Origin of the sequence: Natrinema limicola JCM 13563 (assembly GCF_000337475.1) — an archaeon.
Taxonomy (GTDB): domain Archaea; phylum Halobacteriota; class Halobacteria; order Halobacteriales; family Natrialbaceae; genus Natrinema; species Natrinema limicola.
The window spans coordinates 112840-168388 of record NZ_AOIT01000021.1 but is presented as its reverse complement, the minus strand read 5'-3'; the positions used below and the strand labels follow the sequence as shown (position 1 = coordinate 168388).

58 protein-coding genes, 1 tRNA gene and 3 pseudogenes (1 of these 62 cut by a window edge) are annotated in these 55549 nt (G+C 63.0%); 28 read left to right on the top strand and 34 right to left on the bottom strand.

The genetic code is table 11. The features are described 5' to 3' along the window. From C476_RS04985 to C476_RS04970, 4 genes are all read left to right on the top strand, one after another. On the top strand, positions 1 to 188 hold the 3' portion of the coding sequence (locus tag C476_RS04985) for a DUF7350 domain-containing protein (RefSeq protein WP_008010468.1). It extends 1000 nt beyond the left edge of the window; the window shows 188 of its 1188 coding nt (coding positions 1001-1188); its start codon lies off the left edge, out of view; its stop codon occupies positions 186 to 188. 66 nt (positions 189 to 254) lie between these two features. Further along, complete coding sequence (locus tag C476_RS04980) at positions 255 to 1199, top strand: 1,4-dihydroxy-2-naphthoate polyprenyltransferase (RefSeq protein ID WP_008010466.1); 945 nt, start codon at positions 255 to 257, stop codon at positions 1197 to 1199. Further along, a complete protein-coding gene (locus C476_RS04975) occupies positions 1196 to 2266 on the top strand; it encodes a mandelate racemase/muconate lactonizing enzyme family protein (protein ID WP_008010463.1) in 1071 nt (356 codons plus the stop codon). Before C476_RS04980 ends, C476_RS04975 begins: the two co-directional genes overlap by 4 nt. Beyond that, on the top strand, positions 2266 to 3813 hold the full coding sequence (locus C476_RS04970) for a class I adenylate-forming enzyme family protein (protein ID WP_008010460.1): 1548 nt from the start codon (positions 2266 to 2268) through the stop codon (positions 3811 to 3813). Before C476_RS04975 ends, C476_RS04970 begins: the two co-directional genes overlap by 1 nt. 95 nt (positions 3814 to 3908) lie before the next feature. On the opposite strand, the gene C476_RS04965 is transcribed toward C476_RS04970, so the two are convergent. After that, the gene (locus C476_RS04965; protein WP_008010458.1) at positions 3909 to 5495 is read right to left on the bottom strand and encodes a BCCT family transporter; all 1587 of its coding nucleotides are present in this window, start codon (positions 5493 to 5495) and stop codon (positions 3909 to 3911) included. A gap of 307 nt (positions 5496 to 5802) precedes the next feature. On the opposite strand from C476_RS04965, the gene C476_RS04960 reads away from it, so the two are divergent. Continuing rightward, complete coding sequence (locus C476_RS04960; RefSeq protein ID WP_008010455.1) at positions 5803 to 6606, top strand: NRDE family protein; 804 nt, start codon at positions 5803 to 5805, stop codon at positions 6604 to 6606. A gap of 73 nt (positions 6607 to 6679) precedes the next feature. Next, positions 6680 to 7030, top strand: coding sequence for a helix-turn-helix transcriptional regulator (locus tag C476_RS04955; RefSeq protein ID WP_008010453.1), 351 nt, complete (start codon positions 6680 to 6682; stop codon positions 7028 to 7030). 77 nt (positions 7031 to 7107) lie between these two features. On the opposite strand, the gene C476_RS04950 is transcribed toward C476_RS04955, so the two are convergent. The 3 genes from C476_RS04950 to gatC form a co-directional block, all read right to left on the bottom strand. Next, positions 7108 to 7893 (bottom strand): formate/nitrite transporter family protein, encoded by a 786-nt coding sequence (locus C476_RS04950; RefSeq protein ID WP_049911597.1) that lies wholly within the window; start codon positions 7891 to 7893, stop codon positions 7108 to 7110. 88 nt (positions 7894 to 7981) lie between these two features. Beyond that, entirely contained in the window at positions 7982 to 9250 is a 1269-nt protein-coding gene (gene gatA, locus C476_RS04945; protein ID WP_008010450.1) for an Asp-tRNA(Asn)/Glu-tRNA(Gln) amidotransferase subunit GatA, read from the bottom strand. A 2-nt stretch (positions 9251 to 9252) separates the two neighbouring features. Continuing rightward, positions 9253 to 9531 (bottom strand): Asp-tRNA(Asn)/Glu-tRNA(Gln) amidotransferase subunit GatC, encoded by a 279-nt coding sequence (gene gatC / locus C476_RS04940; protein ID WP_008010449.1) that lies wholly within the window; start codon positions 9529 to 9531, stop codon positions 9253 to 9255. A 217-nt stretch (positions 9532 to 9748) separates the two neighbouring features. Between gatC and C476_RS19635 the strand changes: the two genes are divergently transcribed. The 8 genes and pseudogenes from C476_RS19635 (at position 9749) to C476_RS04905 (ending at position 17419) form a co-directional block, all read left to right on the top strand. After that, entirely contained in the window at positions 9749 to 9874 is a 126-nt protein-coding gene (locus C476_RS19635) for a hypothetical protein (RefSeq protein WP_008010448.1), read from the top strand. Between the two features lie 95 nt (positions 9875 to 9969). Further along, entirely contained in the window at positions 9970 to 10890 is a 921-nt protein-coding gene (locus tag C476_RS04935; RefSeq protein WP_008010447.1) for an alpha/beta fold hydrolase, read from the top strand. A gap of 135 nt (positions 10891 to 11025) precedes the next feature. Next, positions 11026 to 11700, top strand: coding sequence for a helix-turn-helix domain-containing protein (locus C476_RS04930; protein ID WP_008010446.1), 675 nt, complete (start codon positions 11026 to 11028; stop codon positions 11698 to 11700). Positions 11701 to 12145: 445 nt separating this feature from the next. Then, complete coding sequence (locus C476_RS04925; protein ID WP_008010445.1) at positions 12146 to 13834, top strand: 4Fe-4S ferredoxin N-terminal domain-containing protein; 1689 nt, start codon at positions 12146 to 12148, stop codon at positions 13832 to 13834. Then, positions 13831 to 15161 (top strand): annotated as a pseudogene (nrfD, locus tag C476_RS04920) (NrfD/PsrC family molybdoenzyme membrane anchor subunit). The gene C476_RS04925 and the pseudogene nrfD overlap by 4 nt, the downstream one beginning before the upstream one ends. After that, the gene (locus tag C476_RS04915; protein WP_008010444.1) at positions 15158 to 15469 is read left to right on the top strand and encodes a hypothetical protein; all 312 of its coding nucleotides are present in this window, start codon (positions 15158 to 15160) and stop codon (positions 15467 to 15469) included. Before nrfD ends, C476_RS04915 begins: the two are co-directional and overlap by 4 nt. Positions 15470 to 15764: 295 nt before the next feature. Beyond that, entirely contained in the window at positions 15765 to 16856 is a 1092-nt protein-coding gene (locus C476_RS04910; protein ID WP_008010443.1) for an Mrp/NBP35 family ATP-binding protein, read from the top strand. Positions 16857 to 17093: 237 nt separating this feature from the next. Beyond that, positions 17094 to 17419 (top strand): annotated as a pseudogene (locus tag C476_RS04905) (cupin domain-containing protein). A 96-nt stretch (positions 17420 to 17515) separates the two neighbouring features. On the opposite strand, the gene C476_RS04900 reads toward C476_RS04905, so the two are convergent. The 3 genes from C476_RS04900 to C476_RS04890 form a co-directional block, all read right to left on the bottom strand. Then, on the bottom strand, positions 17516 to 18646 hold the full coding sequence (locus tag C476_RS04900; RefSeq protein ID WP_008010439.1) for an asparagine synthase C-terminal domain-containing protein: 1131 nt from the start codon (positions 18644 to 18646) through the stop codon (positions 17516 to 17518). Further along, the gene (locus C476_RS04895; RefSeq protein WP_008010437.1) at positions 18643 to 19326 is read right to left on the bottom strand and encodes a PHP domain-containing protein; all 684 of its coding nucleotides are present in this window, start codon (positions 19324 to 19326) and stop codon (positions 18643 to 18645) included. Before C476_RS04895 ends, C476_RS04900 begins: the two co-directional genes overlap by 4 nt. Positions 19327 to 19519: 193 nt before the next feature. Continuing rightward, positions 19520 to 20035, bottom strand: coding sequence for an OsmC family protein (locus C476_RS04890; protein WP_049911595.1), 516 nt, complete (start codon positions 20033 to 20035; stop codon positions 19520 to 19522). Between the two features lie 366 nt (positions 20036 to 20401). Here C476_RS04890 and C476_RS04885 point away from each other — a divergent pair, with 366 nt between their 5' ends. Beyond that, complete coding sequence (locus tag C476_RS04885; RefSeq protein ID WP_008010433.1) at positions 20402 to 20950, top strand: OsmC family protein; 549 nt, start codon at positions 20402 to 20404, stop codon at positions 20948 to 20950. 162 nt (positions 20951 to 21112) lie between these two features. Beyond that, positions 21113 to 23269: a phosphoribosylformylglycinamidine synthase subunit PurL gene (purL, locus tag C476_RS04880; protein ID WP_008010431.1), complete on the top strand. Its 2157-nt coding sequence runs from the start codon at positions 21113 to 21115 to the stop codon at positions 23267 to 23269. Between the two features lie 146 nt (positions 23270 to 23415). On the opposite strand, the gene C476_RS04875 is transcribed toward purL, so the two are convergent. The 4 genes from C476_RS04875 to C476_RS04860 form a co-directional block, all read right to left on the bottom strand. After that, positions 23416 to 25278: a PAS domain-containing sensor histidine kinase gene (locus tag C476_RS04875; RefSeq protein WP_008010429.1), complete on the bottom strand. Its 1863-nt coding sequence runs from the start codon at positions 25276 to 25278 to the stop codon at positions 23416 to 23418. 242 nt (positions 25279 to 25520) lie between these two features. Further along, positions 25521 to 26678 (bottom strand): pyridoxal phosphate-dependent aminotransferase, encoded by a 1158-nt coding sequence (locus C476_RS04870; RefSeq protein ID WP_008010427.1) that lies wholly within the window; start codon positions 26676 to 26678, stop codon positions 25521 to 25523. Positions 26679 to 26680: 2 nt separating this feature from the next. Continuing rightward, positions 26681 to 27166, bottom strand: a complete 486-nt coding sequence (locus C476_RS04865) for an Lrp/AsnC family transcriptional regulator (protein WP_008010425.1) — start codon at positions 27164 to 27166, stop codon at positions 26681 to 26683. A gap of 128 nt (positions 27167 to 27294) precedes the next feature. Beyond that, positions 27295 to 27996: a hypothetical protein gene (locus tag C476_RS04860; protein WP_008010423.1), complete on the bottom strand. Its 702-nt coding sequence runs from the start codon at positions 27994 to 27996 to the stop codon at positions 27295 to 27297. Positions 27997 to 28199: 203 nt separating this feature from the next. Between C476_RS04860 and C476_RS04855 the strand changes: the two genes are divergently transcribed. After that, positions 28200 to 28427, top strand: coding sequence for a hypothetical protein (locus C476_RS04855; protein ID WP_008010421.1), 228 nt, complete (start codon positions 28200 to 28202; stop codon positions 28425 to 28427). Between the two features lie 63 nt (positions 28428 to 28490). Here the strand turns inward: C476_RS04855 and C476_RS04850 are convergent, their stop codons facing one another. Then, the gene (locus C476_RS04850) at positions 28491 to 28940 is read right to left on the bottom strand and encodes a pyridoxamine 5'-phosphate oxidase family protein (protein ID WP_008010418.1); all 450 of its coding nucleotides are present in this window, start codon (positions 28938 to 28940) and stop codon (positions 28491 to 28493) included. A gap of 199 nt (positions 28941 to 29139) precedes the next feature. On the opposite strand from C476_RS04850, the gene C476_RS04845 reads away from it, so the two are divergent. Continuing rightward, positions 29140 to 29703, top strand: a complete 564-nt coding sequence (locus C476_RS04845) for a thioredoxin family protein (protein ID WP_008010416.1) — start codon at positions 29140 to 29142, stop codon at positions 29701 to 29703. Positions 29704 to 29868: 165 nt separating this feature from the next. Here C476_RS04845 and C476_RS04840 read toward each other — a convergent pair whose 3' ends face one another. Beyond that, positions 29869 to 30969, bottom strand: a complete 1101-nt coding sequence (locus C476_RS04840; protein ID WP_008010414.1) for an NADH:flavin oxidoreductase/NADH oxidase — start codon at positions 30967 to 30969, stop codon at positions 29869 to 29871. Positions 30970 to 31089: 120 nt separating this feature from the next. Here C476_RS04840 and C476_RS04835 point away from each other — a divergent pair. Continuing rightward, a pseudogene (locus C476_RS04835) lies at positions 31090 to 31928 on the top strand (BtpA/SgcQ family protein). Here the strand turns inward: C476_RS04835 and C476_RS04830 are convergent. From C476_RS04830 to C476_RS04815, 4 genes are all read right to left on the bottom strand, one after another. Then, positions 31911 to 33149, bottom strand: a complete 1239-nt coding sequence (locus tag C476_RS04830) for a tripartite tricarboxylate transporter permease (RefSeq protein ID WP_008010411.1) — start codon at positions 33147 to 33149, stop codon at positions 31911 to 31913. The pseudogene C476_RS04835 and the gene C476_RS04830 sit on opposite strands and share 18 nt — an antisense overlap. A gap of 153 nt (positions 33150 to 33302) precedes the next feature. After that, positions 33303 to 33647: a 50S ribosomal protein P1 gene (rpl12p, locus tag C476_RS04825; protein WP_008010409.1), complete on the bottom strand. Its 345-nt coding sequence runs from the start codon at positions 33645 to 33647 to the stop codon at positions 33303 to 33305. Between the two features lie 21 nt (positions 33648 to 33668). Then, positions 33669 to 34709 carry a 50S ribosomal protein L10 gene (locus tag C476_RS04820; RefSeq protein WP_008010407.1) on the bottom strand — a complete coding sequence of 347 codons (1041 nt, stop codon included), beginning with the start codon at positions 34707 to 34709 and terminating at the stop codon, positions 33669 to 33671. Position 34710: 1 nt separating this feature from the next. Beyond that, entirely contained in the window at positions 34711 to 35343 is a 633-nt protein-coding gene (locus tag C476_RS04815) for a 50S ribosomal protein L1 (RefSeq protein WP_008010406.1), read from the bottom strand. Between the two features lie 250 nt (positions 35344 to 35593). On the opposite strand from C476_RS04815, the gene C476_RS04810 reads away from it, so the two are divergent. Next, the gene (locus tag C476_RS04810) at positions 35594 to 36202 is read left to right on the top strand and encodes a hypothetical protein (protein WP_008010404.1); all 609 of its coding nucleotides are present in this window, start codon (positions 35594 to 35596) and stop codon (positions 36200 to 36202) included. 44 nt (positions 36203 to 36246) lie between these two features. On the opposite strand, the gene C476_RS04805 is transcribed toward C476_RS04810, so the two are convergent. Both C476_RS04805 and C476_RS04800 read right to left on the bottom strand, forming a co-directional pair. Beyond that, positions 36247 to 37332, bottom strand: coding sequence for a signal peptidase I (locus C476_RS04805; protein WP_008010403.1), 1086 nt, complete (start codon positions 37330 to 37332; stop codon positions 36247 to 36249). 87 nt (positions 37333 to 37419) lie between these two features. Beyond that, positions 37420 to 38799 carry a nitrous oxide reductase accessory protein NosL gene (locus C476_RS04800; protein WP_008010401.1) on the bottom strand — a complete coding sequence of 460 codons (1380 nt, stop codon included), beginning with the start codon at positions 38797 to 38799 and terminating at the stop codon, positions 37420 to 37422. A 234-nt stretch (positions 38800 to 39033) separates the two neighbouring features. Between C476_RS04800 and C476_RS04795 the strand changes: the two genes are divergently transcribed. Next, the gene (locus C476_RS04795; protein WP_008010398.1) at positions 39034 to 39456 is read left to right on the top strand and encodes a hypothetical protein; all 423 of its coding nucleotides are present in this window, start codon (positions 39034 to 39036) and stop codon (positions 39454 to 39456) included. 539 nt (positions 39457 to 39995) lie between these two features. On the opposite strand, the gene C476_RS04790 is transcribed toward C476_RS04795, so the two are convergent. The 6 genes from C476_RS04790 to C476_RS18670 all read right to left on the bottom strand — a co-directional run bounded on the left by C476_RS04790 (position 39996) and on the right by C476_RS18670 (position 43534). After that, entirely contained in the window at positions 39996 to 40478 is a 483-nt protein-coding gene (locus C476_RS04790) for a 50S ribosomal protein L11 (protein ID WP_008010397.1), read from the bottom strand. A gap of 82 nt (positions 40479 to 40560) precedes the next feature. Further along, positions 40561 to 40863 carry a divalent-cation tolerance protein CutA gene (gene cutA / locus C476_RS04785; RefSeq protein ID WP_008010396.1) on the bottom strand — a complete coding sequence of 101 codons (303 nt, stop codon included), beginning with the start codon at positions 40861 to 40863 and terminating at the stop codon, positions 40561 to 40563. A 76-nt stretch (positions 40864 to 40939) separates the two neighbouring features. Further along, positions 40940 to 41131, bottom strand: coding sequence for an HEWD family protein (locus tag C476_RS04780; protein ID WP_008010395.1), 192 nt, complete (start codon positions 41129 to 41131; stop codon positions 40940 to 40942). A 167-nt stretch (positions 41132 to 41298) separates the two neighbouring features. Further along, positions 41299 to 42810, bottom strand: coding sequence for a phosphoenolpyruvate carboxykinase (ATP) (locus tag C476_RS04775; protein ID WP_049911594.1), 1512 nt, complete (start codon positions 42808 to 42810; stop codon positions 41299 to 41301). A 406-nt stretch (positions 42811 to 43216) separates the two neighbouring features. After that, entirely contained in the window at positions 43217 to 43348 is a 132-nt protein-coding gene (locus tag C476_RS18285) for a rubrerythrin-like domain-containing protein (protein ID WP_152418175.1), read from the bottom strand. Positions 43349 to 43393: 45 nt separating this feature from the next. Further along, on the bottom strand, positions 43394 to 43534 hold the full coding sequence (locus tag C476_RS18670) for a hypothetical protein (RefSeq protein ID WP_160162890.1): 141 nt from the start codon (positions 43532 to 43534) through the stop codon (positions 43394 to 43396). Between the two features lie 201 nt (positions 43535 to 43735). Here C476_RS18670 and C476_RS04770 point away from each other — a divergent pair, with 201 nt between their 5' ends. Then, entirely contained in the window at positions 43736 to 43918 is a 183-nt protein-coding gene (locus C476_RS04770) for a DUF7501 family protein (RefSeq protein WP_008010393.1), read from the top strand. A gap of 109 nt (positions 43919 to 44027) precedes the next feature. Here the strand turns inward: C476_RS04770 and C476_RS04765 are convergent, their stop codons facing one another. Further along, positions 44028 to 44498: a hypothetical protein gene (locus C476_RS04765; protein WP_008010392.1), complete on the bottom strand. Its 471-nt coding sequence runs from the start codon at positions 44496 to 44498 to the stop codon at positions 44028 to 44030. Between the two features lie 143 nt (positions 44499 to 44641). On the opposite strand from C476_RS04765, the gene C476_RS04760 reads away from it, so the two are divergent. Both C476_RS04760 and C476_RS04755 read left to right on the top strand, forming a co-directional pair. Next, positions 44642 to 45421 (top strand): HAD-IIA family hydrolase, encoded by a 780-nt coding sequence (locus C476_RS04760; protein WP_008010391.1) that lies wholly within the window; start codon positions 44642 to 44644, stop codon positions 45419 to 45421. A 93-nt stretch (positions 45422 to 45514) separates the two neighbouring features. Continuing rightward, on the top strand, positions 45515 to 45742 hold the full coding sequence (locus C476_RS04755; protein WP_008010388.1) for a glycine zipper 2TM domain-containing protein: 228 nt from the start codon (positions 45515 to 45517) through the stop codon (positions 45740 to 45742). Between the two features lie 15 nt (positions 45743 to 45757). On the opposite strand, the gene C476_RS18280 is transcribed toward C476_RS04755, so the two are convergent. Beyond that, positions 45758 to 45913, bottom strand: coding sequence for a rubrerythrin-like domain-containing protein (locus C476_RS18280; protein ID WP_008010385.1), 156 nt, complete (start codon positions 45911 to 45913; stop codon positions 45758 to 45760). Positions 45914 to 46211: 298 nt separating this feature from the next. On the opposite strand from C476_RS18280, the gene C476_RS04750 reads away from it, so the two are divergent. The 3 genes from C476_RS04750 to purM all read left to right on the top strand — a co-directional run bounded on the left by C476_RS04750 (position 46212) and on the right by purM (position 49698). After that, positions 46212 to 47981 (top strand): TraB/GumN family protein, encoded by a 1770-nt coding sequence (locus tag C476_RS04750; RefSeq protein ID WP_008010384.1) that lies wholly within the window; start codon positions 46212 to 46214, stop codon positions 47979 to 47981. Further along, positions 47981 to 48634, top strand: coding sequence for a zinc metalloprotease (locus C476_RS04745; protein ID WP_008010381.1), 654 nt, complete (start codon positions 47981 to 47983; stop codon positions 48632 to 48634). The genes C476_RS04750 and C476_RS04745 overlap by 1 nt, the downstream gene beginning before the upstream one ends. Positions 48635 to 48714: 80 nt before the next feature. Beyond that, positions 48715 to 49698, top strand: a complete 984-nt coding sequence (purM, locus tag C476_RS04740; RefSeq protein ID WP_008010379.1) for a phosphoribosylformylglycinamidine cyclo-ligase — start codon at positions 48715 to 48717, stop codon at positions 49696 to 49698. A gap of 245 nt (positions 49699 to 49943) precedes the next feature. On the opposite strand, the gene C476_RS04735 is transcribed toward purM, so the two are convergent. The 6 genes from C476_RS04735 to C476_RS04710 all read right to left on the bottom strand — a co-directional run bounded on the left by C476_RS04735 (position 49944) and on the right by C476_RS04710 (position 53456). After that, the gene (locus tag C476_RS04735; protein WP_241430467.1) at positions 49944 to 50198 is read right to left on the bottom strand and encodes a hypothetical protein; all 255 of its coding nucleotides are present in this window, start codon (positions 50196 to 50198) and stop codon (positions 49944 to 49946) included. Positions 50199 to 50290: 92 nt separating this feature from the next. After that, positions 50291 to 51055 (bottom strand): enoyl-CoA hydratase/isomerase family protein, encoded by a 765-nt coding sequence (locus C476_RS04730; protein ID WP_008010375.1) that lies wholly within the window; start codon positions 51053 to 51055, stop codon positions 50291 to 50293. A gap of 141 nt (positions 51056 to 51196) precedes the next feature. Beyond that, a complete protein-coding gene (locus C476_RS04725; RefSeq protein ID WP_008010373.1) occupies positions 51197 to 51865 on the bottom strand; it encodes a helix-turn-helix domain-containing protein in 669 nt (222 codons plus the stop codon). A gap of 73 nt (positions 51866 to 51938) precedes the next feature. Further along, positions 51939 to 52472: a molybdopterin-guanine dinucleotide biosynthesis protein B gene (gene mobB / locus C476_RS04720; protein WP_008010371.1), complete on the bottom strand. Its 534-nt coding sequence runs from the start codon at positions 52470 to 52472 to the stop codon at positions 51939 to 51941. Positions 52473 to 52529: 57 nt separating this feature from the next. Next, on the bottom strand, positions 52530 to 53195 hold the full coding sequence (locus C476_RS04715; RefSeq protein ID WP_008010370.1) for an MBL fold metallo-hydrolase: 666 nt from the start codon (positions 53193 to 53195) through the stop codon (positions 52530 to 52532). Between the two features lie 187 nt (positions 53196 to 53382). After that, positions 53383 to 53456: transfer RNA gene (locus tag C476_RS04710), tRNA-Lys, on the bottom strand. A gap of 157 nt (positions 53457 to 53613) precedes the next feature. On the opposite strand from C476_RS04710, the gene C476_RS04705 reads away from it, so the two are divergent. Further along, a complete protein-coding gene (locus tag C476_RS04705; RefSeq protein WP_008010368.1) occupies positions 53614 to 55071 on the top strand; it encodes a DHH family phosphoesterase in 1458 nt (485 codons plus the stop codon). A 78-nt stretch (positions 55072 to 55149) separates the two neighbouring features. Here the strand turns inward: C476_RS04705 and C476_RS04700 are convergent, their stop codons facing one another. Further along, complete coding sequence (locus C476_RS04700; protein WP_008010367.1) at positions 55150 to 55443, bottom strand: PRC-barrel domain-containing protein; 294 nt, start codon at positions 55441 to 55443, stop codon at positions 55150 to 55152. Between the last annotated feature and the right edge of the window lie 106 nt (positions 55444 to 55549).

The window sequence follows — 55549 nt, the reverse complement described above, 5'->3', positions numbered from 1 at the left end:
TCGTCGACCTTGTCGGGACGCTCGACGGCGAGGTCGGCTTCCATTACGGGCACTCACTCACGGATATCCAGCCCGGCGATTCGGTGACGATCACGGTCGAGTCCCCGCCGCAACTGGCCCGCCATCAAGGGTACGAGATGGCGTTTGTCGAGATGGAGCCCCTCGAGTGTGTAGTCCCCACAAAGTGAGCATTTGGCCGAGCTGTCGGCTCGCAATGCCAACGTTGACACTCTTTCGAGTCGGATATGCGAGTAATGAGTTCGGCCGAGGTCGACATTTCACGGACGAAGGCGTGGCTGATGGCAGCCCGTCCCCAGACCTTGCCCGCGGCTGCGGCCCCAGTGATCGTGGGAACGGGGCTGGCAGTCGCCGACGGGGTATTTGCGCCGTTGCCGGCGCTGTTTGCGTTCGTGGGGGCGGCGCTGATTCAGATCGGGACGAATTTCGCGAACGACTACTACGACGCGATCAACGGTGCCGACACCGAGGACCGCGAGGGATTTACCCGGGTCACCCAGTCGGGACTGATTTCGCCCGCACAGGTCAAGCTCGCGACCATCGTGACCTTCGGGCTAGCGATCCTCTCGGGAACCTATCTCGTCTACGTCGGCGGGCTGCCGATCCTCGTTATCGGGCTCGTAAGCGTCGTCTGCGGATGGGCCTACACCGGTGGCCCCTATCCGCTCGGCTATCACGGATTGGGGGATCTCTTCGTGTTCGTCTTCTTCGGGCTCGTCGCCGTGACGGGGACCTACTACGTGCAGGCCGCTGCCGTCCTCGCCGAGCCGCTGACGACGACGCTCCCCGCAGGAACGATCACGACTGCTGCCGTCGTCGCGAGCCTGCCGATCGCCGCGATTTCGACAGCGATCATCGTCGTGAACAACATCCGTGACCTGGAAACTGACGCCGAGACCGGCAAGCGAACCCTGGCAGTGCGACTCGGCTACCGGTGGAGTCGCCTCGAGTACGTCGTCATGCTCGCACTGGCCTACGTCGTTCCCGTCTGGTTCTGGCTCGGGACCGACTACGGCCCTGGCGTGTTACTGGCGCTGGTCACGCTCCCCTACGCCGCGATGGTCGCCCGAACCGTCCTGACGCGCACCGACGGCAAGGCGCTCAATCCCGCACTCGAGCAGACGGGGAAACTGCTGGCGCTCTATGCTGTCTGTTTCGCCGGCGGGTTGGTGGTGCTATGACTGACGCCGACCTCTCGCTCGCGTATCGCCCGTTCTCGCTCGCGCTCGCGGAGCCACTCGAGACGGCCGACGGCGCGATCAGCGCCCGCGAGGGGTTTCTCGTGCGGCTCGTCGACGAAGATAGCGACGACCCGGCCGTCGGCTACGGCGAGGCGACGCCGCTGGCGGGCTGGACGGAGTCGCTCGAAGACTGCGAACGCGCCCTCGAGCGCGCCCAGGATGCGATCCGAACCGGTGGCCCGAGCAAGGCCCTCGAAGTCGTCGCTCAGCAGGTCGCTGCCCGCCACGCGATCTCGCTGGCACTTGCCGATCTGCAGGCGACCTGCGAGGCGACGCCGCTATATCGCTATCTGGGCCAGGGACCAATGGTCGGCCGGGTGCCGGTCAACGCGACGATCGGCGACGGCTCGCCGGCCGACACCGCACGTGACGCACGCACGGCCGTCGACCATGGGTTCGACACCTGCAAGCTAAAGGTTGGCCTCCGAAGCGTCGAAGAAGACATTGAACGCGTTCGCCGCGTGCGCGAGACCGTCGGTCCTGACGTCGAACTCCGGGTCGACGCCAATGAGGCCTGGACCTACGAACAGGCCCAGTCGGCGCTCGAGGGCTTTGCGGAACTTGACGTCTCGATCCTCGAGCAACCGCTGCCTGCAGGCGCACTCGAGGGGCATGCCGACCTGCGGGCTCAGAACACGGGCGTTTCGATCGCACTCGATGAGGGCCTCCTCGAGCACGGCGTCGACACGATCTGTGACGCCGACGCCGCGGATGTTATCGTCCTGAAACCGATGGCACTGGGTGGAATCGACGTGGCACGCAAGGTTGCGGCCTGGCTGGCCGAACTCGAGGTAACGCCGCTGGTCACGACGACGATCGACGGGGTCGTCGCGCGGACGGGTGCGGTCCACCTGGCGGCAGCGATCCCCGACGTCCCGGCCTGCGGGCTCGCGACTGGGAACCTCCTCGCGGAGGATCTGGGTCGTGATCCCGTCTTGCTCGAGAAGGGATCGGCAGTCGTTCCGCAAGCGAAAGGGCTCGGCGTCACCGACGTGTGGACCGAGTGATGACTGCTCCGATCGACTGGCCGACGCGCGATCCGGTCGCCCACCGCGTTGCGGCGACACCCCAGCGGACGGCACTGATCGACGTCGCAACGGAGACGAACTGGACGTTCCGCGAGTACGACCGCCGGATCGACCGCGTTGCGGCGGCGCTCGAGTCGGCGGGCCTCGCCGGCGAGCGACTCGGTGTCCTCATGGACACGCGCCCCGCGTTCGCGACGCTGTTTTTCGCCGCGATGCGAACCGGGACGACCGTGGTCGCGCTTAACGTCCGCGAAACGACAGGCGAACTCGCCGCGAAAGTCGCACGGACCGACCTCACCGCTATCGTCTGCGAGCGCGAGACCGAGACGGCTGCGCTTGCAGTCGCGTCCGAAGCCAACTCGGTCGACGTGTACTCGGTTGACGAGCCACAGCGCGATGGGACGCGGGCGCTCGAGAAAGCAGACACGAGCGCCACATCGATCGAACCGGTTGATCTCGAGCGCGACGACACACAACTCGTTATGTTCACCTCCGGCACCTCGGGCGAGCCGAAGGCCGTCCGGTTGACGGTCGGCAACCTCGTCGCGAGCGCGACCGCCTCCGCGTTCCGGCTTGGCGTCGACCCCGACGACCGGTGGCTGTGTTGTCTCCCGATGTATCACATGGGCGGGCTAGCACCCGTCGTCAGATCGGCGCTGTACGGCACGCCCGTCGTGATCCAGCGCGCGTTCGACCCGGCTGCGACCGCGCGCGTGCTCGAAGACTATGATATATCCGGCGTCTCGCTCGTTCCGACGATGTGCAAGCGGCTGCTCGACGCCAGCTGGGAACCGACTGACGCTCTTCGGTTCGTCTTGCTCGGTGGCGCGCCGGCCTCGAGCGAGTTGCTCGAGCGCTGCCGGGAGCGTAACGTGCCGGTCTGTCCGACCTACGGCATGACCGAGACGGCCTCTCAGATCGCGACGGCGCTGCCCGAGGAGGCCGCCACCCACGAGGGGACCGTCGGACAGCCGCTCATGTTCACAGACGTCACTGTCGTCGACGAGACCGGCGCGGCGGTCGAGGGGGGCAAACAGGGCGAACTCGTCGTTTCGGGGCCGACAGTGACGCCGGGCTATCTCGACGACGCACACACCGACGCGGCGTTCGGCGACCGGGGCTTGCACACCGGCGATGTCGGGTACCGTGACGCGGACGGGCGGCTCTGGATCCTCAACCGCCGCAGCGACCGCATCGTCACCGGCGGCGAGAACGTTGACCCCGGCGAAGTGGTCGCGACCCTCCGGGACCATCCTCGCGTCGAGGACGCCGCCGTCGTCGGGCTCACAGACGACGAATGGGGCGAGCGGGTTGCAGCACTCGTCGTTCCGGATACGGACTCGAGCGCAGCTGACAGTCCGATCGAGCCTCGAGCGCTCCTTGCCCACTGCGACGACCACCTTGCGGGATTCAAACAGCCGAAGACGATCGGGATCGTCGACGCGCTGCCCCGGACGGCATCGGGGACCGTCGATCGCGAGGCGGTTCGAGAGCAGCTGCTTGAAGACGGGATCGATATGAGGTGAGCGGCGCGTCGTTCCGTCCCCGGAACCGTCTTGAGCGCCGCGGCGATGGAGGGTTTTGTAGCTCAGCGTTCAGAATTATCTGTGCCGACGCGTCGTCAGTCGTCGGCTGCGCTCTGGGCCGCTGGCTGTTGACTGGGTTGCTGGGACTCCGAGTTGGCAGTCTCGTCGTCGCGGACGGAGTCGCGGGCAACGACGTAACTGCCATAGAGGACGAGCAACAGGAACAGCGAGAACGGGAGCGCCATCGTCACCGAGAGCGACTCGATGGCGCTGAACTCCTCGAGTCGGAGCGACATCATCCCGAAAACTGCCAGCAAGCCGCCCCACCACGCGCGGTTTCGCGGGTTCGGGTTCTCGTCGCCGAGCGTGATCGCCGAGATCATAAAGACCGCCGAGTCGAGTGAGGTGATGATGTAGCCGGCGATGATGAAGACGAACAACACCGCGAGCACCGTGCCAAACGGCGTAATCTGGAGCGCTTTCGCGATCGCTGCAGGATTACCTGCCGACGCCATCGCCTCGGCGACCGGTCCCTGATAGCCCGGTGCGAGCACCCAGCCACCGATGAGGCCGTGTTGGATCCAGGTAAAGACCGTCGGGACCACGACGAGCACGGCGAACATCTCCCGGATGGTCCGGCCCTTCGAGACGCGGGCGACGAAGCTCCCGACGAAGATGCTCCAGGCGGCCCACCAGGCCCACCAGAAGCCAGTCCAGTTGGCCGCCCAGTTGCCGTCGGCGTTCGGGGCCGTGTACAGCGTCAGGCGAAACATCTCGCTGAGCCAGACGCCTGTCGCGTCCAGACTCAACTCGAGCATGTAGAGACTTGGCCCGACGACCACGAGCACGGCCATCGCGACGCCGATGAGGATCACCGTCGCGCGGGCCGCGTTGCGAATGCCCTTTCGCAACCCGAGCCAGACGTCGCCGAGGAACACGATTCCGATGAGCGCGAACACGACGTAGGTCAGGAGCGTCGCGTCGAGCCCGAACACGCGGCCGAGGATCGCCGACATCGTCTGTGCGCTGAAGCCCAGGGTCGTCGAAATGCCGCCGATCGTCGCGATCAGTGCCGCCAGATCGACCAGCCAGTAGAGGCCAGGAATCCGGTCTTCGCCGACGACGCCGGCGAGCATCGAACTGATCTTGTAGTCACCGACGCCGTCGGTGTAGACCACGATCCCAAAGGCGATCGCGACGGGGAGATACCACATCGCCAGCCCCGGGAATACCTCGTGGATGAACATGAACGCCAGTGCCATCGACTCGAGGGACGCCCCCTGGACGGGAGCCGGCTCCGGCGGCGGATGCTGGACGATCGAGATCGGTTCGGCGACGCCCCAGATGAGCACTGAGGCACCGAACCCGACGGTAAACACCATCGCCAGCCACGAGAACAGGTCGAACTCCGGTTCGGCGTCGGGCCCGCCGATCCGGAGCCGTCCGTATTGCGAGGCCGTGAAGGCGAACACGGCCGCGAGCAAGACGAATCCAAGCAGGATGAACCACCAGCCGAAGTAGGTAAGGATCCACCCCTTCGCGCCGGTGAGCGCGCGACTCAGCAGCGACGGACGCGCCAATCCGACTCCGCCGAGCGCAAGCATCACGCTCATCGTCACGACGAAGAGCCCTCGTTCCGCCCACGAGGCTTCCTCGAGGCCGAAGAGTTTCGCACCGTTCATCGTTCGTACCGACCGAAAGCGTCGTTTCGGTCCCAGTCGTTCGACCGCGTGCCGTTGCTACTCACGGATCTGTGAGTCACCATCGGATGTGTCTCTGATCCCACCACTAGCTACTCAAGTGCTCTTTGTCTCGGGACCCGATATAGTACTGATACCACACCGCAATCGAGCAGTCGACACCCGGAACGCGATCGGCTAGTGACAGTTCGGACGACTCTCGGCCCTCGCGCTGGACTGCCAGACCGGTCGACCGAACCGGATTGCCGTCGGACTCGAAGTTAAGCCGGTGGCGTTCATAGCCGGAGGCGTGTGTACGCTCACGCTCGCTTGGCAGGTCTTTGATGACGCGCCGGTCACGGTCGCCGCCAACCGTGACGAAATGGTCGACCGGGAGTCGATTCCGCCTGCCGTCTACAACGACGAGCCGCTGGTCATCGCGCCACAGGACGCCGAAGCAGGCGGCACGTGGATCGGCTACAACGAGTTCGGCGTCTTCGTCGGTCTCACGAACAAGTGGACCGACGCCGAGTTGGCCGGCGAGCGCTCGCGTGGACTGCTCGTCGCGGACATCCTCGAGGCTCGCTCCGCCGCGGACGCGAAAGCGGTCGTCGACGCAGCGACCGACGCAGACGAGTACAGCGGCTTCTACCTCGTCGTCGCCGACGCGACGGACGCGTTCTGTTACCAGTGGGACGGCACGCGCTCGCTGACCGCGTTCGAGCCGGGCGTCCATGTCGTCGTCAACGTCGCCGTCGACGACGACGTCGACATTCCCGAGCACCGGACCGAGATCGGACACGAGCAGGCAGCCGACGCGCACGCGCTTCGCGAGGTGCTGACGGCTCACCCAGACGAGACGGCGATGGACTGGCTCGAGCGGGCAAGCGAGGTACTGGGCGACCACGAATACGGAGCCTGCGTTCACGAGAACGGATACGGCACCCAGTCGTCGTCACTGCTCGCGATCGGCCCCGAACTGGAATATCACGCCTTCGCGCCGGGGCCGCCCTGTCGAACGAGCTACGACGAGGTCGACCTCACGATCGGCGACGGACTCGAGGGGCAGGGCACCGCGATCGAATCGACAGTCGACGACGAAAGGCACATTTAAGCGGCTCGCCCTCGCTTGGATGTAGTATGGACGCACTCCTGCCTGTAGCGACGCGCACGGCGAGGTGGTCACCGTGAGCGTTTCCACGGCCGAAGCCGAACTCACCGAGGACGAGCGTGCCGGCCTCGAACTCGTCCGCGAGTCCGGCGGCATCCACCAGAGCGACTTCTGGAAGGAACTGGACGTTTCCTCGCGCAAGGGCAGCCGGATCGTCGAATCGCTCGTCGAAAAGGACCTGGTCGATCGCGAGGAAACCGTCTACGAGGGTCACAACACCTACTACATCTCGCCGACCGCACGAGACCTCGATTTCAGACTGCTGATGGCCGGCGACATGCTCTCGCCGTTTATCGGCGAGGAAGAGGTCGATCCCAACAGCGACGCCTTCTCGCAGTGGATCATGAACCTCGCATACGAGGAATAACCGGCGCGATCGCCGCTCGAGATCGAAACTCCGTTTTCGGCCCCGTCAAGTTGCTCTGACAGACCGTCCGGGGCGAACTACTCCGATTTTCTCGCACCCCGAACCTGCGCAACGTGGGTAAACGTCACTAACCCAAGCCCCCCGACGATGTTCCCCGCAGTAGCGACGACGACCGTCTCGAACAGCGCGCCATAGCCGATCGCAGCATCGAAGAGGAAGCCAAAGAAGACGTGGACCGCAGTGACAATGACGTGATCGAACGGCCCGAGCGCGAGCAGGAAGCCGACGATGTAGGCCAGCGTAATTCGGCTTCGGACGCTGTTGACTGCCTCGAGGAGGTACGACAAGAGGCTCACGAGTGCGCCCCCGACGATGGCACTCGCGAACATCCCCTTGATCGGTCGATGAACGATCCCTTCGGCGGTCTGCGCCAACGCGTGTGCCGATCCTGACGGAAGGACGCCGTCGACGGCGAAGACGAACGCGAAGAGGAATCCACCGATGAGATTGAAGACGAGGGTAACAGTCCACAGGCGGCCGAGCGATCGGAGCATCCACGAGCCGTCCTGATCGACCGCCTTGGCGGCCGGAGCAACGAAGTTCTCGTTGAAGAGCTCTGTTCGACCGACGACCAAGAAAACGACGCCGACGCCGAAGGCGAGCGCGCCAGCGATATGCGCGACGTCCCCGAACCGGGGTTGAACTAGCCCGTCGACGACCCCCAGTGCAGCGATGCCGAAAACGATCGTGAACCCCGCAATGAAGCTGGTCGCCGCGAGCTCGAGCGTCGACTGCGTGAGTCGCCGTTCGCCTTCGTCGACGGCGCGGTCGAATATGTCGGTGGGATTCGGAGCGACGGACACGCCCATCGTACTGATCGCTGATAAATAAGGAGCGGACTTGAATACGCCGTGATGGGGCCGGTCAACGACGACGAGCGACCGATGTCTCTCAGGCGAGCGCGCTTGCGGCCCGGATCAACCGTTCCTCGCCGAAGGCTGGCCCGACGAGTTGGAGACCGACAGGGAGGCCGTCGGTTTCGCCTGCCGGAACCGAAATCGCGGGGAGGTCCGCGAGGTTCACCGGCACGGTGTTCGCGTCGGCGAGATACAACTTGAGCGGGTCGTCGAGGCTCTCGCCGAGTTCGAACGGCGGTACCGGCATCGTCGGGCTCGCGAGCACGTCAGCTTCCGAAAGCGCCTCGTCGAAGTCCTGTTTGACCCATGCGCGGGCGTCCTGGGCCTTCTTGTAGTACTTGTCGTGGTAGCCCGCCGAGAGCGCGTAGGTGCCAAGCAGGATGCGGCGCTTGACCTCGTCACCGAAGCCTTCCTCGCGGGCTTTCGCGAACGTCTCGTTCCAGTTGCCGTCGTAGCCCCCCGAATGCCCGTAGCGGACGCCGTCGAACCGCGCGAGGTTCGACGAGGCTTCCGACATCGCGATCACGTAGTAGGCTTCGACGGCGTGTTCGACCGATGGGAGGCTGACTTCGTGATACGACGCACCCTTGTCCTCGAGTTCATCGATGGCATCCCAGAACGTCTCGACGACGCCCTCGTCAGCACCCTCGAGCAACTCGGTCGGAATCCCGATCTGTAGCCCGTCGACGTCGCCGGTCGCGGCGTCGGCGTAGTTCGCGTCGTCACCGGCGTCGTGCGTGGTCGCGTCGCGCTCGTCGCTGCCGGCGATCACGTCAAGCAACGCGGCGGCGTCCTCGACGGTTTCACCGAAGGGACCGATCTGCTCTAAGCTGTTGCCGTAGGCGACGAGACCGTATCGCGAGACCAGTCCATAGGTTGGCTTGATGCCAACGACGCCACAGAAGGCGGCTGGACAGCGGACCGAGCCACCAGTATCGGAGCCAAGCGCGAGGTCGGCCTCGCCGGCAGCGACGGCGGCCGCCGACCCGCCCGAGGAACCGCCGGGAACGTGACCCGGTGCGGCGGGGTTGTCCGTCTCGCCGAAGTAGGAGGTTTCGGTGGTCGTCCCCATCCCGAACTCGTCCATGTTGGCCTTGCCGACGATGGTCGCGCCGGCCTCTTTGAGCCGGGCGACGACCGTCGCGTCGTAGGGCGGGACGTACTCCTCGAGCATCTTCGAGCCACAGGTCGTTCGGACGCCCTCGGTGGAGATGTTGTCCTTGACCGCGACCGTTTTGCCGGCCAGCGGGCCGTCGTCGGCTCCCTCGATCCGTTCTTCGGTGATGAAAATATCCTCAGACATGATTACGAGACGTTCGGCCCTTTGAAGTAGCCGTCTTCCGTTTCCGGTGCGTTCCGGAGCGCCGCCTCGCTGTCGAGGGAGTCGTGTTCCTCGTCCGGTCGCATCACGTTCGCGAGATCGGCCTCGCGGTCGACCTCTGGCACCTCGTCTAACGTCTCGAAGTACTCGAGGATGTCCGCGAACTGTCCGGCGAACCGGTCGACCTCATCGTCGTCGAGGTCGACGCGGGCCAGATCCGCGACGTGGCGGACCTCCTCGGGACTGACGGCGTCGTCGCTCATACGTGTTCGCACCGGCTTCCGGAGAGTAAGGGTTTCGATACTGCTGTCGCGACGTTGTCTCCTTCGATTGTTCCTGCGGCCGCATCACTTATCTGAGGGTATCAACGTGTCGGAATACCTGTTCAACACGAGATTTTCCAGATCTAACACGTCACTAACTGTGAAAGTGATCGGCTAATGGGTTCATACTCAAGGGTGCTGTCCCGCGAGGAGGACTATGGACTGTGATAACTGCGACTCCGACGAGGTTGCATACACACTGACAACCTACGTCGAATCCGACGGCGAGGAGCGCATCGATCTCCACTTTTGCTCGACCGACTGTCTTCGCGTCTGGACGTGATGGCCCGCCGCGGTTCGACCCACGCCGGATGCAACCCTCACCCGCGGCGATAATATCCCAACCGATATCCCGATCCGCGGTGCAGGTGTCCTCGAATGGGGACGGACTCGAGGTCGACGGCGTCGGCGGCGCAACTCGAGGCTGCGCTACCACCGGCTGTCGACGCGATGTCGACCCGCAGAACGGTCAACGGCGTCGAGTTACACGTCATCACTGCTGGCGATCCAGCGGATCCGGTGGTCGTCTTGCTCCATGGTTTTCCCGAGTACTGGCACGGCTGGCGGGAGGTGATCGGCCCGCTCGTCGATGCCGGCTATCGCGTCCTCGTTCCGGACCAGCGGGGATACAACCGGAGCGAGAAACCCGACGGCGTGCCAGCATACCGAACGGACGAACTCACACGAGACATCGTCGACGTGATCGCAACTGAAGCGTGCGACACAGCCCACGTCGTCGGCCACGACTGGGGTGGCGTCGTCGCCTGGGAGCTTGCCTGTCGGTTCCCCGAGGTCGTCGATCGGCTCGCCATCGTCAACGCGCCCCATCCGACCGCCTACCGTCGACAATTGCTCTCGAATCCCGAGCAGCTCCGTCGGAGCTGGTATGCCGTCTGCGTTCAGCTTCCATGGCTTCCCGAACTCGCCTGTCGATACGACGACTATCGTCTTCTCGAGCGAGCACTTCGGGGAACGGCCGCGTCGGGAACGTTCACCGACGGTGAACTGGCCCGCTACCGGCAGGCCTGGGACCGAGACGGTGCGCTTACCGGGATGTTGAACTGGTATCGGGCGGCGCTGCGGGATCCGCCACGGCTTCCGACTGATCAGATCGACGCACCGACGCTCGTCGTCTGGGGCGAGGACGACGCGGCGCTCGTCCCCTCGCTGGCGGTCGATAGCGCGGGGTTCTGTGCAACGAGTCGCCTCGAGCTCCTGCCAGCGACGAGTCACTGGGTGCCCCACGAAGCGCCCGACCGACTCTGTGACCACCTCACTGAACACCTCGAAGGGAGATAGGTCTGTACCCGGCTCCGGTACCCATCTTTAACCGGTCGGAGCGGTGGCAACGCTTGATCATAGCAGCTCGTCACGGTTGAAAAGATTGCGAACATATTCGTAGCCACAGGACAGAGGAACACTGAACGCGCTCGTATGGCCCACGCGACACTCACGATCACGATGCCCGAGGAAGTCTGGATTCATGAGCTATCGACGGCCTACCCCGAGTCGACCTTTCGGGTGCTCGCGGCCGTTCCCGGGCCTGAATCCGGGTTTGCCCTCGTTCGGATCACTGGTCCGACGGTCTCGGCAGTGATCGAGGCGATGGCCGACCATCCACAGCTCACGGAACTTACGGTCGCCCAACAGGGTATTCACGAGGCGACGGTTCACTTCGAGGCGACGACGCCACTGCTGTTGGTGTCCTCGCGAGAGTCTGGTGTGCCGATCGAACTCCCGATCGAAATCGTCGATGGCGAGGCAACCGTCGAGGTCACCGGCTCCAGAGAGCGGCTGGCGGAACTCGCTGACCAACTCGAGCGATTTGGGTTCCAGTACCGGATCGACGACGTCCGTGAGCGACTCCAGGAACGGCAACTTCTCTCGGAGCGACAACTCGAAGTCGTGGTCGCTGCTATCGACGCGGGCTACTACGACACCCCACGGCGCTGTTCGCTGACCGAGCTCGCGGCCCACCTCGACATCGCCAAATCGACGTGTAGCGAGACGCTTCACCGAGCCGAAGAAGCGATTATCAAGCAGTTCGTTGCAGCGCTTCCGGGTGTTGCCGAGCATGTAGAGCTCGAGGATCGGCCGACGAGCGCATGAGATAGTCGCTGTATCGTCGGCCATTGCGTCGAGACACATCGATCCCATTGCGAGAGTTGTCGCCGGGGAAGAACGCTCAACGAGCCGCCACGTCGACCCGTGTTCCGGGCGAGTTGGTGCCGAACTGTCGTTTCTCGGGTGTCGAGTCGACGCGTTGAGAGCGACCCACGAACGTTGTAACGAAAACTATCAGCCGCGCTCGAGCGCGCTCGCTGGTCCACGTTGACAGCCGTTAACTTATATAGACGAACATAGTCGGCTCGATTCTCACGTGCTGAAAATCGGCTCTATACTTCATCCAAGTTGGGTTGTGAGCGAGGGATGAGGATCCACAAATGAACGATTTGAAGTGCATGCCGTCGAGTACTCTCGGCATGACACCAGTGCATGCCGTCGAGTACGGTCGGTGTGACACCAGTGTCATATTCAGAGGTGTTCTGATCTGATGAGTACGGATGACGAATCATTTCATCCACTTGGAAACGAGTGGGAAGGCGAACTCGAGTCGATGCTCGATGATACCGAGTACGATAGTCAACTCGGTATGGACATGGCCCGTGACGCGATGCGGGTCACCGAAGGCGAACTTTCCGAGGCCGAATTCCACGAGAAATATCACGACGACGTGATGGAGGAGTTCGGCGAGGACGAGCGCCCGACGAAAGAGGCCTACGAAAAGGCCCAGGAAGAGGCCAAGGGCACGTTCTCGCGGATGGTCGACAAGTTCGACGGTGACGGCGAGCAGACCCGTCGTGAAGCGATGAAGAAAATGGGTGTCGGCGCGGCAGCCGTCGGCGTCGGTGCGTGGGGCACCGTCGACGACGGTCCCGAGGCCAGCGTCGCCGAAGGTGGCCACGGTGGGGGCACCGAGACTCACGAGCACCCCGATACCCAGTGGGGCATGACGATCGACCTGGAACGCTGTGACGGCTGTCTGACCTGCATGACGGCCTGCCAGCAGGAGAACGACCTCGACCAGGGCGTCAACTGGATGTACGTCATGGCCTGGGAAGACCGCAATCACTCCTCTCCCGATGGTGGGCAAGGACTGGTCGACTCCGGTGCTTACACCGACTTCAACATGGGGAGCGATTTCAACATGCTCGTACGACCGTGCCAGCACTGCACGGACGCTCCCTGTGAGAAGGTCTGTCCGACGACGGCCCGTCACACCCGCGACAAGGACGGGATCGTGTTGACCGACTACGACGTCTGTATCGGCTGCCGATACTGTCAGGTTGCCTGCCCGTACGGTGTCAACTACTTCCAGTGGGAGGACCCCAGCGTCGAATACGAGGACATCGACGGCCTCGAGAACCCCGAGGACCCCGACGAGATCACGCATGCCGAGTACGAACACGGCGAGCGGTGGGTCGACAGTCGTGCCCCGCGTGGTGTCATGAGCAAGTGTACGTTCTGTCCATCCATGCAGGACGGCAAGCAGGGCGACGAGCAGGTCGGGACGACCGCCTGTGAATCGGCCTGTCCGCCGAACGCGATCCAGTTCGGGGACGTCAACGACGAAAAGAGCGACCCGTACCAGCACCGCGAGCACCCGGTCAAGAGCCGAGCTGTCGCCCACCTGAGCGGCGACCACATCAGCAGCAATCGATACATTCCCGATCCGGAGACGATCGACGAAACGCTCAGCGAGGGCGACGACCTCGAGTCCGCGATCGAGGCCCTTGATGCGGCCAACGAGAGCCGGACCTTCGACGAGGAGGTGCTGTCGATGATGAAAGCGATCGACATCGTCAGCGAGCGACTCGAGCCTGGCGACAACAAGAACACCACCCTGCTCCAGAACGAACGGACCATTCTCGAGTCCCTCGACGCAATCGAAGGGTACGTCGACCTCGAGAGCGAGGAGGCCCTCGAGACGCTGCGCCTCGCCGACGGCAGCGAGCAGGAGGCGCAGGCCCAGCTCCAGCAGTACGTGGGCAATCCGAGCTCGTTCAACCTGCTCGACCACATCGGGACGAACCCGAACGTCACGTACCTCGGCGATGAACCCGGGACGAACGCCTACCAGGTCGAAGGCCCGACCAAGTACGAAGACGCCGGGCTCCTCGACAGGCGGCAGGAAAAACTCGATGACGAGACCGTCGGTCACATTGACGGGGTGTCGCTATGAGCACGAAGGAGCCAACCGAAGCGGACATTCTTCGTCCGATCAACACGCTCACGAAGAAGTACTTCGTCCTGTACGGTATCGCGACTCTTGCCCTTCTGGTCTTCCTCGCGGGCTGGGCCTACCAGCTCCAGGAAGGGCTGGTCGTCACCGGGCTCGGTGACTGGGGCTCCGGTGGCGGTTCGACGTGGGGGCTGTACATCGGCGCGTTCATCTGGTGGGTCGGTGTCGCTCACGGCGGGATCATCCTCTCGGCGGCTGTCCGGCTGCTCGGGATGGATCGGTACATGCCGATCGCCCGACTCGCGGAGATGACGACCATCGGTGGCCTCTCGGCCGCCGGCTTCTACATTCTGGTCCACATGGGCCGGCCGGACCGGATGGTCACGAGCGTCATCGGTCACTACCACATTACGGTCAACAACTCGCCGCTGGTGTGGGACGTGACGGTCATTACGGCCTACTTCGTGCTGTCGGCGACCTATCTCGGGCTCACGCTCCGATACGACGTCAACCGACTGCGCGACCAGCTCCCTGACCGCTTCGAACCGATCTACAAGATCATGACGCTTGGCTACACCTGTCTCTTATACACATCTCTGANCTCAGAGATGTGTATAAGAGACAGCTCTTGCTCCACGGTGGCGTTATCCCGTGGCTGTTCGCACTGCTCCCGGCGATGCCCGCCTGGACTGGCGGCATTCAGGGCCCGATGTTCCTGAGCATCGCGCTGATGTCGGCGATCGGCGGTGTGACCATCATCTCGTATGCGTTCCGTCGCGCCTACGATTGGGACCACATCATCACTGACGACATCTTCCGTGGGCTGCTCCTGTGGCTCGGGTTCTTCACCCTGCTGTTCCTCTGGTTCCAGCTCCAGTTCGTTCTCAACGGTGTCTTCCTTGGACCGAACGCGAAGGCAGTCTCGGCGGAAGCGAAGCTCGCTCACCCGCTCTATCAGGCTGCGATGTTCCTGATCTTCAGTACGCTCGTGTACATCTTCCTGCAGGCGATCCGTCCATCGCTGTTCAGCAAGAAGCGAGCGCTCCTCGCCAGCGGGGTCATTCTCACGGGAACACTGACCGAGAAGGTCCTGTTCGTCGTCGAAGGATTCAAGCACCCGGTGTTCGACATCTACGCCAACACGCCCGGGACCTACTTCCCGAGCCTGATCGAGTGGGCGTCGCTCGCTGGGACGGCCGGACTGGTGGCACTTTTATTCCTCAACCTCTCGAAGCTCGTCCCAGTGGTCGAGCTCCACGCGGTCGAGCACATGCGTGGCGACCACGCACACAGTGACGAGGCGACCGAACCCGAGGTGGAAGCATGAGTCCAGCACTGACAACATTCGCATCGGAACTCCTGTATCACGGCTACGACGGCACCGGCGGCTTCACCGGCTTCCCCAACGAGGGGACCTGGGTCATCTTCGCGATCATCCTGGTCCCAGTCTACATCATGCTCGCAGCATGGTTCCTCGGGAAGCCCCGTGACACGTCGTCCGGGCTGCTCGGCGTTGGCTATCTCGTCGGCCTGACGACCTCGATGTGGGTCGGGATGTTCATCCTGACCGTCCTGATCGGCGTCGTCTTCTATGGCGGTCCGCCGGAGCCGATCAGCAGCGTCGGCCCACCGTAACCGACGTTCGTATCGAATTCCGAACACCGATTTCGTTTTTTGCGATCACAGTCAGAGTCCCAATCGAGACTGCTATAGTACTACCTGAAACGATTTCTACACTATTCGCACAGCTGTCGTGCGATCAGCATCTTTCGAGGCGGAGCCGCCGGCCTCACCACGCGAGGGCATCAGCCCGAGCGAAGGAGGGGGTCGGTTACTAGCTCCTAGTCTCCACTCCGTATACGGTTCTCCACGCTCGAACCATCACACGTATCCCGTTCCGGGCCCTTCGTACGGCTAGTACATCGACACTATGACCATCACAGCACACGAGCTCGAAATCAAACTCGAGCAGGTCGAGGATCCGGACATCGGCGAGGACATCGTCTCGCTTGGGCTGGTCAACGACGTCACGATCGACGACGAGACGGCTCGCATCTCGCTTGCGTTTAACGCGCCATACGCGCCCTCCGAGATGGAGATTGGCAACCAGATCCGCGACGTCATCGAAGACGCCGGTCTCGAGGCCGACCTGCGAGCACACGTCGACGAGGAACACGGCTTCGACGACGAGGTTCTCCCCCGCGTTCGCAACGTCATCGCCGTCTCCTCTGGCAAAGGTGGGGTCGGCAAGACGACGGTCGCGGCCAACCTCGCGGCCGGGCTCGAGAAACGCGGTGCGATGGTCGGGCTTCTTGACGCCGACATTCACGGGCCAAACGTTCCCCAGATCCTCCCGGCCGAGAGCGACCCTGGCGTCACGCCCAACGAGGAAATCGTGCCGCCACGCTCGGACGGCGTCCGCATCATCAGCATGGGCATGATGATGGAAAACGAGGACGACCCCGCGATCCTTCGCGGCCCGATGGTCAACAAGTTCATGATGAAGTTCTTAGAGGGCGTCGAGTGGGGCCGACTCGACTACCTGATCGTCGACCTGCCGCCGGGAACCGGCGACGCGACGCTGAACCTGCTGCAGTCGATGCCCGTCACCGGTGCCGTCGTCGTCACGACGCCCCAGGAGATGGCACTCGACGACACCCGCAAGGGAATCCAGATGTTCAACAAACACGACACCCCCGTCCTGGGCGTCGTCGAGAACATGAGTTCCTTCATCTGCCCGTCCTGTGGCGACCAGCACGGCCTGTTCGGCACCGGCGGGGCGGACACCATCGTCGACAAGTACGACGTGCCGTTGCTGGGCCGGATCCCGATCCATCCCGACTTCGGGGCCGACGGCAGCCAGGGCGCACTCGTCAAAAACGACGACAGCGAGATCCAGAGTCATCTCGAGGACCTGGTCGGCGAAGTCGCAGACCGCGTCGGCGAGGCCAACCGCCGGACGGTCTCGGAAAACGTCACGCACGAACCGGCGAACAAGCTGCCGACTGAGACGGAAGACTGATACGGTTTGCTGTAACTGTTTACCGGAGAGACCGCAGGACGGCTCGCAGTCCCTCCGGAAATGACTGACAGCAGACCGTATGAGACGGGACGTCTCCCAGTCAGTTTCGGCACACCCGGATGAGGTGTCGCAGGTGCGCCGGGACACCGTGATAGCAGCCCGTATGAGCGCATACGGCTCGTTCTGACCGGCAGTTCTCCCTTGCCGTTATAGGCTCGCCCGTCGAATCGACTCGATATGCGCGACGAATACGCCAACGCGATCGCCGACCTCGAGCCGACCGACGGCACTGTCGAAAGTACGGAACTGGTCGTCAGCGACGACGTGCTCGTGAAAGCGTTCGCGCTCGGGCCGGGCGCGGAACTCGAGGCACACGAACACGGTGACAGTACGAACGTCTTTCACGTACTCGAGGGGACGGTAACAGTCATCCAGGGCGACGAGCGCGAGGAAATCGGTGCGCCCGGGGTCGTCCACCACGACCGGGCGTCATCCACGGTGCGAGAAACGAAACTGACGAGACGGTCGTCTTTACCGCGAGTCTTTGCCCGATGCCGTCCTGAGACGGACTCCTATCAGTCAGTGCCGGTGGGACCGCAACCTGCACTGCGGTTGCACTGGTAAATCGGTCCACCAGCCGTACGAGACGAAGCGCGTCCTTACTCGGCGGCCGTCTCCCCGTCCTCGAGCAGCGATGCGACGTATTTCGTGACGTGATCGTCCATTCGGCGCTTGTAGCCGGCCTGACGGGCGAGGCGATCGAGCTCGCGGGCGACGAGGCTGCCGTACTGGACGGCCTTTTTATCCCTGTTGGCGACCTCGGCAGGCAGATAGCGGGCCGCCACGCGTCGGAAGCCACGTTTTCGTTCGTCCTCGTCGGCTAGCAACTCGTCCGGCAGGCGAAGCGCCGCCTCGACGACGGCGTCGTGCAGCAGCGGCGCGACCGGCTCGAGTCCCGTCGCTTCGATCGTCAGCACGTCGCGTGGCAGTTGCTCGGGGAGGCTTCTGATCCCTTCGCGGACGGCTCCGCGAGTCGTCTCGGCTGCGACTCGGTGGTCGAGTCGGACGACCTTCTCGTAGCCGCCGAACAGTTCGTCGGCACCCTGTCCGACTGCGAGCGTGTCAAACCCGTCGGCGGCGACGCGTTCGCCCACCAGATACAGCGGTAGAGCGATCTGGACGTCCATCGCGTTCGTCCGTCCAATCGCCCGTGCGACCTCGGGGACGGTCCGCTCGAGGTCTGCGGGCTCGAGGTCGACGACCGTGAGGTCGCGGCCCATCGCGCCGGCGGCCGTCCGCGCGGCTGCGACGTCGTGGCTGTCTGGGAAGCCGACGACGTACAGCGGCGCGTCGAGCAGTTCGGCGACCAGCGCCGAGTCGACCCCGCCGGAGAAGGCGACGGCAATGTCTCGATCGTCCTCTCGAACGGTCTCGCTGGCCGTCCGAACGGCGCGCTCGAGGGCATCGATAGCGGCCTCGTGGTTCGATTCGGGCGTCGGTTCGGGAAGACGCCAGTGTGATTCCGGCTTCGGCAGCGGCTCGCTGATGGGAGCGGTAGCGCCGGCTGGAAAAAGCGTCGGGTTCTCGAGTGCGCTTGGCTCGAATGCCCACGCCGGGTTTGCACTCGAGACGTCGGTGTCGACGTACAGGGGTACCCGTCCGAGCACGTCACGAACGAGCTGGCCGTCGAGTTCGCCGGCGAAGCCGGTCGTTCCCGGGAGTGACTCGGCGTCAGCGAGTGCGCCGCGAACGGTCGCTGGATCGGCACCGCGAATCGTTGGTTCGGTCATCGGAGGAGGTTCAAAACGCGGCCCAGTCGTCTCGTGACGCCGCCGGCGAACTGCTGGACGCTGATCCGCCAGGGCGTGCGCTTTCCTTCGACGGTCGTCCGCCCGTCTGCGATCGCTGCAAGGATCGCCTCGGCGGAGCGTTCGGTGGCGTCGACGCGGGTGACTGCTTGCCCGACCATCTCGCTGATGTGGGCGTCGCTGCCAGCGGTCATCGGCAGCCCTCGTGATCGGGCGTAGCGTTCTGCCTGTCGGTTCGCTCGGCCGGTAAACAGTCGCGAATTATAGACCTCGATCGCATCGCCAGTTGCGAGTTGCTCGCGGGAGATGCGGGCCATGACGCCGTGGCGGGCCTCCTGAAAGGGGTGGGGAATGACCGCCAGCCCGTCTTGGTCGTGAATCGCCTCGAGCGTCGACTCGAAGGACAAACCGGGTGGCACCGCTTCCTCGAGGCCCAGTCCCAACACGTGGCCCGCCTGGCTCGAGATCTCCATGCCTGGAATCCCGACGAGGCCGTAGTCGGGGGCGCGTTCGACGGCCTCGAGACTCGCGTCGATCTCGTCGTGATCGGTCACTGCGATCGCATCGAGACCGATCGCCTCGGCCTGCTCCAAGATGAGTTCGACCGGATCCCGGCCGTCGTAAGACAGCGCCGAGTGCGTGTGGAGTTCGACCGACAGCACGAACGTACGTTTAGGCGGCCTGACCAAAAGCGCCTCGATTAGCTGTGCGACTCGAGTCGCGATTACGGCCGCACGTCGAGACGGAAAACGAGTGAACTTGAGGCGGCTCGGAACGGCAACAGCGGAACGCGAGCGTTCGATCAGTCGAAGTCGAGGCCAGAGTGAGTATGCACGGATCGAACGCGACGTCGCGTTACTCCGCTGTTGCGTGGTGAATGTCGACCGTCACTTCGTTCTCGAGGTTATCGAGGATAGGCGAACTCGCGTGTGCCGCCTCCTGTATTTCTTCGAGTTCGGCTGTCGACGCGGGCGATTCAATGTGTGCGGTACACTCGATGTGATCGAAGCCAGGGCGGACATCGTCGGCGAGCCCGAGGAGGCCGCGCATGTCGGCACAGCCTTCGAACTCGAGGCGGATCTCGGAAATCTCGATATCTCGCTTTGCGCCGTGGGCGGCGTAGGTAATCGTCAGACAGGTTCCGAGCGAGGACAGCAACTGCTCGAGTGCGTTCGGCGCGTCACGATGGCCGAACAACGCGCCTTCCATGGTGAACTCGGGCGAGTCGACGAGCGTGTCCCCTTTCTCGATCTCACTGACGGTTGTTTCACACGTCGTGTCGCCCGTCCACTCCGTTTCTGCGAAAAACCGGAATGCCGCGTTTTCCGGATCGTCCTCGGCAGCGGCGGTGAGCTGTTCAAACTTCTCCATATCGATTCCGTTCTTCAGAGTCATGCAGATACTATCCAATACCAGGTAGCGCTGGCCCAGTTGTAAACCCGGCGGAAATAGACATTATTTCCGAATGAGATGAGATAACGATACCCGACGTGCAGCCAGTTCTGAGACGTACTGTTGAGAATATCGATCTCGAAAACAAACGTACTACGGCCAGTACTGTTCTTTTAAGAGGGTTTGATAACTAGTATCGACTGCGGCTTTACCTAGAAACGCAAAACAGTCGGTGTTAAGTAGATATGAATATTGCTAGTTCTTCCTAATCTGATACCATATATTGTGACTACTTCGAAAGGGTTATCGCAGTCCGCAGGCAACTGAGTATTGCACAATTCACTCATGACCAGTATAAACGGACTCGACATCGACGAACTCGAGTCGCTCATCGAAGGCGTCTCGGCAGAGCCCGAGCAAGCCTCGTTCACGTTCCGTGCCGAGACGGAGTGGACGGGTGGCTTCGCCAGCGAGACACGCATTAGCGACTTCGAACAGGACGGGACAACGATCGAGTCGCCGGAGTTCACCGTGACCGGCGACGAGCCAGCGGCGTTGCTCGGCGAACGGGCTGGCCCGAACGCGGTCGAACACCTCCTGGCAGCCATCGGCTCGTGTCTCAGCGTGACCTACGCGGGACACGCCGCTGCGAAGGGCATCGAGATCGACGATATGCACTTCGAGTTCGAGGGCGACATCGACCTGCGGGGCTTCCTCGGGTTGAGCGACGACGTTCGGGCAGGGTACGAAGAGATTCGTGCCACGACCCACATCGACGCCGACGCGTCGGACGAGGAACTCGAGGCGTTACACGAGGAAGTCCTCGAGACGTCACCGCTGTACGACAACGTGACGAATCAGGTGTCTCTCGAGTTCGATCTCGATTTCGAATAAGGACGTCACGACGTGCGTAGCCGTCGAGGATCGTCAGCTCCTGCTTCGTTTTCCTGTCGTCGATCGCTCGGCTGCGAGCCAACCGCTCGAGCGACCGAAATCAATATCCACGAACGTGCATATGAAAACCCCTTTACCGGCCGACTTTCATCACCTAGATGAATGAGTCTTGCCGATTCGGACCGCGAACTCGTTGTCTCCGAGTTAGACCGAGAGCCCACCCGGGCGGAGGCGGCGCTGTTCGAGAACCTCTGGAGCGAGCACTGTGCGTACCGCTCCTCGCGACCGCTGCTGTCGGCGTTCGACAGCGAGGGTGACCAGGTCGTCATCGGACCGGGCGACGACGCGGCAGTCGTTGCACTCCCCGACAGCGGCGACGGAGACGGGACCAGTGACACGTACATCACGATGGGAATCGAGAGCCATAACCACCCCTCCTACGTCGACCCGTTCGACGGCGCAGCAACCGGCGTCGGCGGCATCGTCCGGGACACGCTCTCGATGGGTGCGTACCCGATCGCGCTCGCGGACTCGCTGTACTTCGGCGAGTTCGACGATGACCACTCGAAATACCTCTTCGAGGGCGTCGTCGAGGGGATCAGCCACTACGGGAACTGTATCGGCGTCCCCACGGTCGCCGGCAGCGTCGACTTCCACCCCAAATACGAGGGCAATCCGCTGGTCAACGTCGCCTGTGTTGGGCTGACCAACGAGGAGCGACTCGTTACCGCCGAGGCCCAAGAGCCGGGCAACGAGCTCGTCCTCGTCGGCAACGCCACCGGCCGTGACGGCCTTGGCGGCGCGAGCTTCGCCAGCGAGGACCTCGCCGAAGACGCCGAAACCGAAGACCGCCCCGCAGTGCAGGTTGGCGACCCTTACGCCGAGAAGTTGCTTATCGAGGCCAACGAGGCGCTCGTCGACGAGAACCTGATCGAATCGGCCCGCGACCTCGGTGCCGCCGGCCTCGGTGGTGCCTCGAGCGAAATGGTCGCCAAAGCCGACCTCGGCGCACAGATCGAACTCGACCGCGTCCACCAGCGCGAGCCGAACATGAACGCCATGGAGATCCTGCTCGCCGAATCTCAGGAGCGGATGTGCTACGAGGTCGAACCCGACAACGTCGACCGCGTGCGCGAGATTGCCGAGAAGTTCGATCTCGGCTGTTCGGTCATCGGCGAGGTTACCGACGGCAACTACGTCTGTACGTTCGAAGGCGAGACGGTCGTCGACGTCGACGCCTACTTCCTCGGCGAAGGCGCGCCGATGAACGACCTCCCGACTGAGGAGCCAGCCGAGCCCGAAACCGACCTGCCTGACGCCGACCTCGAGTCGGCGTTCGACGCCGTCGTTGCGAGTCCGAACACGGCCTCGAAGCGGTGGGTCTACCGCCAGTACGACCACGAAGTCGGCGTCCGCACGAGCGTCGGACCGGGCGACGACGCGGCTATTATCGCGGTTCGGGAAGCCGAACAGGGACTCGCGATCTCTTCGGGCGCGGCACCCAATTGGACCGACGTCGCGCCTTACGAGGGAGCCCGAGCGGTCGCGCTCGAGAACGCGACGAACATCGCGGCCAAGGGCGCGACGCCGCTGGCTGCAGTCGACTGTCTCAACGGTGGCAACCCGGAGAAAGACGACGTCTACGGCGGTTTCACCGGTATCGTCGACGGTCTCGCCGAGATGTGTGAGACGCTGTCGACGCCGGTCGTCGGCGGGAACGTCTCGCTCTATAACGACTCCGTCGCGGGACCGATCCCGCCGACGCCGACACTGGCGATGGTCGGTGCCAAAGACGGCTACGACGCGCCGCCGCTATCGGTCGAAACCGACGGCAAGCTCGTACTCGTCGGTGACCTCGGACTCGAGGCCGGCGACGTTCGGCTGGGCGGCTCCGAGTATCTCGCGCAGTTCGACGGCAGCGACCGGTTCCCCAAACTGCCCGACGACCCCACCAGCCTCGTCGAGACGCTGGCGGCCGTCGCAGACGACGACACGACGCTGGCCGTCCACGACATCAGCCATGGCGGCCTCGCTGTTTCACTCGCCGAGATGGTCACCGACGACGCCGGGCTCGAGGTGTCGCTTCCCGGTGACGATCCCGCTGGCGAACTCTTCCACGAACAGCCCGGTCGCGCACTGATCCAGACCGAGTCGGTCGAGGCGGTCCGCGAGGCGTTCGACGGCGTCGCACCGGTCGTCGAACTCGGCTCCGCGACCGACGACGGGCAACTCACGATCGATGTCGGCGATCGGACGATCGAGACTGACGCAAGCGAGATCAGCGAGCGACGCGCGACGATCGAACGCGAACTCGAGTAACGGCCGGATCGACGGGTCGATTCCACTATCGGTGGTTATTTGATATTTATTGGATCGATTCGACCACCGAACGACCAGTACCGGAGAGCGCTCGATGACGAGTCCGACGTCGACGTCGTCCGCGATTCTCTCGTCGACGCGGAGGCTTACGAGAGCCGTCGCTCGAGGGTCGTGATATCTCGAATTTCGACTCGCGTGCCGCCGTTTTCGCCACTGGTGACGGTACACGTCCAGTCGTGGGCTTCGGCGATGGCACGGACGAGCGCGAGGCCGAGTCCGTCGATCGCAGTGTCGTCGTCAGCGGTCGGATCGAGTACCCGATCGTGTGCAGTTGGCGGGATTTCAGCAGCATCGTCGCACATGAAAAAGCCGCGCGTTCCGTCGTCGTCGAACCCGACGAGTCCGATCTGGATCGTCACGTCGTCGTCGGCTCGCGCGGCGGCACTGTCGAAGGCCGTCTCGAGGAGGCGAACGAATCGGTCGGGATCGGCCCGGAGCGTGGCCGTCGCGTCGACGACGAGTGCGTTCTCGTCGATCTGAGAGTCGGTGACAGCATCGGCGATCGCCGATTCGAGATGGAGGCGGCTCCGGGTGCCGACGGCCGTGGCGTTCCGGGCGAACTCGCGGACGTCGTCGACGAGGCGTTCGGCCCGGTCGAGCGTGGTCTCGACGGTATTTTCTGCCAGCGGGAACTCCCACTCATCGATGTCGTCGTCCTCGAGTGCGTCGGCGACCGCTTCGAGTTGGCGCTGCAAGTCGTTCGAGAGGATGTCCGCGACAGCTTCGAGACGCTCGGTCTGGCGCTCGAGTTCGGCGGTTCGATCTCTGAGGACTCGTTCTCTGTCGGCCCGATCGAGGGCGGCGCGCGTGTTCTCGACGAGCGTCGAGACGAGGTCGACGTCGGTCTCGTCGAAGCGGTGAGGATCGAACGAGCCGGTCATGAGCACGCCGTGGGTACCGATAGGCGCGATGATCTCCGAGCGAAGCGGTGTCTCGGGATTGTAGAGGTCGTCAGTCTCTGAGAGGTCGTCGAATAGTTCGACGGCACCGGCCTCGAAGACGTCCCAGACGAGACCCTCGCCGGGGTTGAACCGCGGCAGGCCGCCGAACTCGTCGTGGGCACCGGCGGTGCCGGCGACCGGCTCGAGATAGCCGTGTTCCTGATCGAGCAACCAGATGCCGCTGATGGGTAAATCGAGCAAGTCGCTGCCCGAGTGGACGGCGATCGCACAGATCTCCTCGGGGTCGTCGGACCCGAGGAGCCACCGGGTCACCTCGTGAAGCGACGTGACGACGCGATCGTACTCGTGTTGATCGGTAATATCTCGGATGATAGCGGCGACAGTCGCCGCGTGGTCCTCGATGGGGACGAATCGGAACTCGCCCATCCGGTCGTCGCCGTCCGGGCCGATATACGGAAGGTCGAGTTGGCGACGCTCGGCGGTGCCGATGTCGATGTCGGTGATCGCCCGCCCGATCTCGACGGCATCGTCGTCGTCGATGCCCGCCAGCTCGGTCAGCGTCTCGACGTGTTCGCCGACGAGTTGCGACCGGTCCGCGCCGATGACCGACTCGGTCGCGCCGTTGACGGTGACGATCTCGCGGTTGCGATCCAGCGTGACGACGGCATCGCGGATCGCCTCGACGACCGCGGCGTGTTGGGCCAGCGTCGTCTCCTGGGCTTTGCGCTCGCTGACGTCGCGCATGTAGACCGAGAGCCCGGTTTCCGAGGGGTAAGCGCGGGCCTCGAACCACGTCTCGAGGTGTGTGTGATAGATCTCAAACGAGACCGGCACCTGCTCGTCCATCGCGCGGTGGAACCCGTCGGGGAACTGCGTCTCGACAGTCTGGGGGAACTCGTCCCACATAACCCGGCCGATCAGCTCCTCGCGGGAGCGTTTCAGCAGCGTCTCGGCCCGCTCGTTGAGGTAGGTAAACCGAAAGCCAGTGTCGAGCGCAAAGAAGGCGTCGGTGACGCGATCGACGATCGGAATGGAGCGCGTCGTCACGACGCTGTCCCTCCGCAGGCCGATCGGCTCGTCTCACTCGCGCGCTCGAGGCACACACCACTCACAGTCGCTCCCATCATCGGCGGACAGTCAGCCCATTGTTTGTGAAACCCCTATTTGAGTGTCGTGACTGAGCGGCGCTGTGGGGAGTGTCCAACAGTGTCTGTCACTCGGGTTGCACCTCATCGACGTCGCCGATCGAGACTCTCGTTCGATACCAGAGACCGACGCTCGAGCGCGAGTCAGGCGTGATCCGCGACGAACGCTTCGATCCGATTCAGCGCCTTCCGGAGGTCTTCTAAGCCGGTTGCATAGGAGACGCGCAGGTGGCCTTCGCCGACGTCGCCGAAGACGTCGCCAGGGACGACTGCAACGCCCTGCTCGCGCAGGACTTCCTCGGCGAACTCCTCGGCGGTAAAGCCCTCGGGCACCTCGGGGAAACAATAGAACGCGCCCTTAGCCTCGAAGACGTCCATCCCGATCTCGCGAAACCGCGAGAGGACGAACCGCCGGCGGCGGTCGTATTCCTCGACCATCTCCGCGACGTCGTCATCACAGGAGTCGAGCGCCTCGAGCGCGGCGTACTGGGCCGTCGTCGGAGCCGAGAGCATCGTGTACTGGTGGATCTTGTTCATCGCACCGATGGCGTCTGCGGGCCCAAGCGCGTAGCCGAGCCGGAGACCGGTCATCGCGTGGGCCTTCGAGAAGCCGTTGAAGACGATAGTCCGCTCGCGCATCCCCTCGAGGCTTGCGATCGATGTGTGTTCGCCGTCGTAGGTGAGTTCGGCGTAGATCTCGTCGGAAAAGACCGTCAGGTCGTGCTCCCGGGCGAACTCGGCGATCGGCTCTAAGTCCTCTTCGGGCATGATCGCCCCCGTCGGGTTGTTGGGATAACAGAGGACGAGCACGTCGGCGTCGTCCGCACCGGCCTCCTCGAGGCCCTCGACGGTAAGCCGGAAGTCGTCTTCCTCCTTGGTTGGGACCGGCAACACCTCGCCGCCGGCGAAGATCACGCCGGGCTCGTAGGAGATGTACGCCGGCTGGGCGATCGCGACCGTATCGCCGGGGTTGACGAACGCCCGGAAGGCCAGATCGACGGCCTCGCTCGCGCCGGCGGTGACAATGATTTCCTCGTCGGGGTCGTAGCCCAGCTCGAACCGGTCGGCGACGTAGTCGGCGATCGCCTCCCGGAGTTCTCGCTTGCCACGATTTGCCGTATACGAGGTCTTGCCCTGCTCTAAGGACGTGATCGCGGCGTCTCGGGCCGCCCATGGCGTCGCGAAGTCGGGTTCGCCGACGCCAAGCGAGATGACATCGTCGCGTTCCTCGGCGATTTCGAAAAACCGGCGGATGCCCGACGGTGGGACCGCCTGCACGCGGTCTGACAGTTCGAACGTCATTGTCAGGGTGAATAGGAGAGGCGGTCGTCGTCCTCACCGTCGCCGAGTTCGATCCCGTTTTCCTTGTAAGAGGTCATCACGTAGTGGGTGACCGTCTGGGTGATCTCGGGGACGGGCGCGACCTTCTCGCTGATGAATTGGGAAACCTCGCGGATGGAGTCGCCTTCGACTTCCATATCGAAGTCGTAGTCACCGCTAACCAGCCGCAAGGCCGTGACCTGCGGGAACCGTGCGAGGCGCTCTGCGATGTCGTCGTAGCCCGTCTCGCGGTCGAGACGAACGTTCAACTCGACCTCGGCGCGGACGCGCTCGTCCTCGAGCCGATCCCAGTCGACGACCGCCTGGTAGCCACGTACCAGACCTGCTGCCTCGAGTTCCTCGATGGCTGCCTCGACCTCGGCTTCCTCGAGGTCGGTCATTCGCGCGATATCGGCCGCCGAGTATCGCGCGTTCTCACGAAGCAACTCGAGCACCTCGCGTTCGCTCATATCCCTTCGAAGCGCGAGCGCGAGTAAAGGTCTAACGTTCTTGTCGCGTTCGGCGCACCGACGACAGGCTGCGTTCCCGCGTGACTGCCCGGATGAGACGAAGACCGTGCAGTACTCGTAGTCGGGGTTTAGCGATAATTCTTGAACAGCAACGCCCGCACGTCGTCTTTCGTCTGGACCTGTTCGGTCGAACCGTCGGGGAGGTCGACGGCGTACCGGTAGTCCGCCGAACTCGATTCATGCCACTTGTCGTCGTGGGTCTCGAGCAGGCTCATCATCTCGTTTAACATATCGTCGTCGTCGGCCGATCCATCCCCGTCGCTGCCATCGTTGGTCGAGCCGATCGCATCAGTGCCATCATCAGTGCTGTCCGTCGTCGCGCCTTCGTCGACATTCGTCTCGATTCCGTCGGCTGCGTCCGACCCAAGACCGGATTCGTCGTTCCCGTCGTCCGTCTCCGAGTCGTCCGCTGCGGGTTCGTCGTCGGTCGCCGCCGCGTCAGTCACCTCGGGCTCGCGGTCGGCGTCGTCGTCGTCCAGTCGCTCGTCGCCCGTCGTCGCCTCGTCTTCGATGTAGGAGACTTCCTCGAGTTCGTGGGGATCGTCGTCGCCCTCGATGGCAGCGCCGACGGAGGCCGCGACGTCGTCGGTCGCCGAGGAGTCGAACTCGTCGGCGTCGAGTTCGATCTCGCCATCGAGATTGTCGATCAGGAACTGGACGGCGTCGCGTTCGCGGACGAAGCCGTACTTGCCGACGACGGATTCGGAGATCTCCTCTCGGAGGTGCTGAATGCAGGCGTACTGTTCGTCGGTGACCTCGAGTGTCTTCATACCCCGTCGATGATCCTGAAGGTACAAATATGTAAGTCGTCGCATCCAGTGATTCAGCGGCAGTGAAGTACCTCGGGGACAAGCCCCGAGGCACTCGCCCTACTCAGCCTGTAGATCGGTCTCGAGACGATAGCTGCGTTGACACGGACCAGAATGGTCGAGCACTGGATTCAAGTACTGTGGGTTGACATATTTGGTCGGCTATGGACGATGTGCTCGAACTCGTCGATCTCGTCGCCGATTCGGAGCTCGAAGGTGTATTCGTCTGGCTGCTTCGGCTGGTCGGATTGGTTGCGGTGCTGGCTGGCCTTGGACTTTGGTTGCTGACCGACATGGGGATACTCGTCTTGCCGCTCGTCCTGATCGTCGGTGGGATCGCCTTGCTCGTCGTTCCAAGCGTCCTGCTCTCGATCGCTGAACTGTTCGGCTAACACCGGTCTGCCGACTCGTCGGCTACTGCGTCGAGTTACGGGTGGGGAGCTGTCGCGGATCGATCAGGACCGAGATGGAACCTCTTTCCGTCCCGTCAGCGTGTCGGGATCGAGGCTGAAAAAGTGGAACGTGACCTCGTCACGCGGCCGTTCGAAGATGTCGACGTGCGGGATCTGAATCGCCCACATCCCCTGTACCGCACTGGATTCGTACGGTTTCTCCTCGATATCGTCGAGCGTGCCCGTCGCGATGACGCTTTCCCACTTGCCGTCGGATCTGCCGTAGACGACGAACGAGACGGGCTGGTCGATGAGATCGCTCTTCCGGCTGTCTTCGGGCGTCGACAGCTGATAGTACAACCGTTTCTCATCCGCGTTATAGCCGTAGGACACCGGTATCGAAACCGGCGGCTCGTCTGACTCGGGGGCAAACGAAAGGACGCCTGTCCCACCACGACCGAGGAAGTCTGCGATCTCGTCGTCGCTCATCTGGAGCCAGCGCAACCCTTGCATATCCCGGTTGACGATCCGAGCGAAGAAAAGAGGTTGTCACGACGTGCCAGACAGTCAGCACAGGCTGTCGATCTGGCTGCCAACCAGACGACGGCCCCGATCAGTGAGCAGCCAGTCACGTGTCCCCGTCACCGACTAGTTGCTCGAGCCAGCCAACCTGAGCGGGAGCGTTAAGAACGAACGACCCGAACGATCTGGCATGGTACTGATGGAATCCGACTCCGAACTCGAGGCCGGTGACACCGCGCCAGACTTCGAACTCGAGGGTGTCGACGGGAACCGCTACTCGCACGAGTCGTTTGTCGACAACGAGGCACTGTTGGTCGTCTTTACGTGTAATCACTGTCCGTACGCACAGGCGAAGTTCGACCTGCTGAATGACCTCTCGGCGGAGTACGACGACGTTGCGGTCGTCGGAATCAACTCCAACGATGCCGAGGAATATCCCGACGACTCGTTCGAGGCGATGCAAACGTACGTCGACGACGGAACAATCGACTACGACGCCTATCTCCGTGACGAGAGTCAGGATGTCGCTCGAGCGTACGGTGCGGTCTGCACGCCGGATCCGTTCCTCTTTGCCCGGTCGGACGGCGAGTTCCGGCTGGTCTATCATGGGCGCCTCGACGACGCGCTGAACCCCGACGACGAGCCAACCAGGTTCCACATTCGGGAGGCGATCGATGCTGTACTGGCCGGCGAGGAAGTCGATCTCGAGTGGCAGCCGTCACAGGGCTGTTCGATCAAGTGGAAAGACGACTAGAGGACAGCAGACGGACTCCTGTCAGTCAGTGCCGGCCGGCAGCGACCAGCAGTGTGGTCCCACCGGGACAGCGGGACAGCAGCCCGTCTCAGTCACTGACCGTCTCGACAGATGTCCTGCCGGGAGGACCGTTGTAGCGCTAGACGACGGCAAGCGAGTTCCGAGCTATTTGTTGACGGCTCGCCGGTACTGAACCGGCCACTGTTCTGCGATGTCGTCCGGGTCTCGCTCGAGATCGCCGACAGCACGGAGTCCGAAGTACGGATCGCGCAGGAACTCCCGTCCGACGAGCACGATATCTGCGCGACCGTTGCGAACCAGCGCGTCGGCCTGTTGGGGCTCGGTGATGCCGCCGACCGCGCCGACGGCGACGTCGGTCCCCCTGCGGACGCGTTCAGCCAGTGGCACCTGGAAGTTCGGACCGCCAGGAGCCTCCTGTTCGGGGTGAAGTCCGCCCGAGCTGACGTCGATCAGATCGACGCCGAGGCGGGCGAGATCGTCGGCCAGCCGCATGGACTGTTCGATATTCCACGACTCGCGGACCTCGAGCCAGTCGGTGCCGGAAATGCGGACGAAAAGCGGCTTCTCGGCCGGCCAGACATCACGGACTGCGGTGACGACTTCGCGGAGCAGTCGGGTGCGGTTCTCGAAGCTGCCGCCGTAGTTGTCCGTCCGGCGGTTCGTGACCGGCGAGAGGAACTCGTGGAGCAAGTAGCCGTGAGCTGCATGAACCTCGGCGATCTCGAAGCCAGCCTCGAGCGACCGTTCGGACGCGGCACGGTAGGCGTCGATCACGCCCTGAATATCGTCCGCGTCGGCCTTGCACAGTGCCGGCCGGTCGCCATCGAACGGTGGATAGGCACTCGGCGACGGCGAGAGCACTTCCCACCCACCTTCGTCGGGCTGTTTCGGCACGTTACCCTCCCACGGCCGCGTTTTGCTCGCCTTGTGACCTGCGTGGGCGAGTTGGATCCCCGGCACGGACCCCTGATCGCGGATGAACTCGGTGATCGGCTCGAGCGCTGCCGCGTGCTCGTCGCTCCAGATCCCGAGATCGTAGGGCGTGATGCGACCGCGTGGTTCGACTGCCGTTGCCTCGGTCATGACGATGCCTGCACCGCCGACGGCGCGGCTCCCGAGATGAACCTGATGCCAGTCGGTCGCCAGCCCATCGGACTTACAGGAGTACTGGCACATCGGAGAGACGGCGATACGATTCGGGATCTCCGTTTCGCGCAGCGATAACGTGGAGAGCAAGTCGGCCATCGGAGAGAGATAGCCACGGCGGAGAGAAAACAGCCGTGGTGGGGGAGGAGATTGCCGGCTCGAACCCATATCGTTCTCGCCACCACAGCACGTTATCCCGTTCGCGCTCTCAGCACTGGTATGCCCACGCGGACAGCACTGCTCGAGCGCTTCGATACCGACCAGCCCGTCGTCGGCATGGTTCACCTCCGGCGCTGCCCGGCGCACCGGGATTCGACGGCGACCGCGATGCCGTCCGAGCCCGTGCGCTCGAGGACGCACGCCGACTCGCAGATAGCGGAATCGACGGGCTCATCCTCGAGAACTTCGGCGATGCACCGTTCTATCCGGATGACGTGCCGAAACACGTCGTCGCCGAGATGACGGCAATCGCGACGGACCTGACCGACGCCGTCGACGTGCCGGTCGGCATCAACGTGCTTCGCAACGACGCTGAGGCAGCGCTGTCGATCGCCGCAGCCGTTGACGCCGCGTTCGTCCGTGTCAACGTCCACGTCGGTACCGCCGCGACGGACCAAGGGGTCCTCGAGGGCCGCGCCCACGAAACGCTTCGGCTCCGTGATCGGCTCGCAACCGACGTCGCGATCTTTGCGGATGTCCACGTCAAACACGCGACGCCAGTTGGCGAGCAACCGATCGACCGGGCAGCGCTCGAGACGGTCAACCGCGGCAAGGCAGACGGCGTGATCGTCTCCGGGCCGGGGACCGGCGTCGAAACGCCGCTTGCGGACATCGAACGCGTCGGCGACGGACTCGCAGCGCACGGTCACGATCGGGTCCCGGTGTTCGTCGGCAGCGGTGTGACGAGTGACACGGTCGGCGACTGTCTCGCAGCGGGTGCAGACGGCGTCATCGTCGGAACCGCGCTCAAAACGGACGGAGAGACGACTGCACCGGTCGCCAGCGAGCGCGTCGCGGACCTCGTCGCTGCGGCTCGAAGCTCAGAGTCCGAGCAGTAGCGGGCCGATCAGGACACCCATCAAATGAACGCGACGGGCCCCCAGTCGAACCGGTACCATCCCGACTGTGGCCGCAGCGAGGAAGATCGCGATTCCCACCACGCCAGTAAACAGATACGAAAGAACGAGCAACAGTGCGAGAACGGCTACCGACAGCTGCCAGTAGGGAAGTCGACCGACGAACTCGAGGTAGGCATCCCCAACGACGAGCACGAGCGCGAAGCCGGCAAGTCCCGCGAGCACGACGGCCGCAAGCAGGATCGGGAGCTCGAGTGGCACGCCCAGACTGTCGACGGCGACCAGCACGCCGGTCCGAGGCTGGCCGATGGCAACCAGCGCAAAGAGCGCGAAAATCGTGTTTGCGGTGTCGACGCCGCTGGTCGCGACGATATATCCTCGATCGGTGGCTCCGTCCGGGACGACGACGAGCACTGCAACGGCCGCGATCGCTGCTGTGATGCCGGGGAGATAGCCGACTGCGGCACCCGCGAGCGTCCCGGCAAGCGCCGTTAGCCCGACGAGCCGGCGCGACATCGTGATCCCGGAGCCATCCTGACTCGGAAGACCACTCCCACGAACCGCGTCGATCAACACCGGTGCCCCGAAGAGGCCAGCAAACAGCGGCGCGAGGGTGCCGCCGGCCTCGAGCGGGGCCGCTGGTGACAGATCCAGCGTGAGCGCGCCGAGTCCAGTCGCCAGCCCGAACGAAAGCAGGCCGCCAAGGCGGCGTCGCCACGTCGGCTCCGACGCGACCAGCGCGGTCACGATCATCGCGAGTACAAGTGACAGCTGTGCCTGTATCGTCGGGTAGACGGCCGTTATGACCCGGGTTACGGGAACGGCAAGCGGCACCGCGGCGAGGACAGCAAGCAGACTGCCGAGCGCAGAGAGTCTGATCGCTTCGTAGCCACGCCCCTCGAGCACCAATCGATGACCCGGCAGCGCGGTGACGGCCATCTCCGCGTCGGGGACACCGAGTGCCATCGCCGGCACGGCGTTCAGGAAGGTGTGGACGACGCCAGCGGCCAGCATCGCACAGCCGATAAACAGCGGCGGGCCGGGGACTGACGGTGCGATTCCCGCCAGCAGAAGTGCGAAGTTGTTGGCATGAAGTCCTGGAACGAGTCCGCTACAGGTCCCACACAACGAGCCGGCGAGGATCCATGCGAGCAACTGCAGCGTCAGCGCGGGCTCGGCGACGACCTCGACCGGGGCAGCCATTGGCGGCTCTGGCCGCGCTTTCACTTATATATTCTCGGCTCACCGGTTAGAGCGCGAGCCGTCGGCGCCGCTCTACTGTAGCGTCGCCACTCATCCTCGAGTCCAAGAAAAAATCGGAGTGTGCAACTCGTCGAAACCGGGTCGACGGAGACGTTATCCGAAGAGTTCGCCGAGGCCCTCGCCGCTGGCCTCTTCGTCCTCGTCCTCGTCTTCGTCCTCGTCCGTCGTGTCCGGCACGTCGCTGGCCTCTTCTTCGTCGCCTTCCTCGTCGCCACCTTCCGCGGCTGCGGCACCGCCTGCGGCGGCTCCGCCAGCGGGGACGGCAGCAGCTTCCTCGACGGCCTCGTCGATGTCGACGTCCTCGAGCGCGGCGACGAGCGCCTTGACGCGGGACTCTTCGACGTCGACGCCGGCAGCGTCGAGCACGTCCGTGAGGTTGTCTTCGTTGATCTCTTCGCCCGATTCGTTCAGGATGAGTGCAGCGTATACGTATTCCATTGGTGTATCCTCCGTGAGTCGTTATCCGAACATTTCGCCGAGACCGGCCGCGCCGTCGCCGCCGTCTTCGTCGTCGTCATCGTCGGTGTCGGCGTCCTCGGTCTCAGCGTCGTCTTCGGTCTGGTCGTCTGCCGATTCGTCCTCGTCGTCGGCTGCCGCCGGAGCGGCCGCCTCGACGTCCTGAAGCTCCTCAGGGAGTGCCTCCTCGTCGTCGATCTGGGCCGCAAGCGCACGCAGCTGTGCGTCGGCCTTGCTGACGAGGTCAGGCATGAGGGCTTCGTCCTCGATCGCGGCCTGCAGGCCGAGGCTCTTGGCCTCGCCCGTGGCCTTGGCGATGAGCGTCGGTGCGGTCGTCGCGGTCGGGAAGCTCGCGTTGATCGAGAGGTTCTGAGCGCGAGCGGCGGCCGTCGACACGTCGCTCTGGTAGGCTTCGACGTCGATGTCGAGGTCCGCGGGGTCGAACAGGACACCGTCAGCGATGACGGCGCGCAGGTCGAGCCCGACTTCCTTGGGTTCGATACCCAACTCGTTGAGGACGTTTGCCAGATCCGCAGAGACTTCTTCGCCGGCCTCTAAGACCGTCGAGTCCTCCATGACCTGGATCGAACCCTCTTCGATGCGTGCGTTCGCGCCGATGCTCTGGAGTTCGCCAACGAACGGCCCCGGGTCGACACCGGTGTCCCCTTCGGGGATCACGATGTCGTTCGGTGCGACCTCGCCCTCGTTGATCGGAGCGGGCGTCTTCGACGCCTCGAGCTCCTTGTACAGCGAGAACGGGTTCTCGTTCGTGCCGACGATGCCGACCTGTCCCTCGATGTGCTCGACGAGGTCGTCGAGGCCGGCATCCTCGAGCGCACGCGTCTGCAGGGTGTTGCGGCTGACGCGCAACTCGGCGGTGCCGTGCAGGTCGCGGCGCATGTCCTGAAGCTGCTTCGAAGGAATGCCGGCGATGCCGACGATGCCGACGCTCTCGTACTCGCTGATGATCTCGGCGAGCTCGTCGACTTCCTCTTTCTTCCACTGGGGAAGGTTCTCGGTTTTGCGTTCAGCCTGTGCGCTCATTCTAGGCCACCTCCACGGACGGCCCCATCGTCGTCTTCACGTAGACGGCGTCGATGTTCTGGGGCCCCTTCTCGAGGTCGGCGTGCAGGCGACGCAGGATGACGTCGATGTTGTCGGCGATCGCTTCGGCATCCATGTCTTCGGCACCGACGAGGGTGTGGAAGGTTCGTCGGTCGCCGGAGCGAAGCTGCACGGTGTTTTTGAGCCGGTTGACGGTTTCGACGACGTCGTCGTCGGGTGCGAGCGGGTCCGGCATCTTCCCTCGGGGACCGAGAATGGTACCCAGGTGCCGGGCGATGTCTTGCATCATCGCCTCTTCGGCGATGAAGAAGTCCGTCTCGTCGGCCATGTCCTTGGCCTCGTCGTCGTCCAGATCGGCCACGTCGTCGCCCGAGAGGACCTCATCCGCTGCCTCTTCGGCACGGACTGCGGTTTCTCCCTCGGCGATGACGACGATGCGAGTTTCCTGTCCGGTTCCGGACGGAAGGACGATCGACTCGTCAACGCGGTTCGACGGTTCGTTCAGGTCTAAGTCGCGCAGATTAATCGCGAGGTCGACCGTCTCGGTAAAGTTCCGATCGGGCGAATCCTCGAGTGCGCGGGCTACTGCTGTTTCAATATCCGAATCTGCCATCGTTCACCTCCGTAGTACGCAGGAGTGCTCCTACGGGTCAGTGAAACAGGCGATGCCTGTCTCCGTTGAACCAAGTGTCATCGCAGACTTAAACCCGTCGAACTACCCGCGTGCCCGGGTGTGACCGCGTCTCATCACGATCGTCCTGCAAGCGCAGGCCGGACCGATACGAGCGACCGTCTCGCTGTCAAACGGAATGTCATCCCGACAATCAAAAGTTCTATTATAAGCTCCCGTGTAATATACGTCGATGTGGCCATTAGACTTATATACTATCGGTGGGCGCTCAGGGCTGGGGTCGGCCGTCTCGCTGTCCGGCGCGGATGGCACGATCGCAGCGTATCGATCGCTCGAGCCGTTCGTTCGGGTTGGAATCCAGTTCGTCGTCGCTGTGCTTGTCACGACGATCGTGCTCGGGTTGCTCCATAGGTACGGGAGCAAAGCGGTCCGGAAATCGCGACAGAGCCCCGTAATCTCGATCGGGATCGGAGGCCCAAGTCTGCTCGTCGTCAGCGGTCTCGCAGGGACGGGCTATCTCATTGTCGACACCAGTATCGGGGTGTTCTTCGGCATCCCGCTGGTCATTCTCGGAGCGACGGTCATTCCGGTGGTGCTTGCGATCGGACTCACCGCGATCGGCCGAACGATCGCCTCGCGGCTCGGAACTGACCGGCTGTGGGTTGGCATCGTCATCGGCTCGCTCGTAAGCGGGCTCGCCGGGCTGGCGCTCTCGGCGACCATCGGCGTTGCTGGCCTCGCCGGCGCGCTCGGGCTCGGCGCGAGCATTCGTGTGCTGTTCAGCGGTGCTGGGACGGCACGACCTGACGAGCGAACCGTCCCGCCCGCGAACAAAATATAGTCTAGTGAAGGCAGCACTGACGTACTTAATCTGACAAGAGTGATTCAGTCATAATCACGGATCTGCTCAATGACGAGGAGACGACCGAAGACATATGCGCCACCACCAAGCAAGGCGACGATCATCCCGTATGGCACCCATGGGTGAACGCCATAGAGCCAGCCGATCACGGATCGAGGCAACACGTGGATATACCGCCGCTCGTAGATCGATCGCTCGAAGTGGCCCGGTTCTTCAGGTGCCTCGAGCGTCGCCTCAACGGCTGCGCTGTCCTTCCCCGACACTACCACTGTCTCTCGCTCGAGGGTGACTCCCTCGCTCGACTCGAGGTAGACGACGATCGGCGTGAATCCAGTATTCGAGATTCGATATGTCGTCTCGGTAGTCCCACCGGGCTCAACAATCAGATCGCCGTCGGGCGCCGGCTGTGTGCTGACGAGTGTCATCGATTGCGCTCCTGCGGGAACAAGCATCGCCGCCGCCGCACCGACCATCATAACGAGTGTGAACGCGATAACTAGCTGATGGAAACTAAGATCCAGGTCGTCGATTCGTTCTCGCGTGTCAAGCGCCGACTGATCCCTGTCGCGGACGGTTTCGACGGCGTACCCGACGATCGAGATCATGAGGAGCGCAGTGGCGACGCCGTTGATGCCATCGAGCTGGATGCCAGTTATGTCCCACACCCATTGCTGTGCGGTAATCACAGCCGCATCCAGTTTGGCTGCTCCCGCTCCTAACGCTGGGATCGTGAGGACCGTCCCGCCGAGTTGCATGGCTCTCGCGACGATTCGATCCTCGGTGACGGGTGGATCACCTTGATCTTGATCGGTTACTGGGTTCGCATCGCCACGCGTTATGTAGCCGGCTGCGGTCTCGTTGACAACGCGATGGGTTACGAGTTCACCATCGGTCGCCTCATAGACGATGACATCACCCGGATTCGGGTCCTCTGTGACGGCAGCCGGAACAGCGACAAAGCCGTCGTTGGCGTCGATCGTTGGCTCCATACTGTCGCTAGTGACGTAGCCGAGCAGGATCGGCTGGCCGAGTAACTGGCCGATAGCGAGCGCCGCAACTACGACGATCAAGATGATCTTGAGCAGCCGTGTGGTAGTTCGGAGTATCATGGTGTGTCGGTCTACGAGAGCCGCCAGCCGCCGACGAGCGGCGGTCGGCGCGGCTCGCGGTGCTGGAGCAGGTATGCTTCGTTGAATCTAGGACGATATGTGACTAGAGCGATAGTTTGCAGCGATGTCGGCGTCGAATTCGTCGAACCTGATTATATCATCCTTCTCATTGAGGTCATCGTGGGTGTTGACGTAGCTGACGGCGTCGTCCTTGGTAGTAAACGCATGTGGATTTCCGGTCATCGCCCCGTATGAGGTGTCATAGTCGAGGACGAAGTACGCCTCGTGTGCGTTGATGAGATCAGTCCCGTCGCCGGCACGCTTGCCATCGCTGTCAACGTTGGTGAAGTCGACGACCCAAACCCCTTCGATGGGTTCATCGGGGCCGTCCTGTTCCACGGGATCGACGGCGTAGGCAACCAGACAGCCAGTGGAACAAAACTCCATCCGGTCGCCGTTCGCGTGGGTTAGTTGCGCGTGGGCAGAAACATAGCCTTTCGTGGGCATCTCACAGACGGCACAGTCTGCGTTGCCGAACGTGATTGGCGCGTCCTCGACTTCCAGAGTCCCGCTGGCCTCCGCCGTCGACTCGCCGTATTCGACCCCAGCCGACCAGTCGGTTCCGTCGAAGCGCAGTGGACCGTGCCGGCCGGTCTCGATGTTCTCCGTAGCCAGATCGTTATAGACGGTCGGGACATCGAATGTCGCTTCCGCTGGTTCGTCTTCGGGTACCGTAACGGTCTGTTCGTCGACAAGCTCGTCTTCCACATTGAGGGTCACGGTCGCCTTGCCGCTGTAGTCGCCGTCGGAGACAGTCGCCGTGGCGGTGAAGTGATTGTCCGAGCCGACGGTGACTTGTCCGGGCGCGCTGACAGAGAGATTCTCGCCACCTTTGGTAACCTCCTCTTCATCGCTCTCGTCTCCAGTTCCTCCGTTAGCGTCACCGGGCGAGGCAACGAACATTACAGTTCGATCCCCATCGTCGGCTTCAGCGTCAGGCAAGGCCTGTTGAAGGTCGTCGTGATCGGTCGTGTCGGCGCGAACAGTGATCGGCATGCTGTTGTCGCCCGAGACACCTTCGAGTGGGACACTGTTTTCCTTGCCAACGATTGAACTGCCGTCGTACCGATAATCGAGAACCGCGTCCGTATCGTCGCCGAGCCAGTCCTGGTCCTTGACGTGGACGTTGATCGCCTGCGTTTCCGTGTTCGTCACCCGAAGCAGGTCGTCGAATCGAATCCAACCGTGCTTGTGGAGGTCATCGAGGATCAACCTGATTGGATTGGTGTCCACGACGTACTCGCTTGCATCTCCCGCATAGTCGTCGTTTAGTTCGACGTGAAAGTGACCGTTTCCGGTCCCGATCGAAACGGTGTGGCCGACACCGGACGCACTGAACGCACTCGTGCCGAACAGCAGTCCGGCGCCACCAGTCGCCGACCCAAACAGGAACAGACGTCGTTTCATGCTAGATCCCCCCGTTCGATCGTCCGCAGTGTTCCGTCGGTCGAGCCTGGATCCCCCGTTGACTGTCGTTTGTCGCCATGCTGTGATTGAGCGGTTCAGCCCATGATGATTAACAATTTGTGGTGTATATCTCGAATGAGTGGACTTTATTGTGAAAATATCTGATTCCCCAAATGATTGTTCGACGATTGGACCACAACGATCATAACAGACGAAACGGCACACTTCAGAACGATGAACCTAACACGACGGCGGCTGTTCGCTGCACTTGCGGCCGGGTCATCGATTCCACTTCTCGTCGGGACCGGCAGCGTCTCCCGTGTCGGTGCCGGCCATACGGCCAGCATCGACACGTCTGAGAGCGAATCGTACCTCTCGCTTGAGGGTGCCGCCCTGGAGGAGCCGGTCGCCGAATCGGAGGCGACGGTGACGATAGATACCCAACTCGAGGACGTGACGGTGACGTCACTCGACGCCGACGCGTTCGCATTTGATCCGGCTCCGCCAATTTCGCTCGAGGAGCCAGTCTCCGTGGCGGTCACGCTCACTGACGCGGAACCTGGTGTCGTCACTGATACCGTCACGATCGGTCTCGAAGGGCCGAGCGTTCGCGCTGTCGTCGAACAGGACATTCACGTCGAGAGGCAACAGGAATAGATTCGTCACCGTCTCCTCCCGAAACAGTAGCCACCGACTCAAATTTCTAGCAGATCAAACTAGGAGGACTGACCTAGAGCCATGAGGACTGTTACACCTCTCGTTTCGAGAGGCGCTGGAGGAAGCGAGGGAACGCCGCTCGAGGAGTCAATGGATTGCTGACAGTGGGGACGTTTCGACCCAGTCACTAGCGACGGTTGGTTTAAATCGAAGAAATGCTTCGGTCAGGAACACTCGGAGGTGTTCTTCGTTGCCAGTTCACGTCTAGCAACACGAACGCGACGATTGAGTCCCCTGGCAGCAGAACGTAGCTACGACGCAAACCGACCCTCCCACTATCGCGGTGGGCTCTACAGTCGACACGCTCGTCGGCGAGCACTGTGAAAATGCGTCGTGAACTCGAGAGTCGTGGTCAACGTTGACGCGGCCGCACGTGCGAAGACGCTGCGACGTGCGAGGTATCCACCGTCGATGGTAGGTCAACTGTGCGGGTACCATCACAAGAGACGCAGGCACCCGCGTGCCGAACGGGACCGTGATTAGGCGTCTGCCGCAAGCACGTCGTCGTACTCGCCGCTGTCAACGCGCTCTTTGAACTCGCGAGCGTCGTTGCCCTCGATGGTGACGCCCATCGAGGCACAGGTGCCGACGACTTCCTTTGCGGCGTTGATCGTATCGTAGGCGAGCAGGTCGGGGTGTTTCTGCTCGGCGATCTTCTTGACCTGATCGACGGAGAGGTCAGCGACGAAGTCCTCCTGGGGCTCGCCGCTGCCGGTTTCGAAGCCGGCCTCGTCTTTGATCAGTGCCGCCGTCGGTGGGACACCGACGTCGATCTCGAAGGAGCCGTCGTCCTCGTAGTCGACGGTGACGGGGACTTCGGTTCCGTCGAACGCCTCGGTCTGATCGTTGATCTCCTGTACGACAGCCTGCACGTCGACGGGGGTCGGTCCGAGCTCGGGACCGAGCGGCGGGCCAGGGTTGGCCTGGCCACCCGGAACGAGCACTTCGATGGTTCCAGCCATACCCGTCACAACCCGTGCGCGAGTTTTAAGGGTTGCTAATTCAGCCAATCATCGTCTGTGACCGTCTGCCGCACCAGCTTAATTACTCGACGCTGTCGGCTCGCCACGTCGCGAACGACTCGAGGACATCACGCTCATCGAATCGCTCGATACAGGGGACGTCGTACGGATGCAGCTCCTGAACGCGTGCGATGAGGTCGTCGGAGGCGTCGTCAGTCGTCTTCGCCAGCAGGATCACTTCCTCGTCGCGTTGGATCTCGCCCTGCCAGCGGTACGTCGAGGTCGTCTCGACCTGGTTGACACAGGCGGCGAGTCGGTTCTCAACGATCGTTTCGGCGAGCGCGTCGGCCGCCTCGGGTGGGGCCGTGATGTAGACGGTCGGCATAGCAGGGGCTACGCTCGAGCCGGAGAAAAACGCACTGTCGTCGCGTGGCTATTGCCGTCGTGTGGGTTGTCGGCAGTTAGCTATCGGAATCGTCGACTGGGTTGAACGTGCCGTTGATGTCCCACTCGTGGAGGCAGTGTGGATTCCCAACCTGCTTCTCACCGTCTTCGCGGGCGAGTTGCCACGCTTCGAGGTCCTCGTCCCATACTTCGCTGCGGCCGCAGATTTCGCAAACTCGTGCGGTCGGTGTTCGTACCTGTGCGCTCATTACCCACCCGTGGGAACTCGACACATATAACAGTATTCGTGTGCGGTAAGCACAGAGCCGTCGCTTGCGGGTCGGTAGTCGCACCAGAAATCAAAGTCCATGCGATCACGCAGGTCGGAAGACGTTACGCAACGCATCTCCGCTCAGACAACCGAGTGCCCAGCAGTTCAGTAAACGGCGTCTCTGATCTCGTCGCGCAGCGTCTCGAACTGGTCTAAGTACTCACGACGTTCGGCACGCAGGTCCGAAAGCGCCTCATCGTAGTCGTCGACGTGGTCTGGCACGTAGAACTCCTCGATGTCGATGCCCGGGACGTGTTCGGGGATCGTCAGTCCCATCTCCTCGTCGTCGGTCCACTCGATCGTCCCACGAGCGGCCTCGGTGAGGATCGTCACGGACTCAGTAACGCCGATGTCTTGGGACTTCTGGCCAAGATAGCCCGTGTTGATCACGTAACAGTCGACGTCGAGGATATCGATGAGTTCGTGGAAGATGTTGCCTTCCTCGCCCTCTGGACCGATAATGAAGGGGTTCGTCCCGACGACGCGGATCGACTCGCCGGCGCGCGAGGGGTCGCCTGCGCTTGTCTCGATCGACTCGCCGAGCATGAACGCGACGGCGGCCTGCTCCTCGTTTAGTTTGGCGACCGGCGGCATCAGGGGGTTGCGCGTAATAAAGAAGACCTGATCCATCCGGCCGAGGTCGATCTCCTCGTCGGCGCTCTCGAGTTCGTCACGCTGGATGATCGCCCGGGAGTTCGAGGTATAGCGGTCCTCGTCGAAGTGGACGGTGCCGTCGTCGTCGACGGCGACGTTCTCGAGAATGGCCGACTCGTCGGTTGCAGCCTCGTAGAGTTCGGGCTGTTCGTCTTCGCCGAGGCCGATCGTCTTGATGAACAGTCCCTGGCCCTCGCTGCCCGCGACGGAGCCGTCCGAGAGCAGTCCACAGACGTCGTCTTGGAGCATGGACGCGTCTTCGGGGTCTTCGAGCCAGCAGCCGTGGGAGGTTAGCGTAGACTTGCCGGTCGCGGACAGACCCATGAAAACCTGCCCGACGGTCTGGAGGTCACCCTCGTCATTGCGAACGCGGACGCGTTTGCTGCCCGCGTGGAGGCCGAGGCCGCCCTGCTGTTTGATCCGGTACATGAACAGCCGCAGGAACGACTTCTTAGCTTCACCGGTGTAGTCGCTGCCCAGCACGGCGGTAAAGCCGGTGTCGGGCAGGACGCGAATCGCAGTCTCGTCGTAGTCGGGTAGCTGGACGGTGTAGAGGTCGGGGTCTTCCCCGTCGGCAGGCTCGAAGAGATTCGCCCACGCGTAGGCGATCCGAGCGTGTTCGACGGGAACGAACAGGCGACAGCAGAACGAGGCGTCCGGATGGCGGCCCATCAGCCGGTCGACACAGACCAGTTCGACGTCGGAAGCCAGATCGACGGCATCGTCGATCAGTTCCTGATCGTGATCGGTGAAGTCGTCATCGACGGCGTTTTTCGTCCGATCGGAACTCCGTGAGCGAAACTCGCTGACGTACGACGGCGACCCGAACTCGGTCGTCGTCTCGTCGGGTTTGGCAAGTTCGCGCAGCTCCTCAAGCGACGGGTTGTACCGGACGTTCGACGCTGCCGCTGGATCGGGAAGTTGCCGGACCAGCGGACGAGACTCCGTCCCGGTTTCAGACATACACATAAACCACCACCAGCCTGATAGATAAACGTGAGGATTTCGCTCTTTGTGTGGCATGGCGTACCCAGTGACGAGGTGACGTACGGTGCGTAGACCTTGAGTAGCCGGCAATACTCGGATTGACACGCCACTGCGATACAGCCGCCATGACACCTCCCCACAAGTATTCAGATACGAGATAATTCTGGTCGACACACCGTCGGATTTCTGAATAGCGTGCTATTCGATAGCTGTCTATGACCGTCCGCTCACGCCTCGACATCTCTCGCCGTCAGCGATTATGCCTCGCGTCTCCTCCGTGCCGTCCGGCCGCATTGCATCTGGGATCTCGATCGACCGTGAGAGACGAGCGATGTGTAAGCCGTGTTGTCCGATAGTATGAAGAGGCCAAAGCCGAACTCGATTATCCGCGAATCGGATCGATGTTTCGCATTTCGGCCCCACACCGTCGGCAGGTACTGAGAAGCGCATCACCGACAGTCTCTTGATGGCTACACCGAACGCAGACGTACTCGCGCTCTCCCTTTTGTGTCATACAATAACGTCCCACACAATATCTATTAACTCTTACTGTGGTAAATCACTGCTGGAGGCGACGATTGAGCTGCCGAGTGCGATCAGTGCCGTAGCCGCCAGTCAACGATCGGGGTTCGGATCGAAGTTCAGAGCAGACACCCAAGTACTGTGGCTCGCCGATCGCACCGGCCGTGATGACAGCCATCGAGCCACGCCAGTCTGCGAATACGTCGACTTCAGTTCACGCCTGTGACTTCGACCGGTGCCCGAGTCGCTCCTGTCGGCATCGCCAACAAGCTGCGCGAAAACGCTCTCAACAACATATGTTGTCATTAAGTACCATAATATTGTAATAGCCCTTAACAGGGTGAGTTTATATGAAGGTTCCTGATAGACTATCGTACGAATGGCAACTAACACGACCACAGATTGGAGCGATCCAGTCGCCTGTCCGTTCTGCGGAGCCGAGCTCACATCGCCCGGTGCTGGGTTCGTCGATCACATCGACGATAACGCCGACTGTGAGGAGGGATTTGAACACTGGCGAGCGAACATCGCCGGTGACCTCGCGGGCGAGTGGACCGGATAACGGGTCCACTCTGTCTGCCGAACTCGACGGCCTACTGTCCCGATGTCCCGGTAGGCCCGCAGGACGGTCGCGGATGTACCGGCCCCTGCTGTGCTGACAGGTGTCCGTCTCAGTCGAAATCGGGCAGGTCTTCGGGTGGCTCGTACTCGGCTTCCCAGTCGACGTACTCCTCTTTGAGAGTCACCGAGACGATCTGCCCGAACTCCGTCAGTTCGGCATTGATCGCCGAGACCGTCCCCCAGGTGTCGAGGTCGGGGTGATATTCCCGTGCTTGCCAGTCCTCGGGAATCCCCGGTGCGTGATAGCCGACGCGGTCGGCGAAGTCGTCCCAGAAGAAATCGAACCCGCCGAAAAGCTCGAGCTCGCGGGCGATTTCGTACTCACGCTCCGTGAGATCGGTGTCCGCGCGCCACTCGTCGAACGCTTCGGTCCACGCTCCCTCCTCGAGAAACGCCTGTAGTTCCTCGCGACGGTAGTCGATCTCGTCGGTCCCGTCGGCGCTAATCGTCGCGTCCTCGTACTCGTTCGGATCGACGAACTCCAGCGTCGGTGGCTCGGGGGGTTCGACCTCGAGTGTCATACGCGGCCGTAGGTCGGGTCATCGGATAAGAATTCCCACCGGTCGTAACGGCAGGCCGAGTTAGGTGTGCTGTCCCGCCGTGTCCTGTCGGCGGCCGTCTCTCAACCAAACACTCAATCGCCAGCCACTCCTACTGTCGAGCAATGACAGCATACGAGGCGGTGGTCCTCGATGTCGACGGAACGATCGTCCGGGGCGAGGAGTTACTCCCCAGTGTGATCGACGGCCTGCGCGCACTCGAGGCGGCGGGCTGCTCGCGACTACTGTTCTCGAACAATCCAACGCGTGGGCCCGCCCACTACCGGGAGAAACTCATCCCTCACGGGATCGACATCGATCCGGAGGCTGTCCTCACCTCCGCGACCGTCTCGGCGGAGTATCTTGCAGCAACCCACCCCGACGAACGCGTCTTTCTCGTCGGCGACGGACGACTCGAGTCGATCCTCGAGGACGCAGCCGTCGAGCTGACGAGCGATCCCGACGCGGCTGAGGTCGTCTTGGGATCGTTCGACAGGGAGTTCTCGTTTGAAACGCTCTGGAAGTCGCTACGAGCGCTCGAGGGGGCTATTCCCTTTTATGGTACCGATCCCGACGTGACGATCCCGATCGACGAGGGCGAAATTCCGGGGACGGGGGCGATCCTTGCTGCGATGGAGGCCGTCGCTGGCCGCGAGCCGGATGCGATTCTTGGGAAGCCGTCCTCGATCGCGGCCACAGCGGCGATAGACAGGCTGGACGCCGATCCCGCGAACACGCTCGTCGTCGGGGACCGGCTCAACACCGATATCGCACTTGGGAATCGGGCTGGCATGGAGACGGCCCTCGTACTCACCGGCGTCACCGACCGGGCGGCGCTCGCCGGTTCGTCGATCGAACCTGACCACGTCCTCGAGTCGCTTGCCGCAGTCGAGACGCTCCTGTAGGCCTCTCTTCCGAACTGCTCGTTGACCCAGTTACCTCGACAGTGCGCGCACTCGAGAGATATATTTATCACCGACAGTCACAACGTACGACACATGAGAGAACGTCTCAGCGAAGTGTTGCTGCGTGCGCGATACGCGGCGATCGGTGCAGCGATCGGTGCGGCGATCGGCAGCGTCTTCAGCCGGAACGCCGCGAGTACTGGCGGTGCGATCGGCGGCCTCGTCGGCGCAACCGCTGCCGACACCCGTGGAACCATCGAGGACCTGCTCGAGACCGTCGAGGAGTACGATCCGCGGTCTAAAACGGCCGACACGGAGTAACGGTCGATCGCGCGGTTACTCGAGCGATTTCGCTCGATTGTGGAATTCGCCACCACACTCACATGTCCCCGGATTAGTCGTGGCTTTGACGACAGTCCCACACTGGAGGCATTCGTATGTCGACGCGGAGTCCGGATCGTTCGCACCTTCGACGTCTTGGTCGTGAGGCATACAGGAAAGTTGTACGCCCATTTTCATAAGTGTGGTTCCCGTCCCACGCCACGACCGAGACTGGCTCCATCACTGATACGGTTTGCTGTCCCGGTGTCCCGGCGCACCCGCATGACGGGTCACGGGTGCGCCGGCACTGACTGACAGGAGTCCGTATGCCTCCCGGTGCGTCCACGCGGCGGGTTGTGGGGACGCCGGCACTGCCAGCGATCGATTGATAACAGTCCGTTTGACAGTCACTGATCGGTTCAACTCCGTGTCCGATACTGGTAAAAGTCGCCGCCGAGTTGAGCCTGTAATGAGCGATGCAGGCGAGGCCGACGTGCCGGAGCCGCCAGCACCACCCGATGGCGACAGCGGCTCCGTCGAAGTCCTCGGGACAGCACACGTCTCGCAAGCGAGTGTCGACGAAGTGCGCGAAACAATCGACCGGGAAGACCCCGATGTCGTCGCCGTCGAACTCGACGAAGGACGGTACCGCCAGATGCAAGGCGGCACGCCGGACGACATCGAAGCCAAAGACCTCCTGTCGGGCAACACCGTCTTCCAATTTCTGGCCTACTGGATGCTGTCATACGTCCAGTCGCGGCTGGGCGATCAGTTCGACATCGAGCCCGGAGCCGACATGCGAGCCGGCATCGAAGCCGCCGAGGCAAACGGCAGCGGCGTCGCACTGGTCGACCGCGACATTCAGGTAACGATCCAGCGGTTCTGGAGCCGGCTGTCCGGTGTCGAGAAGCTGAAGATGGTCGGCGGGCTCGCACTCGGAATCACCGAACCGCGAACGCTCGGGCTCACGTTCGGTGCCGTTGGCGGTGCGCTCGCTGGATTCGTCATCGGCGCGTTTCTCGCCCCACTACTTGGCATCGGTGACCTGCTATTGGTCGGCTTGTCCGATCCCACACTGCTGCAGTATGCCGGCGGCGGCGCGGTCGGCGCGCTCATCGGTGCGTTCGTCGGCCTTGCAGCGCTTCCCTCTCTCGAGTCCGCAGGCCGGTACGCCGGCGGCTATCTCTCGGGATTCTCGATACGGATTCTCGCCGGGGTCGCCCTCGGCATCGCTGGCGGGCTCGCGCTGGTCGTCACCGGCACGTTCGTCGGGCCGTTCTCGGCTGCGACCCTCGAGAGCGTCGGTCTCTACGCGATCCGCGGTACGACCGGAACCCTCGCCGGACTCGGTGTCGGCGTGACGATCGGGATCCTGCTCGGACTCGCCCTCGACGCAGTAAGCGGTGACGTCGACGACATCGACGAAATCGCCATCGAGGAGATGACCGACGGCAATGTCGTCGACGCGATGATGGAGGAGTTTCGTCAGTTTAGCCCGGGTGGCGCAAACGCTCTGATCGACGAACGCGACGCCTACATCGCACACAACCTCCACGATCTGCGCGAGCAGGGCTACGATGTCCTCGCCGTCGTCGGTGCTGGCCACAAAGCCGGCATCGAACACTACCTGCGAAATCCCGCGGCGTTGCCGGCGATCGAGTCGATCTCGGGCACCGCCTCGAGCCGCCGGTTCTCGCCGCTGAAGATCGGCGGCTATCTGATCATGGTAGGCTTTCTGGCCTTCTTCTTCCTGCTGATCATGGCGGGAGTCAGGAACACGTTCCTGCTGAAACTGTTTGTCGCCTGGTTCCTGTTCAACGGGGTCTTTGCTTTCGGGCTGGCGCGGCTGGCCGGCGCGCGCTGGACCAGCGCGGGCGTCGGTGGTGCGATCGCGTGGCTGACGAGCATCAACCCGCTGCTCGCGCCGGGCTGGTTCGCCGGCTACGTCGAACTCAGACACCGACCGGTCAACGTTCGGGACATCCAGACGTTAAACGAGATCGTCGACGACACCGAACGTCCGATCGACGAGGCCCTCTCAGCGATGTTCGACGTCCCGCTGTTTCGGTTGATCATGATCGTCGCGCTGACGAACATCGGGAGCATGATCGCGACGTTCTTGTTCCCGTTCGTGGTGTTGCCGTGGCTGGCACCCGAGATCGGCGGCGTCGACGCATTGATGGGCCAGCTCCTCCAAGGGGCGAGAAACAGCCTCGAGCTACTGCGAGGATTCCTCTAATGAGCCATCGGACGACTCACACCCAAGAGCACGACCTCACGTTCAGCGACAGGGAGCTACGGGATCTCGCCGTGGCCTGGATCGCGCTCAGCGTGGCGTTTGCGCTGATCCGCGCGCCGTTTCACCGCGGGCTCGCCAGTGTCGAGGACTTTACCATCTCGGTCGGGATCAGCTTCGTGACCGTCGGTGTCGGCTTCCTGCTGCACGAGCTCGCACACAAGGTCGTCGCGATCGAACACGGCCAGATCGCCGAGTTCCGCGCGGACTACCAGATGCTCTTTCTGGCGTTGCTCGGTGCAGTCGTCGGATTCCTCTTTGCCGCACCTGGGGCCGTCTACCACCGGGGACAGATCACGACACGGGAGAACGGGCTGATCGCGGTCGCCGGCCCGGTGACGAATCTCCTGCTCGCCGCCCTCTTCGTCCCGCTGCTGATGTTCGCCGCGACGCCCGGCTTCCTGCCGGCCCTGCTCACGGCGATCGGGCAGATGGGGGTCGGGATCAACCTCTTTCTGGCCGCGTTCAACATGATCCCCTTCGGCCCGCTGGATGGGAAATCCGTCCTCAAGTGGCACAAGGGTGTCTTCGCACTGGTGTTTGTCCCGAGCGTCCTGCTTGCGGGCTACGTTCTCTTCTTCGTCGGGCTCTTCTGAGCCCTACAAGCGGTCGTCACCGACCGCAGTGGCTCCGCCGGACCGGTGACCTTTTGCTCGCCCCGAGAGGTCCTTCGAGTATGACCGACACGGACGACGTGGACCGACTTACCTACGCCGAGACCGGCGTCGACATCGAGGCAAGCGAAGACGCGACTGCGGCACTGCTCGAGGCCTTCGGCAGCGATCTAACCACCGAGTATGCCGGTCTGATCGACATCGGCGACCGGTATCTGGCGCTGGCGACCGACGGCGTCGGCACGAAGCTCATGGTCGCGGAAGCGATCGAGGACTTCTCGACGATCGGCATCGACTGCATCGCGATGAACGTCAACGACCTCGTCGCGGCGGGCGTCGAACCCGTCGCGTTCGTCGACTATCTCGCGATCGACGACCCCGACGACGACCTCACCAACGAGATCGGCGAAGGGCTCGCTGTCGGCCTGGAAGAATCCGGCATGACCCTGCTCGGTGGCGAGACGGCCGTCATGCCCGATGTCATCAACGGCTTCGACCTTGCGGGGACCTGTGCCGGCCTCGCCGGCAAAGACGAAATCTTCGCGGGCGAGGCCGAAGTGGGCGACGCGCTCGTCGGCTTCCCCTCGAACGGCATCCACTCGAACGGACTAACCCTAGCCCGCGAAGCAGTGACTCGCAACCACGAGTACACTGACACGTTCCCGCTGGACCCCGAGCGAACGATCGGCGAGGAACTGCTGCGACCGACTCGGATTTATACTGAGTTGCTCGAGCCGATGCGCGAGTACGGCGTCCGCGCGGCAGCCCACGTCACGGGCGGTGGCTGGACGAACCTGCTGCGAATGGGCGACCACGAGTATGTAATCGACGACCCGCTACCTGCGCAGCCGATCTTCGAGTTCATCCAGGAGGAAGGCAACGTCACCGATACGGAGATGCACCGGACGTTCAACATGGGGACCGGCTTCGTCGTCGCGCTTCCCGAGGATCGCGCCGCCGAACTCGTCGCTGAAACCGACGGGCAGCGTATTGGCCACGTTGCAGACGGCGACTCAGTCGAGATTCGCGGCCTCTCGCTGTCCTGATACGGACTCCTGTCAGCGGGGTCCGGTGCACCTGGTACCCGCGACCGCCCTGCGGGCCACCGTGGAACTCGGGACAGCAGGCCGTATGAGCCCTTTCGAAACGACTGGAATCCCGCGCGAACGCATGTGACCGACCGCAGGCTCCGAGCTCGAGACCGTGATGGGACTCGAGATAGCGGGGAGAACGTCGCTATCTGGTTCGGTCGTCGCGGCCGGTCGATTCGATATCGGTCGCTGTCCCGCGGTTATGTCCCACCGGACAGGTCCTGATTGAGGCGAATTTCGTCGTCGGTCACCCGGCTGACCGCCTCCTCCTGCAGTGGATACGTGTCTTCGCCGCTCCCGCTCCAGCCGAGTCTCGCCTTGATCGAGTCCGTGATTCCGGGATCCGGTTCGACGTGAGCGGTGCCGTGTTCGACAGCTGCGACCATTCCGACTTCGTCACCGTCGGCGTTGACGACGCGCTTGCCGATGTCGTCGTCGGTAAACTGTGGAGACATTGCACTCGAAGGATGGAGCGAGTCGTGCAAGGCCGTGGTGCTTGCCTGCGCTTGCGACCGGCTAACATCGAGCCGACGCGAGTCGTCGTCGATCACTCGAACGCCGGGTCTCTGCCCTCGAGAAACGCGGTGACGCCCTCTTCGTGGGCCGCTGACGTGCGGGCCTGTGCCTGCAGCAGGTTCTCGTAGTCCAGTCCGTCGTTCCACGATCGACCCAGGTTCTCGTGCATGGCTTGTTTCATCAGTCCGATCGTAGCCGTTGGACCGGCCGCGAGCTGTGCGACGATGGCTGCGACCTGGTCGTCGAGTTCGTCGGCAGGGACTGTCTCGTTGACTAACTCGAGGTCGGCCGCGCGGTCTGCGTCGATGAACTCGCCAGTAAACGCGAGCCGCTTGGCGGCGCGGAGTCCGATGATGTGGGGGAGCATGACGGTGCCGCCGGTATCGGGAAGCAGCCCGAGCCTGACGAACGCACACGAAAAGCGGGCGTCGGCAGCGGCGACCGCGATATCCGCGAGCGCGACGATCGACAGCCCCGCCCCGATGGCGTCGCCGTTTACCTTCGCGACGATCGGGACGGGAGACGCGAGCATCGCCTCGACGACGCGGCCGAACGTCTCAGTGACCTGTTCATAGGCTGCCTGTGACGAATCGGGAATCTCGGCGAGCGCCTCGAGATCGCCACCGGCACTGAAGGCGTCGCCCGCACCGGTGATGACGATCGCGTCGTTCTCTTCGGGCGTGGCGGCGTCGATAGCGTCGGCCAGATCGCTGGCCGTCTCGGTCGTGAGCGCGTTGCGCGCGTCCGGCCGATCGAACGTCAATCGTACCACACCGTCATCGTGATGGGTTTTCATGCCATGACTGTTGTGCGCCTGGCTATTAAACGCGGGTCTCGATCCTGTTTTCGTCCAGGAGAGGGCACTCGACGGGTCGAGCGGTCGCGAAAAGCACCGAGATGGCCGTCGATCGGGACTGTGGCTTCGGGCAGGTAGCGGTCAGTTCGTCGGGATCGGCGGTGCGACGGTCTCCTCTTCGGTCACGTTGAGTTCGGACGTGACGAGTGCGCGATAGGCTCTGCGCAGGCGCTCGGAGAGCGCCTGATGGGAAATGTCAAGCTCTTCGGAGAGTTCCTGCATCGAGACTTCGCGCGGAATCTCGAAGTAGCCGTGATCGATCGCTGCAACCAGCGTCTCGTACTGGCGGGCCGTCAGCCCGCACTGGGAGTGTGTCTCCGCTGCCAGGTCGAACAGCCGGACGATCGTCGGCGTGACATCGGCGTCGTCGAAGCGGTCGTACAGCGAGCTAACGCTTTCGCGGTCGACGACGCGGACGCTGAGCAGCCACGTCCCGTTCGAAGCCGACGCACTCAGTACCGTCCCGTCCTCCTCGAGGACGAGTTTGAAGGGGTCGATGGTGTCCGGTTCGAACTCGATGTCGTACAGCCAGCGGTCCTCGTCGCTGCTGATCTGCGTGTACGTTCCGATCGCGGTCGCCTCCTCGAGCGCGTCTTCGACGTCCGACTGGGACGGCCCCGAGAGCCAAAGTCCGTGGCCGCTCGAGGCGATCACCCGCTCCATTTCGCAGGTCAGCGACGGAACGGCTTCGAATAGTTCGTCGGTTCCAGTGCCGTCGGCCTTGATCTCGATGTCTGCGATGGAGGTCATAAGTCTCACCCCACGATAGAACGACGATATCCATAACCGCACTTCCAAACCACTTAGAAACGATCTGAGTGAATTACGAGTCGTTTGACCAGTTCCCTCGTCGCTCGACTCCCTCGAGCGTGCGGATCGCGTCGACGAGAGCGTCGATTCCGTCGTCGCCGTGGCCAACGACGGGACCGCCGACCGCATCCGGTTCCCCGCCGACCAGAATCGTCGGGAGCGGCGACTGCGAGAAGCCTTCGACGAGGACGGTGTCGTACCCACGACGTGCGAGTCGCTCGAGGGTCCGTGAGAGCGCCTGAATTTCGGGATCGTCGGCCTCGAAGAGGGGGTCGCCGTCGGCGGCCGGCGGCGCGGCTTTCCCGTGTGTCGTCACCTCGAACGTCGTCGTTGGTGTAATTCCAACGACGGTCTCCGCGCCCGCGGTTCGATGGCGATGGGTATCGGTTCCCGGCGTATCGACCTCGATATCGTGGTGGATCGACTTGATCGTCGCGACGCGGCCGTCCTCGGCCAGCCGGGGCACCAGCCGCTCGACGAGCGTCGTCTTCCCAGCATCGCTCGGGCCGGCTACGCAGACAGCCCGCAGTCTCGTATCCGCTGCCATGCGCGTCCATTGACGATCCGAACTTAAAGTTCCGCGTCAGCAGGACGCGGTCGTCGGTTAGAAGAGTTCGACGCGGATTCCGTCGGCCTCGAGCTCGGCCGCGAACGCCTCGGCATCGGTCTCGATCGGCTCGAACGTGTCGTAGTGCTCCGGGAGGACCAACTCGGCGTCGACGCTTCGGGCGAGGTCGGCGGCCTCGGCGCGATTCATCGTGAAGTGGCCGCCGATCGGCGGGATGAACACGTCCGCCGAAAGCGACTCGTGATGGGGGAGGGAGTCCGTATCCGAGGGGCACAGGACGGTCGTTCCCTCGAGCGTGAGCACGAGACCGATCACTTCGCCGTCGGCGTGATACGGCTCGCCGTCCTCGTCGACGTGGTCCCCGTCGGGATCGTTGTAGGCGGGGATCGTCCGCACGTCGATTCCCGCGACTGTCGTCTCGCCCTCGTAAGGGAGGTCGACGACGTCGACCGCCACCTCGTCGGTGTCGATCGCCTCGTAGGCCGCAACGGTGACGTCCGGCCCTGCAACGGCCGCGATCGCCGCCGGGTCGTAGTGGTCGAAATCATCGTGGGTGACGAAAATCACGTCGCCATCGCCCGGTTCGCCCTCGAGCACTTCGCTCCACGGATCAATATAGATGATCGTGCCATCCGCGGTCTCGAGACGCTTACTCGCGTGACCGAGCCGTTCGAACGTCAGGCTCTCGTAATCGACGGACATGGTGGCTCGAAAATAGGGAATGCGTCGTCTTATAGGTCGGTCGTTCGCTCGAGACGTCGTCCGGAGCAGACGCGGGCCGGGCGCGATTTGAACACACGGTCGGACGTGCTCACTGCGTTGTGCGCGACCTCCCTGCGTTCAAATCACGCTGGCCGCTTCGCTCGTCACGAATTGTTCCTCGCAGAAGCGGGCCGGGCGCGATTTGAACACGCGACCGTCTGATTAAGAGTCAGACGCTCTGCCGGACTGAGCTACCGGCCCTGTACCTCCGACTTTCGCTCGGTCGTTCAAATACGTTTCCCTTGGGAGGCGCTGTGACAGCCATCCACGCGCGATTGCCCTCGAGCCACCGGCGCGAAACGTCAGTCGATGCCACGCTTCGGGACCATTAAGTGCGGTGGGTCCGACCACACGGGCAATGAGTACGGGGGTTACGATTTCGTCGATTTCTGACTACGCTATCTTGGGCTGTGGCAGCGTCGGGTATGCCGTCGCAGAGGAACTCGTCGAACAGGGCAAGGACGTTTCCATCATCGATCGCGACGAGAGCCGGGTCGAATCGCTCCGCGATCAAGATCTGGATGCCCGTGCGGCCGACATCCGTGACGCCGAGATCGCCGATCTCGTCGCCGACCGCGATGTCGTCCTCATCCTCGCGTCGGACGTCGAATCGAACAAGCAGGCCCTCGAGCACATCCGCGAGGCAAACGACGACCAGTTCGTCGTCGCCCGTGCGAGCGATCCCGTCTCCGGCGACGAACTCTCCGAGCTCGGGGCCGACATCGTGATCAACCCGTCCTCGGTCATCGCTGAGTCCGCGCTGCGAGCGCTCGAGTCCGGCGAACTCGAGTACAATGCAAGCCAACTCGCCGGGATCGTCGAGGAGACCGGGACGCAACTGGCGATCGTCACCCAGGACAGTCCCGATCCGGACTCGATCGCCAGCGCGGCGGCGTTGCAGGCGATCGCCGGCCACCTCGATGTCGACTCCGACATCATCTATCTGGGTGACGTCGGCCATCAGGAGAACCGTGCGTTCGTCAATCTGCTGGGGATCGATCTCGTTCAGTGGGACGAGATCGAAGACCACTCGATCTACGACACCGTCGCGCTGGTCGATCACGGGACCGCAGGCGAGATGGAGCTCCCGGTCGACATCGTCATCGATCACCACGAGGCGGAGACCGAGGAGGGCGTCGAGCCCGAGTTCGTCGATATCCGGCCGAACATGTCCTCGACGTCGACGATCATGACGAAGTACATTCAGGAGTTCGACATGAACGTCTCCGAGGAGGTCGCGACGGCCTTACTCTATGGTATCCGCGCGGAGACCCTGGATTTCAAACGCGACACGACCCCCGCCGATCTGACGGCCGCTGCCTATCTGTACCCCTTCGCAAATCACGACACCTTAGAGCAGGTCGAGTCGCCATCGATGTCCCCCGAGACACTGGACGTACTCGCGGAGGCGATCACCAATCGCGACGTCCAAGGCAGTCATCTCATCTCTAACGCTGGCATCGTCCGCGACCGCGAGGCACTGACCCAGGCCGCCAGCCACCTCTTAAATCTCGAGGGTGTCACCACGACGGCGGTCTTCGGTATCGCCGACGAGACGATCTTCCTTGCCGGTCGCTCGAAGGACATCCGCATCAACATCGGCAAGGTGTTAGACGATGCCTACGGCGAGATCGGCGAGACGGCCGGCCACTCTACGCAGGCCAGCGCGGAGATCCCGCTGGGCATTTTCACCGGTATCGAAATTTCGGATGGCACGCGGGATACGCTGCTCGAGTTGACCGAAGAGGCGGTCAAACGGACGCTGTTCGACGCGATGGGCGTCGAGGGAAGCAGCGAAGGCTCGAACGGTAGCTAGTGGCGTTCCACGCCAGAAGTAGGGGTCGAACTCGCGGGCAGATGCCGGTTCGACCTCGCTGTCGACGCGTGGAAGGGCCTACACGACGAGTTCGTCTTCTTCCTCGTCGGGGTCGCGGACGCGCTCGACGACGTCGTTGATCAGGATGATGTCGCCGACCGACCGGACCCAGCGGTAGGGAACGATGATGCCCTGGCCGCTGCGGGCTTCTTCGGCGAACAGTTCGCTGTTTAAGTTCGCGAGTGCAAGACCGGAGACGACCTGGCCGTCGATGTTCAGTCTGAGATCCTCGACTTCGCCCACGAAGACGCCATTGTTCGAATAGACCTCGCGGCCGACGAGAGAGGTGATCTCTTGGGGTGTGTCGTCCATGTCTGGGTTCATGCGTGGTGGACTCTTAACTTTTGGTTAGACGTGACAGTCAGACTGTTGGACACCAGTCGATGAAGGCGATCGCACACGGACAGCCGTCGCTGCG

Excerpts from the sequence above, each read along its gene's own strand:
- C476_RS04810 (WP_008010404.1), top strand. The coding sequence starts at position 35,594 with ATGTGGCCATTAGACTTATATACTATCGGTGGGCGCTCAGGGCTGGGG.
- C476_RS04815 (WP_008010406.1), bottom strand. The coding sequence starts at position 35,343 with ATGGCAGATTCGGATATTGAAACAGCAGTAGCCCGCGCACTCGAGGAT.
- C476_RS04935 (WP_008010447.1), top strand. The coding sequence starts at position 9,970 with ATGGGGACGGACTCGAGGTCGACGGCGTCGGCGGCGCAACTCGAGGCT.
- C476_RS04840 (WP_008010414.1), bottom strand. The coding sequence starts at position 30,969 with ATGGCCGACTTGCTCTCCACGTTATCGCTGCGCGAAACGGAGATCCCG.
- C476_RS04975 (WP_008010463.1), top strand. The coding sequence starts at position 1,196 with ATGACTGACGCCGACCTCTCGCTCGCGTATCGCCCGTTCTCGCTCGCG.
- C476_RS04765 (WP_008010392.1), bottom strand. The coding sequence starts at position 44,498 with ATGACACTCGAGGTCGAACCCCCCGAGCCACCGACGCTGGAGTTCGTC.
- C476_RS04745 (WP_008010381.1), top strand. The coding sequence starts at position 47,981 with ATGAGCCATCGGACGACTCACACCCAAGAGCACGACCTCACGTTCAGC.
- C476_RS04780 (WP_008010395.1), bottom strand. The coding sequence starts at position 41,131 with ATGAGCGCACAGGTACGAACACCGACCGCACGAGTTTGCGAAATCTGC.
- rpl12p (WP_008010409.1), bottom strand. The coding sequence starts at position 33,647 with ATGGAATACGTATACGCTGCACTCATCCTGAACGAATCGGGCGAAGAG.
- C476_RS04790 (WP_008010397.1), bottom strand. The coding sequence starts at position 40,478 with ATGGCTGGAACCATCGAAGTGCTCGTTCCGGGTGGCCAGGCCAACCCT.
- C476_RS04855 (WP_008010421.1), top strand. The coding sequence starts at position 28,200 with ATGGACGATGTGCTCGAACTCGTCGATCTCGTCGCCGATTCGGAGCTC.
- C476_RS04910 (WP_008010443.1), top strand. The coding sequence starts at position 15,765 with ATGACCATCACAGCACACGAGCTCGAAATCAAACTCGAGCAGGTCGAG.
- C476_RS04755 (WP_008010388.1), top strand. The coding sequence starts at position 45,515 with ATGAGAGAACGTCTCAGCGAAGTGTTGCTGCGTGCGCGATACGCGGCG.
- C476_RS04700 (WP_008010367.1), bottom strand. The coding sequence starts at position 55,443 with ATGGACGACACACCCCAAGAGATCACCTCTCTCGTCGGCCGCGAGGTC.
- C476_RS04965 (WP_008010458.1), bottom strand. The coding sequence starts at position 5,495 with ATGAACGGTGCGAAACTCTTCGGCCTCGAGGAAGCCTCGTGGGCGGAA.
- C476_RS04725 (WP_008010373.1), bottom strand. The coding sequence starts at position 51,865 with ATGACCTCCATCGCAGACATCGAGATCAAGGCCGACGGCACTGGAACC.
- C476_RS04845 (WP_008010416.1), top strand. The coding sequence starts at position 29,140 with ATGGTACTGATGGAATCCGACTCCGAACTCGAGGCCGGTGACACCGCG.
- C476_RS04715 (WP_008010370.1), bottom strand. The coding sequence starts at position 53,195 with ATGTCCGTCGATTACGAGAGCCTGACGTTCGAACGGCTCGGTCACGCG.
- C476_RS04900 (WP_008010439.1), bottom strand. The coding sequence starts at position 18,646 with ATGACCGAACCAACGATTCGCGGTGCCGATCCAGCGACCGTTCGCGGC.
- C476_RS04820 (WP_008010407.1), bottom strand. The coding sequence starts at position 34,709 with ATGAGCGCACAGGCTGAACGCAAAACCGAGAACCTTCCCCAGTGGAAG.
- C476_RS04705 (WP_008010368.1), top strand. The coding sequence starts at position 53,614 with ATGAGTACGGGGGTTACGATTTCGTCGATTTCTGACTACGCTATCTTG.
- C476_RS04925 (WP_008010445.1), top strand. The coding sequence starts at position 12,146 with ATGAGTACGGATGACGAATCATTTCATCCACTTGGAAACGAGTGGGAA.
- C476_RS04890 (WP_049911595.1), bottom strand. The coding sequence starts at position 20,035 with ATGGAGAAGTTTGAACAGCTCACCGCCGCTGCCGAGGACGATCCGGAA.
- C476_RS18280 (WP_008010385.1), bottom strand. The coding sequence starts at position 45,913 with ATGCCTCACGACCAAGACGTCGAAGGTGCGAACGATCCGGACTCCGCG.
- C476_RS04850 (WP_008010418.1), bottom strand. The coding sequence starts at position 28,940 with ATGCAAGGGTTGCGCTGGCTCCAGATGAGCGACGACGAGATCGCAGAC.
- C476_RS04915 (WP_008010444.1), top strand. The coding sequence starts at position 15,158 with ATGAGTCCAGCACTGACAACATTCGCATCGGAACTCCTGTATCACGGC.
- C476_RS04870 (WP_008010427.1), bottom strand. The coding sequence starts at position 26,678 with ATGACGTTCGAACTGTCAGACCGCGTGCAGGCGGTCCCACCGTCGGGC.
- C476_RS04930 (WP_008010446.1), top strand. The coding sequence starts at position 11,026 with ATGGCCCACGCGACACTCACGATCACGATGCCCGAGGAAGTCTGGATT.
- C476_RS18670 (WP_160162890.1), bottom strand. The coding sequence starts at position 43,534 with ATGGCTGTCATCACGGCCGGTGCGATCGGCGAGCCACAGTACTTGGGT.
- C476_RS04775 (WP_049911594.1), bottom strand. The coding sequence starts at position 42,810 with ATGTCTGAAACCGGGACGGAGTCTCGTCCGCTGGTCCGGCAACTTCCC.
- C476_RS04750 (WP_008010384.1), top strand. The coding sequence starts at position 46,212 with ATGAGCGATGCAGGCGAGGCCGACGTGCCGGAGCCGCCAGCACCACCC.
- C476_RS04830 (WP_008010411.1), bottom strand. The coding sequence starts at position 33,149 with ATGGCTGCCCCGGTCGAGGTCGTCGCCGAGCCCGCGCTGACGCTGCAG.
- C476_RS04730 (WP_008010375.1), bottom strand. The coding sequence starts at position 51,055 with ATGAAAACCCATCACGATGACGGTGTGGTACGATTGACGTTCGATCGG.
- gatC (WP_008010449.1), bottom strand. The coding sequence starts at position 9,531 with ATGAGCGACGACGCCGTCAGTCCCGAGGAGGTCCGCCACGTCGCGGAT.
- C476_RS04735 (WP_241430467.1), bottom strand. The coding sequence starts at position 50,198 with ATGTCTCCACAGTTTACCGACGACGACATCGGCAAGCGCGTCGTCAAC.
- C476_RS04760 (WP_008010391.1), top strand. The coding sequence starts at position 44,642 with ATGACAGCATACGAGGCGGTGGTCCTCGATGTCGACGGAACGATCGTC.
- C476_RS04980 (WP_008010466.1), top strand. The coding sequence starts at position 255 with ATGAGTTCGGCCGAGGTCGACATTTCACGGACGAAGGCGTGGCTGATG.
- C476_RS04865 (WP_008010425.1), bottom strand. The coding sequence starts at position 27,166 with ATGAGCGAACGCGAGGTGCTCGAGTTGCTTCGTGAGAACGCGCGATAC.
- cutA (WP_008010396.1), bottom strand. The coding sequence starts at position 40,863 with ATGCCGACCGTCTACATCACGGCCCCACCCGAGGCGGCCGACGCGCTC.
- purL (WP_008010431.1), top strand. The coding sequence starts at position 21,113 with ATGAGTCTTGCCGATTCGGACCGCGAACTCGTTGTCTCCGAGTTAGAC.
- C476_RS19635 (WP_008010448.1), top strand. The coding sequence starts at position 9,749 with ATGGACTGTGATAACTGCGACTCCGACGAGGTTGCATACACACTGACA.
- gatA (WP_008010450.1), bottom strand. The coding sequence starts at position 9,250 with ATGTCTGAGGATATTTTCATCACCGAAGAACGGATCGAGGGAGCCGAC.
- C476_RS04885 (WP_008010433.1), top strand. The coding sequence starts at position 20,402 with ATGACCAGTATAAACGGACTCGACATCGACGAACTCGAGTCGCTCATC.
- C476_RS04770 (WP_008010393.1), top strand. The coding sequence starts at position 43,736 with ATGGCAACTAACACGACCACAGATTGGAGCGATCCAGTCGCCTGTCCG.
- C476_RS04860 (WP_008010423.1), bottom strand. The coding sequence starts at position 27,996 with ATGAAGACACTCGAGGTCACCGACGAACAGTACGCCTGCATTCAGCAC.
- C476_RS04805 (WP_008010403.1), bottom strand. The coding sequence starts at position 37,332 with ATGATACTCCGAACTACCACACGGCTGCTCAAGATCATCTTGATCGTC.
- C476_RS04970 (WP_008010460.1), top strand. The coding sequence starts at position 2,266 with ATGACTGCTCCGATCGACTGGCCGACGCGCGATCCGGTCGCCCACCGC.
- C476_RS04800 (WP_008010401.1), bottom strand. The coding sequence starts at position 38,799 with ATGAAACGACGTCTGTTCCTGTTTGGGTCGGCGACTGGTGGCGCCGGA.
- purM (WP_008010379.1), top strand. The coding sequence starts at position 48,715 with ATGACCGACACGGACGACGTGGACCGACTTACCTACGCCGAGACCGGC.
- C476_RS18285 (WP_152418175.1), bottom strand. The coding sequence starts at position 43,348 with ATGACACAAAAGGGAGAGCGCGAGTACGTCTGCGTTCGGTGTAGCCAT.
- mobB (WP_008010371.1), bottom strand. The coding sequence starts at position 52,472 with ATGGCAGCGGATACGAGACTGCGGGCTGTCTGCGTAGCCGGCCCGAGC.
- C476_RS04795 (WP_008010398.1), top strand. The coding sequence starts at position 39,034 with ATGAACCTAACACGACGGCGGCTGTTCGCTGCACTTGCGGCCGGGTCA.